This window comes from Pseudoalteromonas sp. TAE79 (genome assembly GCF_000498015.1).
Taxonomy (GTDB): Bacteria; Pseudomonadota; Gammaproteobacteria; order Enterobacterales; family Alteromonadaceae; genus Pseudoalteromonas.
In genome coordinates, this window is sequence record NZ_AUTL01000128.1 from 1 (window position 1) to 56965 (window position 56965).

A 56965-nucleotide genomic window follows, 5' to 3' on the forward strand; every position below is an offset into this window, starting at 1 on the left:
GCGTTTCCCGTCTCAGTGGGGTCGCATTATAGGGAGATTCGAGCGGGGGTCAATGTTTTATTTCAGCTTTTTGACAATTAAATGAATTTAGTATGAAAGCTATACAAATAAAGGGCTACAGGATACTTTTAGTTTAAAAAACACGCACAACATATGTATCTATTGATGAGGTATTAGTAAGGTTTAAACTAAGCTGTATGTTAAACAAACAACACACAGCTTTATTTTAAATTAAAGGTTTATTTAGATGCTATTTCCCATACGGCAATGGAGCCTGATATTTCATTTCCAACGATTAATAGTGGGTTTCCTGTAGCACTTTGCTCAGCTGGAACGAATTCCATTCCTTCAGGCGCTAAATCGCCTGTAATATTAGCGTCTTTAATTAAGCCTCTATTATAGAAGTAGTCTTCAAACTGCACATTATATGGATTGGTAATATCATAAACCATAATCCCACCCATACGCTCGAGCCCTATAAAAGCAAATGTACGATCGTCAATTTTACCAATAGTCAGCGCTTCTGGCTCTGCGCCTTTATCATCTGAACGTGAGTCACCTTTGTTTTCATCTTCATTGTTGTTAAACGCTTCACCATGAACCGATGCAGTAATACGACCTATATCATCGCCTGAATCAAACACCACCAGCCCATTGCTGTCCCAAATGGTAAACGAACGTGCACCATAAGCATAAAGCGATTCGTATTGTCCGTCGTTATTGGTATCGCCTTTTATTGTTGTTACTTTTAAGCGACCAATATCATCATCGTCGTTATTTAAGTAATCAAAATTAGCAGCAAGAGTTAAGTCTTCAACGCGGCTTTCATCTATATAAGCTAAGCAGCCATCGTCTTCATCGTAATCAAGTCCGCCCTTTGCTATACAGTCTGCTTCATCCGTTGTATCAAAAAAGTATTCTCTTGCGTCACCTTCGTTGGCAGTGACTATAAAGTTAGCGCCTTTCCAACTAAAGCTTGAGATAGTATCGGGCTGGTACATACCATAGAGCCCTGGGTATGATTTAAAATTAACGCCGCCATCTTTATCTGAGGCATCAAGTTGTAAGCTTGACCACTCTTTAAAGCCTAAGCCCTTTAGCTCAAGACTGTTGTCTTGTAGGTTAACTATTGCAAGTGCATTGTTTTCTTGAATAGATACATAAGCATATTTGTTATCTTTAGAAATGCTAACGTACTCGGGCTCTAAATCCATAGCTACTGTGGTATTTATTAGATTACCGTTAATAGTACGACCATTTGGATTTGCAAAAACTACCCCTTGCGCTTCTAGTTCGGTTTGTTTGTTGTTATAGGCTTTAAAATCAATATTTATTGCTGTATCAGCTATTACATTATTTGTTATATCGATAATACTAATAGAACCTTCAGGATCTACGCTGTAGTCGCCACTTGGTTCACCTTCGTTAGCAACCACTGCCTTTGCGCCATCGTGGGTGAACGTCACCATGTCTGGTAAAAATCCGACTGTAACATTTTTAATAAAGACAGGTGATTCGCCGCTTATATCGTAAAAAGCAATTTGACCTTCATCACCCGTGCTTTCAGCAGCCATTGCAACCGCTAGTAAATTATTGTTTTCATCAATAGCAATGCTGTTTGCATCGCCTTGGGTGTGCTCGTTTAAAGGTAGCGTAATGACCGAGGTTAAGTTAGTGGCGCTTATAACCCCTTCGTTATCTTTAACAAGTGCGGCAGTATCAAAGGTGTCGGCGGGTAAAATATTAACAATAGCATCATCACCTGAACTGTTAATAGCGTAAATCCATTTTTTAGATGCTTGATATGCAACTATTTCAGCTGCACCTTCTGGGCTTTGTGCATTTAATACACCTCTACCCACAAGGTTAATATTTAATGCTGAATTGGCATTTATACCATTTAACCCATTAGTTCCACCTGCGCCTTGTTCTCCCTGTAATCCTTGAGAACCGTTTTGACCATCGTCACCATCAAGTGAGCAACCAGTAAGAACAGATATAAGTGACAGCGCGATAATTGATTTTTTAAACATGTGATTTTCCTTAGTATTGTATTTGCTAAATATCAACACACAGGCATGACAAGATTATGGCAATTTTAATACAGCCTCTTACTCTAAGTAATTAGCTTATACGCTAGCGGAGTAATTAAAATTAAAGCGGCCGTATAGCCAATCGTTTTTACAGTCGAGGAATACTCTCGTTTAATTGCAACCCCTAGCAAAAGTCTAAGTACATCAATACGTGTAATACTCCATGTTATGACACCGCAGAGAGACCAAGTTCCTGTAATAATGATAAATGGCTCAACAACAGCCCCTAAACTTAAAGGTTGCAGTAAAAAACACAAAATAATCAAAATGCTTTGATGCAATAAATAAAAGGGAAACACCCATGCATTGAGTTGCTTTAAATAGTAGGTATTAAAATTTAAAAATCGGTGAGCGAGCGCTAGTACAAAAAACACACCTACTATACGTTGAATATTGTAGCTACCGCTTAAAATAAAATGAGGGAGAGTAAACGCCTTTTGATAGCTTAATATTATAAGTACTAACAAAACCGAAAAACTCAAAGCCAGTAATACCAAATTTTTATTCAAGCAGTTCCAAAAATAAGTGTTTTTAGCAAGTATGTATCCGGCGAGTAGTAGCATAAAGCCATTAGTTTCTCTGATTGAATCGCCAGTTAAGTAATGGCTTGTAAATAGTATGGTAATAGTGAGCAAGATAATTAAAAGCCCAAATGACCCCCCCCCTTTAACAAATGTTTTTAAAGGCGTAATAAAAGGCAAGCGTGCAAAAAGAGTTAAAACAATAATGATCAACATAAACTGCCACAACGAGCGCAAATACCATAAGTGATTTACATCCACATTCGGCCATACTCCAGGCTGATAATTACTAAACAGCGTATTGTTAGTCTCTATAAAAGCTAAATAAAATTGCCAATAGCTAATATCAATAACACCTTGCTGTGACATTTCTGCAAACAGCTGTAAAGGCACTATTAGCCATAATCCCACCAGCAAGGGTAAGAGTAAAAAAACAGAGCGGTATAAGGTGAAATGTAACCAAGACTTAAAGCTGCGTACTTTATCAATCATAAAACGCAGTGCTACGCCCGATATAAACCAAATGAGCAACATGCGCCAAGGTGAAAACACCAACATTAAATATTCAACATACTGTGATGTATAATTACTTTTAAAATGAAATCCCCAGTTTTCGCTATACAACATGCCAATGTGATAAAAAATTAGCGACGCAAATGCGATTACCCTAAGCCAGTCAAGAGAATATTTACGCGAATTAATTAATGAAGGTTGTTGTACTTGAGTGCTCATGCTTTTACTACTTTATGTATGTTATGCGTTATTCATACCTAAAGCTCTCGCTAAAACTACCTATAAGTGCTTATATTACAAGCAATAGTGATAAAAGGTGGTATACAGGGATAAGCGTGCCACATCAGCAATAAGCATACATTTATGAACCTACAGCACTTTCAACGTTTTCAAAGCATTTACGCATCAGTATTACTGTGTGCTTACGTATTAATTAATAATACAGTAAATGCTACAACCCAAATAATGGAAGCCCAAAGAGAAGGTGCTTTAACTTTTTTAGTGTGGGAGCCATTTGTTTGGGAGTATTCAAGTGCCTTGAGTACTTTGCTTATATTCCCTATTTTAATTGGGTTTTTAAGATACTTACCTTTTAATTGGCAAAACATTACGGCCTCTTTAGGTATGTACTTTGGTGCCTCCATTATATTTAGCGTGTTACACGTTGGTATTATGGTAGGGGCTCGTAAATTCATATATTTGTTAAATGATATGTCTTACAACTTTGGAATTAGTTGGTTTGAGCTTATTTATGAATACCAGAAAGACGCTATAAGCTTTGTGTTTTTTATCGTACTTATCAAAGTATATCAATATGTGGTGCAGCAACTACTAGGTGAAGCCTCTTCAATTGAAGAAAGTGAGCTGCAAACAACATCGACCATAAATCGCTTATTAGTTAAAAAACTCGGAAAGGAATTCATTATAAAAATAGAGGATGTTGATTGGCTTGAATCGTCTGGTAATTATGTAAACCTACATATAGGCTCACGCATATATCCGTTAAGGGCAACGCTTACAGCATTGAGCAAACAACTTGAAGTACAGGGGTTTTGTAGAATTCACCGCAGCCATGGCGTAAAACTCGATAAAGTGGAGTCCATTACACCACTCCCCAGTGGCGACAGTGAAATAAAACTAACAACAGGTAAAGTACTTAATCTATCTAGACGCTATAAAGAGCAATTTAAACTGCAACTAAAATAAAAAGGCTACCTAAGTAGCCTCTATTGTTATTTTTTAACTGGGCGTTTCCAACCCGTTAAATTACGCTGTTTAGAGCGTGCTATTGCTAGTTGATCATCTTCAACAGTACTGGTGATCACTGAACCTGCACCAATTGTTGCAGTTGCGCCTATATTTACTGGGGCAACGAGTGATGAATTAGAACCAATAAAGGCATTATCGCCAATAATAGTTTTTGCTTTATTAACACCATCGTAGTTACAGGTAATAGTACCAGCGCCAATATTCACTTTTTCGCCAATTTCAGCATCACCTAAGTAACTTAAATGGTTAGCTTTAGAGCCTTTGCCTAAACGGGTTTTTTTCATCTCTACAAAGTTACCAATGTGCGAGTCTTCTTCCATTACAGCACCAGGGCGAAGGCGAGCATAAGGACCCAGCGTACATTTATCTGCAACTGTGGCATCTTCAATTAGGGTATTAGCTTTTATTACAACGTTATCGCCTATAGTACAGTTTTTAAGTACACAGTTAGGGCCAATTTGTACATTGTTACCAAGAGTGACTGTGCCTTCAAAAATAACGTTTACGTCGATAAGTACATCTTCACCGGCGGTAACTGTTCCACGCACATCAATACGCGCAGGGTCAGCAAGTGTTGCGCCATTTAACATTAGCTCTTCTGCTTGCCATGCTTGATAAGCGCGCTCTAAGCCTGCAAGTTGTACGCGGTTGTTTGCGCCTTCAACTTCCATTGCATGATCTGGCTGCGCTGAAGTAATCTCTACACCTTCACTGTGAGCCATAGCAACAATATCTGTAAGGTAGTATTCGCCTTGTGCATTGTTGTTAGATAGATTGCCTAACCATGTTTTTAAAAGCTTACCGTTAACCGCCATAATGCCGGTGTTTACTTCGCTAATAAGTAACTGCTCTGCACTTGCATCTTTTTGCTCAACAATACCAACAAGCTTGCCATTTTCACGCAGCATACGTCCGTAACCATTTGGGTTAACCAAATTAACTGTTAATACCGCTAAACCATTTTTAGGTGTTGCAGCTAATAAGCGCTCAAGCGTTGATTGCTTTGTAAGTGGTACATCGCCGTATAAAACAAGTACGGAGTCGTCGTCATTAATGTGTGGGTTAGCTTGAGCTACTGCGTGGCCAGTACCAAGTTGCTCTGCTTGGAGCACCCAATTTACATCGTTATCAGCAAGTTGTTTTTGTAATAGTTCGCCGCCGTGTCCGTAAACTAAGTTTGTGGTTGTTGCACCTAATGCCATCGCATTATCAATAACATGCTGCACCATTGGTTTACCTGCAACGTTGTGCAGAACTTTAGGTAGAGCAGAGCGCATACGAGTACCTTTACCCGCAGCAAGAATAACTGTTGTTAGAGCCATTAAAACAATTTCCTTTTTTCGTTGTTTTAGCTAAATAAGTTTTATGTTTGATCAGAAGATTACGTAAATCACTTCTTGTGCAAATACTCAGTAGGTTAGTTTATTAGTACTGAATCTTGACTGAAAAACACACTTAATTGAATGGCGTTATTGTAGCGAGGATTGGTTAAGGATATAAGTGTAAATGTGTAGATAACAATCTGATAAACCCATTATTTAGCATTTATAAAAAACGGCTATTAAATATCTAAATTACAGACACAAAAAAGCCCACATAAAGTGGGCTTTTCAAAACCGGATAGGCTTACTTGTGACGTAATTGCTGAATTACGCGTAACTGAGCAACTGCTTCTGCCAGTCGCGTAGCCGCTTGTTGATAATCAAACTCAACAGCTGACGAATTCGCCATATGTTCTTCAGCTTCACGTTTAGCTTTTTGTACAGAATCTTCATCTAAATCTTCACCACGAACCGCAGTATCTGCAAGAATCGTGATGTGATTTGGTTGAACTTCTAATGTACCGCCAGCAACATATAACACATCTTCGTGACCATATTGCTTAACTAAACGTACCATACCAGGTTTAAGGGCAGTTAGTAGTGGAGCATGACCTAGGTTTACACCCAGCTCGCCTTCACTACCAGATACTTGAATCGATTCAACAAGACCAGAGAACAAGCTCTGCTCTGCGCTTACTACGTCAAGATGTACAGTCATAGCTGTCATACTACCCTCCTAGTTACATGCCTTTGGCTTTTTCTTGAGCTTCTTCGATAGAGCCAACCATGTAAAACGCTTGCTCTGGAAGCTCATCAAACTCGCCGTTTAAAATGCCTTTGAAGCCAGCAATTGTATCTTTCAGTGATACGTATTTACCAGACGCGCCTGTAAACACCTCTGCCACGAAGAATGGCTGAGATAGGAAACGTTGGATTTTACGTGCACGAGATACAAGTTGCTTATCTTCGTCAGAAAGCTCGTCCATACCTAGGATTGCAATGATGTCTTTAAGTTCTTTGTAACGCTGAAGAACTGTTTGAACGCCACGTGCTGTATCGTAGTGCTCTTGACCAATTACTTGTGGGTCAAGTTGACGTGAAGATGAATCAAGTGGGTCTACCGCTGGGTAGATACCAAGTGATGCGATATCACGTGAAAGTACTACTGTTGCGTCTAAGTGAGCAAAGGTAGTTGCTGGAGATGGATCTGTTAAATCATCCGCAGGTACGTATACCGCTTGGATTGATGTAATTGAACCAGTCTTAGTTGAAGCGATACGCTCTTGAAGCACACCCATTTCTTCAGCAAGTGTAGGCTGGTAACCTACCGCTGATGGCATACGACCAAGTAGTGCAGATACTTCTGTACCAGCAAGTGTATAACGGTAGATGTTATCTACGAAGAAAAGTACATCGCGACCTTCGTCACGGAACTTTTCAGCCATAGTAAGACCAGTTAACGCTACGCGTAAACGGTTACCTGGAGGCTCGTTCATCTGACCGTATACAAGCGATACTTTATCAAGTACGTTTGAATCGTTCATCTCATGGTAGAAATCGTTACCCTCACGTGTACGCTCACCAACACCTGCGAATACTGAGTAGCCGCTGTGCTCGATTGCGATGTTACGGATAAGTTCCATCATGTTTACGGTTTTACCAACACCGGCACCACCGAATAAACCAACTTTACCACCTTTAGCAAACGGACATACAAGGTCGATAACCTTGATACCTGTTTCTAAAAGTTCAACTGAACTTGATTGCTCTTCGTAAGAAGGCGCTGCACGGTGAATAGACATACGGTCTTCTTCGCCGATTGGACCCGCTTCATCGATTGGCTCACCAAGTACGTTCATGATACGACCAAGTGTTGCAGTACCAACTGGAACTTGAATCGATTCACCTGTATTCATAACTAAAGCACTACGACGTAAACCATCAGTAGTACCCATAGCGATAGTACGCACTACACCGCCACCTAGCTGCTGTTGAACTTCTAGAGTCAAACCAGCTAAATCGCCATCTGTTACTCTTAGTGCGTGGTATACCGCTGGCACGCTATCTTGTGGAAATTCAATATCCACAACGGCGCCGATAATTTGGACGACCTTACCTAAACTCATGTCTATTCCTCTCGTTAATCTTTACCCGAAGCATTAAACTGCTGCTGAGCCAGAACAAATCTCACTAATTTCTTGTGTGATTGCTGCTTGGCGAGCCTTGTTATAAACAAGCTGTAGCTCATCCATAAGGTCACCTGCGTTATCAGTTGCAGCTTTCATTGCAACCATACGAGCAGCTTGTTCAGAGGCAGCATTTTCTACTACACCTTGGTATGCTTGAGACTCAATAAAGCGTACTAACAAAGACTCTAAAATAGCCTCTGGGTTTGGCTCGTATAAGTAATCCCATGTGTGAGCAGATACTTCTTCTTCAGCTTTTGGCAAAGGGAGTAACTGATCTATAATTGGCTCTTGCTTCATGGTATTAACGAACTTGTTATATACCAAGAATAAACGGTCTATTTTGCCTTCAGAAAATGCATCAAGCATTATTTTTACAGGACCAATAACATCTTGTACTGAAGGTTTATCTCCTAGGCCCGCTTTTTTAGCGAGTAGTTGACCACCAAAACGTTGGAAGAAACCAGCTGCTTTACTACCTAAAGTAGCAAATTCAGCATCAACACCTTTTTCTTTCCACGCTTTAACATCAAGTGCAACTTTCTTAAACTCGTTTGAGTTTAGACCGCCACACAGACCACGGTCTGTAGAGATAACAATATAACCAACTCGTTTCACTTCACGTTCTTTTAAGAACGGGTGAGTAAAATCAAGATTTGCTTGAGCAACACGACCAATTACTTCACGTAATTTATTAGCGTATGGACGGCTTGAAGCAACGCGTTCTTGCGCCCTTTTCATTTTAGACGCAGCAACCATTTCCATTGCGCTAGTGATCTTTTGAGTATTTTTAATACTCCCGATCTTGCTTTTAATCTCTTTTCCGCTGGCCATGACTCTCTCTCCGAATCAAGGTGTGCTTTAGTTTCCTAAAGCGCACCATTAATAACTAAATTACCAAGTTTGCGTAGACTTGAACTTCGTTAGAAGTTCTTTAAGCTGCGCTTCGATCTCGGCATTTAAGTTACCAGTTTCATTGATTTGAGCCACAAGCTCTGCGTATGTGCTACTTGCATAAGAAAGTAAAGCAGCTTCAAAGTCACCGATTTTCGAAATTTCGATGTCTTGAAGGAAGCCTTTTTCAGCAGCAAATAACGACAAAGACATATCAGCAACAGACATTGGCGCGTACTGTTTCTGCTTCATTAGCTCTGTTACACGCTCACCATGCTCAAGTTGAGCACGAGTTGCATCATCAAGGTCAGACGCGAACTGCGAGAACGCAGCTAATTCACGGTACTGAGCTAGGGCTAGACGGATACCGCCACCTAGTTTCTTAACGATTTTAGTTTGTGCAGCACCACCAACACGCGATACCGAAATACCAGCATTTACTGCCGGGCGGATACCTGAGTTGAATAAGTCAGTTTCTAAGAAGATCTGACCATCGGTGATAGAGATAACGTTAGTCGGTACGAACGCAGAAACGTCGCCGCCTTGAGTTTCAATGATTGGCAATGCCGTCAATGAACCAGTTTTACCTTTCACTTCACCATTAGTGAACTTTTCAACGTAATCTGCGTTTACACGCGATGCACGCTCTAAAAGACGAGAGTGAAGGTAGAATACGTCACCTGGGTATGCTTCACGGCCTGGTGGACGCTTAAGTAGTAATGAAATTTGACGGTAAGCAACTGCTTGCTTAGACAAATCATCATATACGATTAATGCGTTTTCACCACGGTCACGGAAGTATTCACCCATAGTACAGCCCGCGAACGGTGCTAAGTACTGAAGTGCCGCAGATTCAGAAGCAGATGCAACAACTACGATAGTATTTGCTAGTGCACCATGCTCTTCTAATTTACGAACTACGTTTGCAATAGTAGATGCTTTTTGACCAATCGCAACGTACACACACTTAACGCCTGTGTCTTTTTGATTGATGATTGCATCGATTGCTAGTGCAGTTTTACCTGTTTGACGGTCACCGATGATAAGTTCACGTTGACCACGACCAACTGGAATCATCGCATCGATAGATTTATAACCAGTTTGAACTGGCTCATCTACTGATTTACGCTCGATTACACCTGGTGCAATTTTTTCTACAGGTTCAAACCCGTCGTTATCTAAAGCGCCTTTACCATCGATTGGAGCACCTAGTGTGTTTACAACACGACCAAGTAGACCAGGACCAACAGGAACTTCTAAAATACGACCAGTTGTATATACTTTTACGCCTTCAGTAAGGTCAGCGTACGGACCCATTACTACTGCACCAATTGAGTCGCGCTCAAGGTTTAGTGCGATAGCATAACGGCTGCCAGGAAGCTCAATCATTTCACCTTGCATACAGTCAGCAAGACCGTGGATGCGGATGATACCGTCAGTAACAGATACAATAGTACCTTCGTTACGAGCTTCACTTACAACTTCGAACTTCTCAATACGTTGTTTGATCAGATCTGAAATTTCAGTGGAATTAAGTTGCATGCTCTTTTTCCCAATTACGATTGTAGTGTTGTAGCTAAGCGGCTTAATTTACCGCGAATAGTACCGTCGATTACAGTGTCGCCAGACCTAATAATAAGTCCACCAACCACTGACGCGTCTTCACTACAATTCAGCTTAACTTTGCGTGCGAAACGTTTTTCAAGTGCCGCTACCAATGACTCTTGTTGCGCAGCAACAAGAGGAGTTGCAGAAATCACATCTACTTCGATTTCTTTATCGTATTCTGCTTTAAATTCAGCAAATAACTCAGCAACGTCAGGTAGAGCTGTCAAACGTCCATTTTCAGCCATCACCTTAACTAGGTTCTGACCTTGTTCGTTGAGCTGCTCAGCACAAAGTTGAATAAATAATTCAGCTTGTGCAGTAGCTGTAGGCATACCTGCTAAAGCAGATGATGCTTGTTCATTGCTGGCTACGTGGCCTGCAAAGAACAACATATCATTCCAGCTTTCTAGAGTGCCTTTCTCAACGGCAAGTTCAAAAGCCGCTTTAGCGTATGGGCGAGCGATAGTAGTCAAATTAGACATGCTCATACCCTCCTAATTACAGCTCAGCGACAAGTTTTTCAACGATGTCACTATGTGCGGCTTGATTAATTTCACGCTCTAAAATACGTTCTGCACCAATCACTGCCAGAGTTGCTACTTGCTTACGTAGCTCTTCTGTTATGCGATTACGTTCAGACTCAACTTCAGAGTGCCCTTGAGCAATGATACTTTCACGCTCTTGCTGACCACGAAGTGTTTCTTCGTCAACAATTAGCACTGCACGCTTTTTAGCTTGATCAATGATATCAGCCGCTTGAGCTTTTGCATCTTTAAGCTGTTCAGCAGCTTTCTTTTGCGCAAGTTCTAAGTCTTTTTCGGCTCTATCAGAGGCAGCTAAACCATCTTCGATTTTTTTCTGGCGAGCTTCAATTGCACCGTTTAGTGGTGGCCATACGTATTTCATACAAAATAATACGAACACCGTAAACGCAATCAATTCACCGATAAGAGTGGCGTTTAAGTTCACAACCGCTCCTCCTTAAATAGTAAGCTGTTCAAAAAATAAAATTAAAGTACGAACAACAATACCATAGCGATACCAACACCAATCATTGCTACAGCATCGATTAGACCAGCAAGAATAAACATCTTAACTTGTAGCGAAGGTGCAAGTTCAGGTTGACGCGCACATGCTTCAAGGAATTTACCGCCCATGTTACCAAAACCGATTGCTGTGCCGATTGCACCAAAACCGATTAGTAAAGCTACTGCGATGTATTTTAAGCCTGTTAATAATTCTAAAGCTTCCATTTATTTCTCCAAAGTTTCAATTGTAAAGTTAAAAGTAAAAGTAAAATTGTAAATCTAAAAATTAGTGATTATCTGAACTTGCCATGCTTAGGTATACAATCGTAAGCATCATGAATAAGAATGCTTGTAATGTAATAACTAGAATATGGAATACAGCCCAAACAAAGTGCAACGGTAGTTGCATAAAACCGATAGCGCCGATCAAGATGAAAATCAACTCACCAGCATATAAGTTACCAAACAAACGTAGTGCTAATGAAAACGGTTTAGAAACGAGTGCAATCAGTTCAAGTAATAAGTTAAATGGTATCAAAATAATTTGAACAAACATGTTATTTGAGCTGAACGGATGAAGCGTTAACTCTTTAATAAACCCGCCAATACCTTTTATTTTGATTGAAAAACCAACCATTAGTATAAATACACCCAGCGCTAGCGCTGAAGTCATATTAATGTCAGTCGTTGGTACAATTTTCATGTACACATCGTGTGAATCCATGCCAAATGCAGTCTCACCAACGAAACCTGCAAATGCTGGAAGGAAATCAACTGGTATTAAATCCATTAAGTTCATTAAGAACACCCAAACGAAAATCGTTAAGGCTAATGGTGCAATAAGTTTGCTTTTACCATGGAAAGTATCGCGTACGTTGTCACCAACAAATTCTACGATTATTTCAATAAAACACTGAAATTTTCCAGGTACACCTAGTGTTGATTTTTTAGCGGCACTACGAAAGATCCATAAAAATATAAGACCTAAACCGATAGACCATGCAAGGGTATCTATATGCCATGTCCAGAATCCACTGTCCGTACATGCTTTATTGAAGGCGAGACCTGTATCGGTCGAACACATCTTAGCATTGGTCAAATGGTGCTGGATATGGCCAGATAGAGTAACTTCTTCTGCTGCCATGTTATATCCCAAAAGTTAATGTTTAAAAAAAACGGGTGCGAACAATCCAGTAAAGAGCGCCAGTATATAAGTACTAAAAAAGGGTAATAAAATTACCGGAAAATGCTTCAGTACTAGCGCAAACAATACAATTGTTAGCATAAACTTTAATCCGTTGCCGCGTTTCAACGAGGCATACGCTTGATTTGCTCGACTTGCACCCATATATCTGAATGCATAGAGTGCAAATACAAAGTGCGGAAGTACTGCTACAGCTCCACCAGCGAGTGATGAAAACGCGGCATTGACTCCCGAACTAAAAAAAATAATTACAGCAGCAACTAATGCTACAACACCCTGAAGGCAAATTAACTTTAATACGGCAAGTCGATATGGACTCGCTAACTTATCAGTCACGTTTAGTTAACCTTTATTGCGTTCTAATTGTTAGGGTGTGAAAACTGGCGAAATTATACTTAATCCTGCCAGTTTTGCAACTTGAGTAGATGCTTTGTAACACGAAATAGCTACAAATGTCCCTTTTTAGACATGTAGAAAACTAATGGTGGGTATTGTCGTGATTGATACGATTTAAAATGCCGTCAAGTTCATCTAGGTTAGTATACGAAATAACCAGTTTACCTTTGCCTTTTTTATTGTAGTTAATCTCTACTTTAGCACCTAGGTTTTCAGCGAGTTGTTGTTCTAACTGCTTAACATCTGGATCTTTTTCGGTTATTTCTTTGGCAGGTATAGGTTCTAAAATTGAACGTACGAGCTTTTCAGTTTCTCGAACTGTTAATGCTTTAGCGACAGCGAAACGAGCAGCATCTGACTGCGCTTCACCTTCAAGAGCCAAAAGACAACGAGCATGGCCCATTTCAATATCGCCATGCTCTAACAGAATTTTTACATCACTATTTAGATTATTTAAACGAAGTAAGTTAGTTACTGTGGTACGTGATTTGCCCACCGCATCAGCTACTTGTTGATGTGTTAATTCAAATTCTATTAGTAAACGGTTAAGTGCAACTGCTTCTTCCATAGCATTTAAATCTTCACGCTGAATATTTTCTATCAGTGCAATCGCAACGGCAGCTTCATCAGGTACATCTTTAATAATACAGGGTACTGTTTCAAGCTTAGCTATTTGCGCTGCGCGCCAACGACGTTCACCAGCAATAATTTCAAAGCTATCATGTGCAATAGGGCGCACAACAATAGGTTGAATAATACCTTGTGAGCGAATAGAACTAGCAAGCTCTTCTAGCGCCTCTTCAGACATGTCTTTACGAGGTTGGTATTTACCAGAGTGTAAAAACTCTATTGGAAGTTTTTGTAATTCACTGTTATTTGGCCCAGCTGCATTTTTTACAGCTTCAGTCACGTTTGATGTGTCTTGTTCCTTGCTTGCGCTCGGTGCAGGCTTTGACGAACTTAAAAGTGCATCGAGTCCTCGGCCTAAACCTCGTTTTTTAGCAGACATGTTATTTTTTTACCTCAAAGTTAGGCGACAACGGACGCTGTTTTTTCTTTTCTGCGTAACATTTCACCAGCGAGTGCTAAATAAGCTTTAGCGCCACTTGATGCCCGGTCATAGTACATAGCAGGAGTACCAAAACTGGGTGCTTCAGCTAAACGAACATTACGCGGGATCACCGTACGGTATACTTTATCGCCAAAATGTTGTTTTAATTGTTCTGATACATCATTTGCCAAACGGTTACGCGGGTCGTACATAGTACGAAGTATGCCTTCAATTTGTAAGCTAGGATTCACTAACTTAGCAAGCTGCGTAATCGTATCCATTAATGCAGTTAGCCCTTCAAGTGCATAATACTCACACTGCATTGGCACTAAAATAGAATCAGCAGCAGCCATTGCATTAACAGTTAACATATTTAGAGAGGGTGGACAGTCGATAAAAATAAATTCGTACTGGTCCTGAATTTTTTCAAGTGCGTTACGTAAACGCACTTCACGGGCAAACAATTCCATCAATTTAACTTCTGCAGCGGTTACATCACCGTTTGCAGCAATCATATGGTATTCACCAGACGTTTCTTTGATGATAACGTCTTCTATAGGTTTATCTTCAATAAGTAGGTCGTAAATAGTTGGCACGTCGCCATATTTATCTACGCCACTACCCATAGTCGCATTACCTTGCGGATCGAGATCAATTAACAGCACTTTACGTTTCGTTGCAGCCATAGACGCAGCGAGGTTTACAGCGGTTGTAGTTTTACCCACTCCACCTTTTTGATTTGCTAATGCGATGACTTTTGCCACAGTGTCTCTGATCCCTAGTCTTTAGAAAGAATAATTAAATGTCGTTGTGCATCTAACTTAGGTACTTCTAATGCAATTTTTTGCTCAAACTTAACGCCAGTAGGTAGTGACTCTAGCTCTTCGCTAGGGAACACACCTTTAAGCGCTATAAATTTACCCGAATGATCAATTAAGTGCGAACACCAGTCAACCATATCTTGTAATGAAGCAAATGCACGACTGAGTACGCCATCTAATTTAACACTTGGTTGATATTCTTCAACTCTTGACTGAACAGGTGTTACGTTATCAAGGCCAAGCTCATGTTTAACATGCATTAAAAAGCGAACGCGTTTACCTAGACTATCTAGTAACACAAATTGTGTGTTAGGTAATGCAATCGCTAAAACAATGCCCGGAAGGCCAGGCCCTGTGCCAACATCAATATAATGATGACCGGGTAAGTGAGGCGCAACAACTAAACTATCCATAATATGCTTAATCATCATTTCTTCAGGTAAGCGTACCGAAGTTAAATTATAAGCTTTATTCCACTTATCTAATAATTCGACGTAACGAACTAGCTGTTGCTGTTGTTTTTCCGTTAGCGCAATATCAGTTTGCGCTAACAATGTAGTTAATTGTTGCTGTAACACTATGTACCCTTATCGTTACGCAGATTTGCGTAATAAGCCTTGCTTCTTCAGATACACTAATAATAGCGAAATCGCCGCTGGGGTGATACCAGAAATACGCGATGCTTGGCCAATAGTGTCAGGACGCGACTCAATAAGCTTGGCAACTACCTCATTTGACAAACCAGATACGGTTTTATAATCAAACTCTTTTGGTAAAATTGTTTGCTCATGACGAAGCTGTTTGTTGATCTCATCTTGTTGACGCGCAATATAACCTGCGTACTTAGTATGGATCTCAACTTGTTCAAGTGCCGCTTTGTTTGTAAATTCAGATCCTAATCCTTCTATAGCCATAAGATCGTTATAACGAATCTCTGGGCGACGAAGTAATTCTTCTAAACTTGCTTCACGTGTAAGCGGTGTTTTCAGTAATGCATTTACTTGATCTACAACGGCGTGATCTTTATGAATCCACGTATCTTTAATGCGTTGTTTTTCTTTCTCAATTACTTCCATTTTTTCGTTAAATGCCTGCCAACGTTCGTCATTAACTAAACCCAGCTCACGGCCTTTTTCAGTTAAGCGAATATCTGCATTATCTTCACGAAGTAGTAAACGGTATTCGGCACGGCTAGTAAACATGCGGTACGGTTCTTTCGTACCCAGTGTTGCTAAGTCGTCGATTAATACACCCACGTAAGCTTCATCGCGACGTGGCGTCCAAGAATCTTTACCTTGCACTTTTAACGCAGCATTCATACCTGCAATTAAGCCTTGTGCACCCGCTTCTTCATAACCGGTAGTGCCGTTAATTTGACCCGCGAAAAATAAGCCTTCGATAAATTTTGTTTCTAAAGACTGTTTTAAATCACGTGGATCAAAGTAGTCATATTCTATTGCATAGCCTGGTCGACAAATATGTGCATTTTCAAAACCAGAAATAGATTGCACAATCTCAAGTTGTACATCAAACGGTAAACTAGTAGAAATACCATTTGGATATAATTCGTATGATGTTAAGCCTTCAGGTTCAACAAATATTTGGTGCTTATCTTTATCCGCAAAACGTACAATTTTATCTTCAATTGATGGGCAGTAGCGTGGACCAATACCTTCAATAACACCTGAGTACATAGGTGAGCGATGTAGGTTTTTACGAATAACATCATGTGTTTTTTCGTTGGTGTAAGTGATGTAACACGGTATTTGTTGTGGGTGATCTGATTGTTTACCCATAAATGAAAATACAGGTGTTGGCATATCACCAGGCTGTGCTTCCATTTTTGTAAAATCAACAGTACGTGCATCAATACGTGGCGGAGTACCTGTTTTTAAGCGATCCACTCTAAAAGGGTGTTCGCGTAAACGTTCAGCCAATGCAATTGATGGTGGATCACCAGCACGACCGCCTTTGTAATTTTCTAAACCAATGTGTATTTGGCCACCTAAAAAAGTACCCACGGTTAAAACGACACTTGGAGCACTAAAACGTAAACCCATTTGAGTTACTACGCCAGTAACACGATCGTTTTCAACAATAAGATCATCACATGATTGTTGAAAAATCTTAAGGTTATCTTGATTTTGTAATGTTGTTTGAATAGCTGCTTTGTACAAAGCGCGATCTGCTTGTGCTCGAGTTGCACGAACAGCAGGTCCTTTTGAAGAGTTTAGTGTGCGAAATTGGATCCCGCCTTTGTCAATGGCCTGTGCCATTGCACCGCCAAGCGCATCAATTTCTTTTACCAAATGACCTTTGCCAATCCCACCAATCGCTGGGTTACAAGACATTTGACCAAGGGTATCCATATTGTGAGTCAGTAGCAGGGTATTCATCCCCATACGGGCAGCTGCTAATGCGGCTTCAGTGCCAGCATGTCCACCACCTACTACGATAACGTCAAAATTTTCGTGAAAAATCATTAATGGGATCCTACTTAAATCAAACCGGTAAACTTCAAAAGGGAGCGTATTCTACCTAGAAATTGGCAGAAGATAAATGATTAAACAAAGAGCAAGATCTAAGTATGTGATCTCTAATAATATAAAGGATCTTTTAAAGAGATCTTTTATTACTATTACTACTACTGATCAGCTTTTCTGTTGATAAGGTTTAGATCTTCATTTAAAACATGAAATTAGATCAGATCTAAAGGTGTTAATATGATCGGATCATCCAGCAAATAAGCTCTGATCAAAAAGGCACCTTATGCACAGGGCTGAATCAGTTGGATCTTATCCCATGGATAAGCATGCTTTAAAAAGCAGTTTATTCAATCTTTATCCACAAAATCTATTAAATTATTAGTAAATTGTGGGTAACTTTATATATAACTTTTTACTTGATCTATCTATTTTAAGCCTGTTTTGGTTATCCAAGAGTCTAACCATGCTAATGCTGTGTCTTCTGGTAGTGCTTCATCGAGAATATTAAGCTCTAAGCGTTCTGCTACTTTTATAGCGCCTTTTTGAGATAATAAGGCATCTATATTACGTCCAGCTTGGTTGTAAGTGTCATAACTGGTATCACCTAAAGCGATTACTGAGTATTTTAATTCTGATAAATCATTAGCTTGAGTCACATCTTCAACAAAGCTAATAAAGTTTTCAGGATAATCACCTGCACCATAAGTAGATGTGCAAATTAACCAAATGGTATTTTGCTGATCAATATCGCTAAATTCAGGTTGATCATGTAGTTGTGTAGTAATACCAAGGTTATTAAGCGCGTCGCTTAGTTGCTCTGCAACATACTCGGCTGATCCCATTTGGCTGCCAACAATAAGATTTACTGAACTCATGAATATTAGTGATCACATTGGTTTTAATTGCTGCCTATGATAACTGAGTGTGAGTAACAGTAAAGTTAAGTGTGCTTTTTTGTATAACTATTTTTGTGCTAATTTTATTCTTATTTGAAAGCGGTTAATTAAGTTGTTGATATTATAGGGGTTAACAAAATATCTTTAAATGTAATCTTCTGATAAAGTTGTTGATAACAGTGGGGAAAGCTCTGTTTAAACACACCTTTTAGGTTGTTTAATAATCGCTAAGTTATTGATATTACTATTTAGTGAAAGACTTAATTATAAATCTAGGCATAAAAAGCACAAGGTGATCATAATGTGGATATAAAGGTTGTTGATAACCTTAAATTTAGATCGAAAATAATTTTATTAAATGATCTAATTGGGCTGTTCTAACGAAATTAATTAAAAATAAGCTTATAAACAGATAATTTTTAATAGATCATTAGGTTTTTCTCTGCGAGGTGGCTCAATTTACTATTTATTTGAGCTAAAAATTAGGTTTTGTGGATAAGTGATCTCAATATATTTAATTTAATGCGTATTTATAGCTGCTTTTTTTATGTATTTTGCTGGTGGATTAGTAGATCAAAAGTTTGATGCACTCAAATCTCGAGTCATTTTTATTAAAAAGCCGCAGTGATCGTCTGTCCATATGTTGTATAAAGTTGATTTTTTAGAGTACTGATCGTCATGTTTTAGCTCTTAAATTGAGCAAATAACATCAGTTTTTATGAGCTAGGTAATTATAAAAAAGCTATTTATAACTAACTTTTGTGTGGAGGATAATTATTTTAAAACGTATTTTTGTTTGAAATATGTATCGGTTTTGACCTTAAAATGGGTGCTACTTGCGCTATTAATACTTTACTTAAAGGCTCTTTTCACTGTCTAATCTACATAATCTGGCTGGTAATAATTATCGCTTTGGGTATGATTTTATTGGCAGAACTGGCTGGGATTGACGGTACAAATACATATTTTATAGTGAATATTTTACATAAAAAAAGAGCACCTAAGTGCTCTTATAATAAAAATATATCTGTAATAAGGTGCTTATTTACCAATACAAAATGAGCTAAATATCTTGCCAAGTAAGTCGTCTGAGGTAAATTCACCGGTTATTTCGTTTAAATACTGCTGTGTTAAACGCAGTTCTTCAGCCAATATTTCACCAGCAATGTGCATTTCTAATTGTGTTTTACCTGTTTCTAAATGATACGCAGCACTCTCTAGCGCATCCAAATGACGACGGCGCGCCATAAAGCCACCCTCTGTTGCGCCTTGAAAGCCTATACAGGCTTTTAAATGCTCGCGAACAAGCTCAATACCGTCAGCATTTTTAGCACTTAAGCTGATGACCGGGTATTGTTGCTCTTGCTCCATTCCTACTATGTCGCCCGATAAATCAGCTTTATTTCTGATGACCGTAACCCCCATACCTTCTGGTAATTTTGCCATAAATTCAGGCCAAATTTTGTGCGGGTCAGTATCTATAGTATCAGTGCCATCAAGCATAAATAAAACGCGATCGGCTTGGTTTATTTCATCCCACGCACGCTCAATACCTATTTGCTCTACTCTGTCTGGGCTTTCGCGTAGGCCTGCTGTATCTATAATATGCAGTGGCATACCATCTATATGTATATGCTCTCGTAGTACGTCCCGAGTGGTACCGGCTATTTCTGTTACGATTGCGGCTTCACGACCGGCTAGAGCGTTAAGCAGGCTTGATTTACCCGCATTAGGGCGGCCTGCAATAACAACACGCATACCTTCGCGCATTATGCTGCCTTGCTTGGCTTGATTGGTTACAGTGTTAAGCTGAGTAATAATAGCGTCTAAGTCGCCTGACACTTTACCATCTGATAAAAAATCAATTTCTTCATCAGGAAAATCTATTGCCGCTTCTACATACATACGTAAGTGAATTACTTTTTCTACGAGTGTTTCTATGTGCTTAGAAAATTCACCTTGGAGAGACTGTAGGGCGCTTTTAGCGGCTTGCTCGCTAGTGGCATTAATTAAGTCGGCGATGGCTTCTGCTTGTGTTAAATCAAGCTTGTCATTCATAAATGCACGTTCAGAAAACTCACCAGGCTTTGCTAAACGAACGCCCTCTATTTTACTAATTTCTTTAAGTAACATATCTAGCACTACAGGGCCGCCATGGCCTTGTAATTCAAGTACGTCTTCACCAGTGAATGAGTTTGGGCCTGCAAAGTAAATGGCAATACCTTGGTCAAGTTGCTCGCCAGCAAGGCTTTTAAATGGCACATAATCGGCGTAGCGGACTTTAGGTATTTTACCTACTACTTTTTCGGCGACACTTTTAGCAAGGCTACCTGAAACGCGAATAATACCAACACCACCACGTCCAGGTGCTGTTGCTTGTGCTGCAATTGTATCTTGATTGATCATGCTATTAATTTACCAACGGTGAGTAACTTTATGCCCGTATTGTAACCTATCGATTTATTGGTAGCGAATAGCTGTGGTGAAAAACAGGCAATAAAAAAGGCGACCGAAGTCGCCTTTATATAAGTAATATACTCAAACCATCTTGATGTGGCTTGGGTATAGGCAATTAGCCTCTTACTTTAATTCCTTTCTTTTCCATGCCACGGTAGATGATTAACATCTGGACAATAGAAATAAGGTTAGACACTAACCAATAAAGAACTAAACCAGATGGGAACCATAAGAAGAATACAGAGAAGATAACCGGCATAAAGGTCATCATTTTTTGCTGCATTGGATCAGTAACCGTCATAGGTTGTAGCTTTTGCGTCACAAACATACTCGCACCAAATAATATCGGTAATACGTAGTACGGGTCTTGTGCAGAAAGGTCAGTTAACCAAAAAATAAATTCAGCATGGCGAAGTTCAGTAGACTCTAAGAATACGTAGAACAAGGCTAAGAAAATTGGCATTTGTAGCAAAATAGGGAAACAGCCACCCATAGGGTTAACTTTTTCTTTTTTGTACATTTCCATAGTTGCTTGGCCGAACTTTTGACGGTCATCACCAAACTTTTCTTTAAGAGCTGCCATTTTAGGCTGTAGAGCACGCATTTTTGCCATTGAAGTGTATTGCGCTTTAGTTAGCGGGTACATTAACGATTTTACGATAATAGTGATGGCAATAATTGCTACCCCCCAGTTACCTAAAATGCTGTGTAACCATTTTAGCAATACAAATAAAGGTTGCGAAATAAACCATAACCAACCGTAATCTACAGTTAAGTCTAGGTCTGGGTGAATCGCTTCAAGAATATCTGATTCTTTCGGGCCCATATAATAAGTAGCAGTTAGTGTTTGCTCACTACCTGCTTGAATATTAACAGCAGGGTCTTTAGCACCAATAATAGCGGCATTACTTTTCGTAATTAAGCTATAAATAGTATTTGATTGATCCTGCATTGGAACCCAAGCACTTACAAAGTAATGCTGTATAAATGCAACGTAGCCACCTTGTGTGCTTTTATTTAGGTTTTTATCAGCCATATCAGAAAAACTATACTTTTCGTAAGGTTCTTCATCAGTACCGTATGCAGCACCTAAATAGTTTTGATCAACCATGCTGCCTTTTTCTTGTACAGTACGCTTAATTTGCGTGTATAGCTGAACTTGAAGAGGTGTGCTGGTGGTGTTGTTAATTTTGTATTCTAAGCCTACGTCATACTGACCTTTTTTGAATACATACGTTTTAGTAAAACTAACACCATTACTATCAGTAAACTGAAGTGGAACGCGAAGCACATCACCCGTTAAGGTATATGACTTTTGTTCGGTACTATAAGTAGGGCGACCGTTAGCTGACGCGTCAGGGCCATTTAAGCCAATTAAGCCACTTTGTGAAAAGTATTGTTTGCCACTATCAAGCTGACCAAGAAGCATATAAGGTGTTTCACTTCCTTTAGTTTCTTCGTATTGAAGAAGGTCTGTTTCAACAATGTCACCGCCTTTGGTGTCAATTTTAACTTTAAAAACGTCAGTTGTGATTTCAATAACTGAACGTTTAGCTAAAGTTGCTGAAGCGGGTAAACCTGAATCTGACGATGAAGGAATATAATCATCCGACTCTGGTGAATTTGCTTGTAGTGTTTGTGTTGTGGCACTTGGATCGGCTTTAGGCTTGTTGTAATCATTATCCCATTCTTGGAACAATAAAAACGACACTAGCATTAGGCCAATTAATAAAAACGTGCGTTGCGATTCCATAACAGCTCTTATTTCTCGTGTTGGTGGTTAATATGGGTTAATTTTTCAGGTACGGGGTCGTCTCCACCTGAATGTAAAGGATGGCATTTTAATATGCGTTTTAAAGCTAACCAACTACCTTTTATAAATCCATGCAAATTAATTGCTTGAATTGCATAATGTGAGCAGCTTGGATTAAAACGACAATGCGGACCTAACAGCGGGCTAATCCACTTTTGATAACCGCGGATAAATAACACTAAACAAATCTTAGGAAAAGCAACAAGTGGTTTAATTAACCTCATGATGTTTATGCCCCTACTTAAGTTTAGTGAGATAGATATCATGTATTTAAAGACTCAATTAGAAATTTTAAATGCATGATTAAAAGGTGAGCTAAAGATACATTAATTAACCCTGCAATTCTATTGCAATTAGGTTTGTTTATTAGATTTAGCTGATTTGTTTGGGCGTTTCTTAAAAGGTGGCGGTTTAGGTGCACCTGGTTTACAGCGTTCGTTAATTTTTCGCCATAATTTAGTAAGTTGTTTGGTTAATTCTTCATTAGACTGTTCATCAATACCACTTTTCACCATAAGCACAATATCAATATTATCGATGCTGTGTTGATTTAAACGAAAACTTTCGCGAGCGAGACGTTTAATACGGTTTCGTTGGCATGCCTTTTTTACGCGTTTTTTAGCAACAGTAAGACCTAACCGAGGTTTTTCTTGGTCATTTGGTTTAGCTAATAGAGTAAAGAAAGGAGTTGCAGCCCGAGCGGGTTCATTAAATATGCGAGAGTAATGCGAGGGAGTTAACAGACGTAACTCCCTGCCAAAGCTAAAGTCTTCCACTTATAAATTAAGCAGAAAGAACTTTGCGGCCTTTAGCGCGGCGACGTGCTAATACTTTACGGCCATTTACAGTTGCCATGCGAGCACGGAAGCCGTGTGCACGTTTGCGTTTTAAAACGCTAGGTTGAAAAGTTCTTTTCATAACAATCTCATCCGATCGGTTAAAGTTAAAACATCCTATACAGGTCGCGATCCTGGCATAGGTGCCATTGCGAGCGCGAGATATTATAGAGTAAGTAATGTAAAGTCAATCATAATTACGTTAAGGGTATATAACCCACCTACTACTATATGAGAGATCATATAAGGCGATCTGTTAGGATCATCATAAATAAGAAGTTTTCCACAGCCCTTGTATAAAAAGTGAATAAAAGCAGGGGAAAAGTAAATTGGATCGTAAATTTGGTTCGCGATCTTGGTGTTATTTTGTTATGATCTCCTCTCAGGATCTAAAATAAAAACTGTTTTAAATCAGCTTGTTAATGATTTTATACATCGATATCAACAATTTTATAAAAATCAATCTTTTACTTGTGGATAAAGTGTCTTCATAATACGCGGTCTTGGGTCGCTTATTGGACCATTTGAACGCAATAAATGTATGATTTATAATCATTAATGATGTGCGGGAATAAAAATTATATCTCTGGGAGTTTAACTGTGTATCTGTCGGTTTGGCAAAGTTGTTTATATGTATTGCAAGATGAGTTGCCTTCGCAGCAATTCAGTATGTGGGTAAGACCGCTACAAGCAGAAAGTACCGAAGATACCTTGACGATTTATGCACCTAATCGCTTTGTGCTTGATTGGGTGAGAGAAAAGTACCTAAATAGAATTAACGAATTACTAGTAGAAATTTGTGGTGTTGAAGCACCAAAACTACGTTTTGATGTAGGTAGTAAACCTTTATTAAATGCACAAGCTGCACCGGTTATAGAAACTCAATCAGCACCAAGTGCACACGCTTCAGCAAAACAACAGCCTCGCGAGCAAAAGCCAGTTGTTGAACCTGCACCTAAGTCAGGTTACAAATCTAACATTAAAGAAAACTATACTTTTGATAGCTTTGTTGAAGGTAAATCAAACCAATTAGCAAAAGCTGCGGCCACACAGGTTGCCGACAATCCTGGCTCTGCTTTTAACCCTGTATTTATATACGGTGGCACTGGTTTAGGTAAAACTCACTTATTACATGCAGTAGGTAACGGCATTATGGCAAATAAGCCAGATGCTAAAATTGTTTACATGCATTCAGAACGCTTTGTTCAAGACATGGTAAAGGCACTTCAAAATAATGCGATAGAAGAATTTAAGCGTTATTACCGTAGTGTTGATGCATTGATGATTGATGATATTCAATTTTTTGCTAACAAAGAGCGTTCACAAGAAGAGTTTTTTCATACCTTTAATGCATTGCTTGAAGGTAACCAACAAATTATTTTAACCTCTGACCGTTATCCTAAAGAGATTGAAGGCGTTGAAGACAGGCTAAAATCACGTTTTGGTTGGGGATTAACAATTGCGATTGAGCCACCAGAGCTTGAAACGCGTGTTGCTATTTTGATGAAAAAAGCCCAGCAAAGTAAGATTAACTTACCACACGAAGTTGCCTTTTTTATTGCAAAAAAATTACGCTCGAATGTACGTGAATTAGAAGGTGCACTTAACCGTGTAATCGCTAATGCGAACTTTACGGGTCGTCCAATTTCTATCGACTTTGTAAAAGAAGCGCTACGCGATTTACTTGCCTTGCAAGATAAACTGGTTACCATAGACAATATTCAGCGCACTGTTGCTGAGTACTATCGAATTCGTATATCTGATCTGTTATCTAAGCGCCGCAGCCGCTCTATAGCGAGGCCGCGCCAAGTAGCTATGGCATTATCTAAAGAATTAACTAATCACAGCTTACCTGAGATTGGTGACGCATTTGGTGGACGCGATCATACGACCGTATTACATGCATGTCGTAAGATAAAATCACTACGTGACGAAAGCCACGAAATTAAAGAAGATTACCAAAATTTAATAAGAACATTGTCATCTTAGGGCTGACTTTATTATGCAAATAACAATATCAAGACAACAATTTTTAAAGCCATTGGTGCAAGTGTCTGGCGCAATAGAGCGCAAGCACACGTTGCCAATTTTATCTAACGTATTGTTAGTGGTAGAAAACGGACAACTTTCAATGACGGGTACTGACCTTGAAATTGAACTAGTTTCTGGTGTATTTGTAGGTGATGATATTGCCGATACAAAACTAACGTTACCCGCTAAAAAGTTACTCGATATTTGTAAAAGTCTACCTGATGGTTCAGACATTACTTTAAGCTTGCAAGAGCATCAATTACTTTTAACTAGTGGTAAAAGCCGTTTTTCATTAACGACTTTGTCTGCTGATGATTTTCCTAATTTAGAAGAGTGGGACGGAGAAGTTGAATTTCAACTTACTCGCATAGAGCTTCGTAAGTTACTCGAAAGCACGCATTTTTCAATGGCAAATCAAGACGTACGTTATTACTTAAATGGTATGTCGTTTGAAGTAGATAATACCGATATAAAAACAGTGGCGACAGATGGTCACCGTTTGGCTATAGCGCAAAAGCAATTAACGCAATCGCTTAATACTCAACGCCAACTAATTATTCCTCGCAAAGGTGTGCAAGAAATTATGCGTCTTATGGTCGCTGACGACGAACTGGTTACAATTCAGTTTGGTGCCAACCATATTCGTATCATCGATCTTGAGTTTACATTTACAAGTAAACTAGTTGATGGGCGCTTTCCTGATTACCGTCGAGTATTACCACGCGGTGGGGATAAGGTAATTACAGCTAACCGTGAATGGTTACGAAATGCGTTTCAACGAGTGTCTATTTTATCTAATGAAAAGTTTCGTGGTGTACGCTTAAACTTATCAAACGGTTTATTAAAAATTACGGCTAACAACCCAGAGCAAGAACAAGCTGAAGAAGTTGTTGAAGTAAGTTACGAAGGCGCTGACCTAGAAATTGGGTTTAACGTGTCTTACGTATTAGACGTACTAAACACACTAAAAACAGAAGACGTACTATTTACATTAGCTGACTCAAATAGCAGTGCATTAATTGAAGGTGCAGGCGATGAAGAAGCAATGTATGTTGTTATGCCTATGCGTTTATAAGATTATAAATACATAATGAGCTTAAGTCATTTGAGCCTCAAATATTTTCGTAATATTGAGGCGTTGACGCTAGAACCAGTCAATGGCGTTAATATAATTTATGGTGAAAATGGCAGCGGAAAAACCAGCCTTTTAGAGGCTATTTATTACCTTTCTCACGGCAAATCTTTTCGTACTCCAAAACATAAAAGTATTATCGCGCATCAGCATGAGCAGTTTGTAATTCACGGGCGCAAAACAATTCACGACTTATCTATTCCTATTGGCATTAGCAAAACTCAAACGGGTGAAACTAATTTAAAAATCCAAGGAAAAGCGAGCCGTAAAATATCCGAACTAGCTCAACTCATGCCAGTACAAATTATTACACCAGAGAGTTACTCCTTATTTTTTGGTGGGCCGAAAGAGCGTAGAAAGTTTTTAGATTTAGGTTTGTTCCACGTGGAACATGAGTTCTTTTTTTTGTGGCAATCATTTAATAAAGTACTCAAACAACGTAATGCTTTATTAAAAACTAAGCCAAAGAATTATTTTGACCAAATTAAGTTTTGGGACAAAGAATTTGTTAGACTGGCTGAAGAAATAAATAAATTAAGATTGGCGTATATAAGTAGGTTTAAGCAGCAATTTTTTGATAAAATGTGTGCAGAATTAACGCTTGTACGTGATTTAGAAATGACCTTTAACGCAGGCTGGAAAGAGACCGAATCTCTTGCAGATGCGTTAGAGCAAAACTTTGAGCGAGATGCTCGCCAAGGGTTTACAAGTAAAGGCCCTCATAAGGCCGATTTTAGTTTTAGTGTCGCTGGCAACAGCGTGGAGAATACATTCTCACGCGGTCAATTGAAGCTATTATTGTATGCGTTAAAAGTTACGCAAAATAGCTTAATTGAGTCAGAGACAGATAAGCAATCTATATTGCTAATAGATGATCTACCTTCAGAGTTAGGCGAAGATACAAAAGAGAAAGTGGGACAATTACTTGCTCACTGCAGTTCTCAAATTTTTATCTCTTCAATTTTGTCTGAAAGTATTTCTGCTGTGGTGGAACCCATGCAACGAGAACTACAAATGTTCCACGTGAAACATGGCAACCTAATAACAAGATAAGTGGGATTAACCATGTCTGAGAATTATGACTCGTCGAGTATTAAAGTACTTAAAGGATTAGACGCAGTAAGAAAGCGTCCTGGAATGTATATTGGGGACACCGATGATGGCACAGGCTTACACCACATGGTGTTTGAGGTCGTTGATAACTCGATCGATGAAGCCTTAGCAGGTCATTGTGATGATATTTATGTAACGATTCACTTAGACGGTTCTGTCTCAGTACGAGATAACGGTCGTGGTATTCCAACTTCTATCCATGAAGAAGAAGGCGTATCAGCAGCCGAAGTTATTATGACGGTACTTCATGCCGGTGGTAAGTTTGATGATAACTCTTATAAAGTATCAGGTGGCTTACACGGTGTTGGTGTTTCTGTTGTAAATGCACTTTCAGAAAAGCTAAAACTTACAGTTCGCCGAGAAGGTAAACTTCATGAGCAGTTTTATACTATGGGCGTTCCAGATGCACCATTAGCTGTTATTGGTGATTCAGAAACGACCGGTACAGAACTGCGTTTTTGGCCAAGTGGTGAAACATTCACAAACTTAGATTTTCATTACGAAATTTTAGCTAAGCGTTTACGCGAGCTTTCATTCCTAAATTCAGGTGTGAGCATCATTTTAAATGATGAACGTGAAGAAAATAAATCTGATCACTTTAAATACGAAGGCGGTATTCAAGCTTTCGTTGAATACTTAAACCGTAATAAAACACCTATACATAAAGGTGTATTCCATTTTACTCACGAACGTGAAGAAGATGGTATTAGCGTTGAAGTATCAATGCAGTGGAATGATGCATACCAAGAAAACATTTACTGTTTCACAAATAATATTCCACAACGTGATGGTGGTACTCACTTAGCCGGTTTTAGATCAGCGCTAACACGTACACTTAATAACTACATGGAAAAAGAAGGCTTTAACAAAAAAGCTAAAACAACCAGTAATGCTACCGGTGATGATGCCCGTGAAGGCTTAACGGCTGTTGTTAGTGTAAAAGTTCCTGATCCTAAGTTCTCATCACAAACTAAAGACAAGCTAGTTTCAAGTGAAGTTAAGTCTGCAGTTGAACAAGCAATGGCTGAAAAATTCACTGAGTTTTTATTAGAAAACCCAACTGATGCTAAAATTGTTGTAGGTAAGATTATTGATGCCTCACGTGCTCGTGAAGCGGCGCGTAAAGCCCGTGAAATGACTCGTCGTAAAGGTGCAATGGACTTAGCTGGTTTACCAGGTAAGCTGGCTGATTGCCAAGAAAAAGATCCTGCCCAATCTGAACTATATATAGTGGAAGGGGACTCTGCTGGCGGATCAGCCAAGCAGGGACGTAACCGTAAAAACCAAGCTATTCTTCCACTTAAGGGTAAAATCTTAAACGTAGAAAAAGCACGTTTTGATAAAATGTTATCTTCACAAGAAGTAGCAACACTAATTACTGCATTAGGGTGTGGTATTGGTCGTGACGAATATAATCCTGAGAAATTACGCTATCACCGTATCATCATCATGACCGATGCGGACGTGGATGGTTCTCATATTCGTACGTTACTATTAACATTCTTCTATCGTCAAATGCCTGAAATTGTAGAACGCGGCTATATTTATATTGCTCAACCACCACTTTATAAAGTGAAAAAAGGTAAGCAAGAGCGTTATATTAAAGATGACCCTGCATTAGTTGAATACTTAACGTCGCTTGCACTTAATAATGCGGCTTTATATCCAAGTGCAGATGCTTCTGCGCTAGAAGGTGAAGCGCTTGAGAAAGTCGTTCACGATTACCAAAATACAGTTAAAGTTATTGAGCGTTTAAAGCGTAAATATCCTAACACGGTAATGGAACGCTTAATCTATCAAACAGAGTTAAAAACGGATGACCTTTCTGACGAAGCGAAAGTAATTGCTTGGACAAAAGAGTTAGTTGATGATCTAGTTGAACGTGATGAAGATGCGACTATTTTCCATGCAGGTACAGAGCATGACACTGAGCGTAATATGTATTACCCGGTTGTGAATATTCGTCAGCACGGTGTTGATAAAGCGCACGTACTTCATTATGACTTTATTGCGTCACGTGACTACCAACGCATTGCTGTGACTGGTACTAACATTGCAAACATCCTAAAAGAAGGTGCTTATATTCAACGTGGTGAGAAAACAAAACCCGTTGATAACTTTGTGGATGCTTTGGAATGGTTGATCACAGAATCTAAGCGCGGGATCTACATTCAACGCTATAAAGGACTGGGTGAAATGAACCCTAGCCAGCTGTGGGAAACAACAATGGATCCTAGTGCTCGTCGTATGTTGCAAGTAACTATTGAAGATGCTGTTGGCGCGGATCAATTGTTTGCAACCTTAATGGGCGATCAAGTTGAGCCTCGTCGTGAGTTTATTGAAAATAACGCACTACGTGTAGTTAACCTAGACGTGTAAAAATATTACTTACATTGAAAAAGGAGCCTAATGGCTCCTTTTTTATTTTCTACACAAACTGCTTAAAACCTGAGTGTACACACGGTATACTAAGGGTAATTTTCACGCTACTTCTTAGATAGTAAAAAGCCAAATATGCAAAAATATGACGTAAAAACCTTTCAAGGTTTGATCCTGGCTTTACAGGATTATTGGGCGCAGCAAGGCTGTGTCATTATTCAACCACTTGATATGGAAGTGGGCGCAGGGACATTTCACCCGCAAACATTTTTAAAGTCTATTGGTCCAGAGCCAATGGCAAGTGCATACGTGCAACCGTGTCGTCGTCCTACCGATGGTCGTTACGGTGAAAACCCAAATCGCTTACAACACTACTACCAATTCCAAGTTGTTTTAAAGCCATCGCCAGATAACATCCAAGAGCTTTACTTAGGCTCTTTAGCGGCTATGGGTATCGATACGCTAACTCACGAAGTTCGCTTTGTAGAAGACAACTGGGAATCACCTACGTTAGGTGCGTGGGGCCTAGGTTGGGAAATTTGGTTAAACGGCATGGAAGTAACGCAGTTTACCTACTTTCAACAAGTTGGCGGTATTGAGTGTTCACCAGTAACAGGTGAGATTACTTACGGCCTAGAGCGTTTAGCAATGTACATTCAAGGCGTAGATAGTATTTATGACCTAGTATGGGCAGACGGTCCACTGGGGCGTGTAACCTACGGCGACGTGTTCCATCAAAATGAAGTAGAGCAGTCTACTTACAATTTTGAACACGCAAACGTAGAAGACTTATTTGCTCAGTTTGATAAATGTGAAGCAGAGAGCCAAAAGTTAATTGAAGCAAACTTACCACTACCGGCTTACGAGCAAGTAATGAAAGCATCGCATGCCTTTAACTTACTAGACGCACGACACGCTATTTCGGTAACCGAACGTCAACGTTATATTTTACGCGTTCGTGCGTTATCAAAAGCGTGTGCACAAAGTTACTATGACAAACGCGAAGCGCTTGGTTTCCCGCTGTGTAAGGATAAGTAAGCATGTCAGCACAAAATTTATTAGTAGAAATTGGCACAGAAGAGTTGCCACCAAAAGCACTGCGTAAATTAGCAGAAGCTTTTGCTGCAAACTTAACTGCAGAGCTAGAAACACTCGAATTAGCACACGAAGGCGTAAGCTGGTATGCATCGCCTCGTCGTTTAGGTTTACAAGTAAAAGCGCTTGAAGCTAAGCAACAAGACAAAGAAGTTGAAAAACGTGGTCCAGCGACTAAAGCCGCATTTGACGGTGACGGTAACCCAACAAAAGCAGCAATGGGTTGGGCGCGTGGTTGTGGTATTGAAGTAAAAGACGCACAAACACTCGAAACAGACAAAGGCGCATGGTTATTGCACATTGCTAAAGTAGCAGGGCAAGAAACCAAATCGCTAATGACAGGTGCAATTACTAAAGCGTTAGCTAAATTACCAATTCCTAAACCAATGCGTTGGGGCGCGAATAAAACACAATTTATTCGTCCTGTGCATACGGTAACTATTTTGTTTGGTGATGAGCTACTTGAAGGCGAGATCCTTGGTAAGAAAATAACTAACCAGCTTCAGGGTCATCGTTTTCATCACCCAGAAAAAATTAGCATAAACCATGCGGATGACGTTTTTGACGTACTTAAATCTGCTTACGTTATTGCCGATTACGAACAACGTAAAGTGCAAATTCGTACGCAAATAGAAGAGGCCGCAAAGGCAGTTAATGCTGTTGTTGCAATGGATGAAGATTTACTAGAAGAAGTAACATCACTTGTAGAGTGGCCAGTTACTTTAACGGCAACATTTGAAGAAGCATTTTTAGATGTACCAGCCGAAGCGTTAATTTACACCATGAAAGACGATCAAAAATATTTCCCGTTATTAGATCAAAACGGCAAACTTTTAAATAAGTTTTTGTTTGTATCTAACATAGAAAGTAAAGAGCCAAGTGTAGTTATTTCTGGTAACGAAAAAGTAGTGCGCCCGCGTTTAGCAGATGCACAGTTCTTCTTTGAAACAGATAAAAAGAAAACACTAGAAAGCCGATTAGAATCGCTTGATAGCGTATTGTTCCAAAAACAACTTGGTACGCTTAAAGATAAGTCTCAGCGTATTAGTGAGCTTGCAGGTTATATTGCTGAGCAATTAGGTGCTGATAAAGTGCTAGCACAGCGTGCAGGCTTATTAAGTAAAACTGACTTAATGACAGAAATGGTAATGGAATTTACCGACGTACAAGGTGTAATGGGAATGCATTACGCTCGCCACGACGGTGAAGCCGAAGATGTAGCCATAGCGCAAAACGAGCAGTACATGCCACGCTTTGCAGGCGACAACTTACCTACAAACTTAATTAGCTGCGCAGTAGCGATTGCTGATAAGTTTGACACGCTGGTGGGTATTTTTGGTATAGGCCAAGCACCTAAAGGTGACAAAGACCCATTTGCGCTTCGTCGTGCTGCTATTGGTGCACTTCGCATTATGGTAGAAAAAGAACTACCACTTGATATTTTAGACCTAGTAGCTAAATCGCAAACATTATTTGGCGACAAGTTAACTAACTTAAATGTATCGGCTGACGTATTTGAATTTATGCTAGGGCGCTTCCGTGCTTGGTATCAAGACGAAGGGATTGAAGTAGACGTAATTCAAGCTGTGCTTGCACGTCGTCCGACTAAACCTGTTGATTTTGATCGCCGTGTTAAGGCCGTAAGTCACTTCCGCACATTAGACGCAGCAGAAGCGCTTGCAGCTGCTAATAAGCGTGTAGGTAATATTCTGGCTAAAAACGACATTACCAGCCAAGGTAGTGTTGATGAGAGCTTATTAAGCGACGACGCTGAAAAAGTATTGGCATCACAAGTAGCAAAATTTGCCACTGACCTTGCACCACTTTATGCAGATGGAAACTACCAAGAAGCATTAAGCCAATTGGCAGGTATTCGACAAAGTGTTGATAACTTTTTTGACAACGTAATGGTTATGGCCGACGATGAAGCAGTTAAGCAAAATCGTCTTGCGCTATTAAGCCAGTTAAGCGGATTGTTTTTAGGTATTGCAGATATTTCTGTTTTACAAAAATAACACCGATTAGCAATTTTAAAAGCCAGCGTTTTGCTGGCTTTTTAGTTTTCACTGTATGCAAAGGAAACCCCATTGATGATTTCTATGAAACGAATTTTAACCTTAGCAATTGCTGGTTTACTTACTGCCTGTACAAGCCAAATTTCGATTAACGATGTATTGCCACAGCAAGAGCTAGATAAAACAATTTATCTAAGAGGCGACTTTACGCTTTGGGACGCTGAACCTCAGTATCAGTTTTCGCCAGTTGGTCCTGCGCTTTATCAAGCAGAAGTTAAATTTTCTAGCCCTGGTAAAGTGTACGAATTTAAAATAGCAGATGCCGATTTTAGCGAAGGTTATAACTGTGGTTATAGCGACGCACAACCAGAGGGGCAAAGCCTAGCACTCGGCCAGCCAGCTATCGCAGACTGTAATACTATTTATAACTACTTTAGTTTCACACCAGCAATAAAAGGCACGTACATAGTAAGTATTGACTACAGTGACTACGATAAGCCACAAGTGACGATAACTAAAAAATAGCTGTAAGCTTTAGTTGTTTGAGAGAATTGATAGATTTGTGACAAGGACGTTGTATGAAAACTAAAGAATGGAACGAAGAAATAAAAATTGATGATATTACTTATCCTGCTGATCAACTAAATAGAAAGCAAGATGCAGAACTGCTTACTAAGATCCTTGTTCGTCGCTCAAATGCGAATAGAGAGAAGCCCAATAAATCCTCTTATGTAATTAACGTAAATGCGGAATGGGGGGCAGGTAAAACTTATTTCGTAAAACGTTGGGCTGAAAACTTAAAGCATGAACATCCGGTTGTTTACATAGATGCTTGGTCGAATGATTTTATGGATTCACCTATTATTACAGTGCTTGCTGAAATACAAGAGCAACTTTTAGAAACAATCAACAAAAGCCATTTAACTCAAGCCAAAAGAAAAAGCTTTAAAAATATAGGTATATCTGTCTTACCAAAAATTTTAGCTGCATTGGTTAAGCGATATGGTGGCTTTGATATTGAAGACCTATTTGTAGACGAAAACTCTGACATAGATGATACTTCTTCATCAACACAAAATAATAAACCATTAGATTTGTCAGCAGCTATGGAAGCAATGACAACACAAGCATTTAAAGAGCATAGTGACTATAAGAAGGGGGTAAAAGAGCTAAAGGGCACCATTAAAGAGTTAGTTAAATACTCGATTGAAAAGCCAAAAGGTGGCTTGCAAGCAACAGCTCGTGATTATCCCGCATTCATTTTTATTGATGAGTTAGACCGCTGCCGCCCAACTTATGCAGTAGAAATGCTAGAAGCAATAAAGCATATTTTCGATATAGAAGGGTTAGTAATAGTTGTTTCAACACATACAGAAGAACTGCAGCACACGATAAAAGCTTTATATGGAAACGATTTTAATGCTGATAACTATTTAAGGCGTTTCTTTGATACAAAGTACCATCTAGATGTTGGGATTTCTGCCAGTTTATTAGAAGCAAATTGTGATTTTACTGTATTAGATAATCACTATCTGGAACAAAAAAGCATTTTACTGTTTCCGCTTTTATCTCAAGGTGATGATTTAAAAAAGCAGTTATCATCTCTCATTGCTGAGATCTCCAATTGGCAAAACTTAGCACCTAGATCAGCTATACAATTAACAAATAGATTACTTACAAGTATAGAATTAATAGTCGAAGAGAAAACAATAGATATTTTAGTCTTAGTGATTTTACTTTGTTTATATATGTTCAATAAACCTCAATATGACTATATGTGTTTAATCTTCGAAGATGCCCCATTTGTTGTTAACAATAGAGTTACTGATTTAAAGCTTTCAGCTAAAGAATTAGATTTATCTAGATACTTGGAAAAAATGATCAATTCTGCCAAAAGCTTAGAAGGGATCAAGCAGTCGTTTGTCTTAGGTGATTATGAGCGACAAAGACTTATGGGGCATTTTTCAGAATTTTCAAAGATGGATCTTTTTACTTATCTTTGTAGCTTACAAAAAGTATTAAATAGAGGTACCAATATAAAAAAGACTAACTACATGCACACGTTTGGCTATGATGGGAGTGGTGCTATCAGTGAATCTCAACTATTAGAAGCTCATATGACATTCTTCGGAGTAAATAGTTTGACTGCAAATGATTACTTGAACCTAATTGGCTTAACGAGTAAGTTTGCTGATAGCTGATAGCTGATAGCTGATAGCTTTACAACCCTTTCTTCACTACATATCTATACGGTGCTTCTTCTGCATCTTTAGCCACCAGCGTGTGATCCATAAACGTACAAAAACTCGGAATGTCGCGAGTTGTTGATGGGTCATCAGCAGTTATTAATAACGTTTCACCATCACTCATTTTACGAATAGCAGCACGTACCATCATTACTGGCTCTGGACAGCGAAGGCCTATGGCATCTAATTGGTGATCGGGATTATCAAAGCTCATAATAAATTGGCCTGTTTAATTAAAGTGATTGCTTAGGTATAGCAATTAATAAGTTTGGCAGTTTAACGCAATTTCAAATGTAATTTAACTATTTTACTTAATGCTTTTAGCAGTTTCAAAATGCTTTATTTAATAATACGCCCGATCACATAATTACGCTGTTACATGCTTGTTTGATAAAGGTCGTTTTCATAAATTGAAGCTAATAAAAAAGGCGAACTGAATAAAATCAGTTCGCCTTTTTAATCACCAAGATGGTTTTACATGTTTAAACTAATTAGTCTTGAACACGTTCAAATACAGTTGCAATGCCTTGGCCTAAACCAATACACATAGTTGCTAAACCGTATTGTACATTTTTGTCTTCCATTAAGTGAATAAGCGATGTGCTAATACGCGAACCCGAACAACCCAGTGGGTGACCAAGTGCGATTGCGCCGCCATTTAAATTCACTTTTTCGTCAACAACATCCATTAACCCTAAATCTTTCATTACAGGTAATGATTGTGCTGCAAAGGCTTCGTTAAGTTCTACTACGCCTAGGTCATCAATTGTAATACCGGCTTGTGCAAGTGCTTTTTTACTTGCTGGTACTGGGCCGTAACCCATAATTGATGGATCGCAACCAGCGACTGCCATTGCTTTAATACGCGCACGAATTGGTAAACCAAGTTCTTTTGCTTTTTCTTCGCTCATTACTAACATTGCAGATGCGCCGTCAGAAAGTGCAGAAGACGTACCGGCTGTTACCGTACCCGATGCAGGATTAAATACAGGGCGAAGCTTTGATAGACCTTCTACTGTTGTTTCTGGGCGAATTACTTCGTCGTCTTCAACTAAGATAAGCGAACCATCTGCATCGTGACCTTCCATTGCTAAAATTTCGCGACGGAAACGGCCTTCAACTGTGGCAGCTTGTGCACGTTGATGTGAACGGTAAGCAAATTCATCTTGCTGCTCACGGCTAATGCCATGAAGCGTTGCAAGGTATTCTGCTGTTAAGCCCATAGAGCCAGACGCTTGTGCAATTGATGTTGCTAAGCCTGGGTGAAAGTCGTTGCCGTGAGTCATAGGTACGTGACCCATGTGCTCAACACCACCAATTAGGTAAGTGTCGCCAGCGCCTGTCATTATTGCGCGTGCTGCGTCATGCAATGCTTGCATAGACGAGCCACATAAACGGTTAACCGTTACAGCAGGTACGCTGTGTGGGATACCGGCAAGTAATGCTGCGTTACGTGCTACGTTAAAGCCTTGCTCTAATGTTTGCTGTACACAACCCCAATAAATATCGTCAATTGATGCTGGATCAACTGCTGGGTTGCGATCAAGTAAGCCTTTCATTAAATGTGCGCTTAAGTCTTCAGCACGTTTATGTTTGAATACACCACTTTTAGAGCGACCCATTGGTGTGCGGATACAATCTACAATTACTGGATTATTCATGATATTAACCTTCCACCTTATAGAAAACACGACCTTCTTCGGCCCACTTGCGAGTTTGTTCAGATACTTGGTAAATCGCACCTAGGTGAGCGTATTTGTCTGCTGCTGCAACAAAGTTAGCTAAACCAGTTTGATCTAAGTAACGGAACGCGCCGCCTCTAAATGGAGGGAAACCAACACCGTAAACTAATGCCATATCTGCTTCTTGCGGCGAGGCAACAATGCCTTCTTGCAAGCACAGTAGCACTTCGTTGATCATTGGAATCATACAACGGTCGATGATTTCTTGTTTATCAAATTCTTTTGGTGCGTCTGTAATTGGGCTTAGTAGCTCAATTGCTGTCTCGTCATGAGACTTTTTAAGACGACCGCGACGATCTGTTTCGTATTTGTAAAAACCGGCTTTGTTCTTTTGACCAAAACGTTTTTCGTTGGCAAAAATAGTCACAGGGTCTTTATCAGCACGCGCCATACGCTCAGGGAAACCGTCAGCCATTACGCCAGTACAATGGAACGCTGTATCAATACCTACAACATCAAGTAGGTAAGCCGGACCCATAGGCCAGCCAAATACGTTTTCCATTACTTTATCTACTTTTGCAAAGTTAGCGCCTTCAACCACTAATTTGCTAAAACCTGCAAAGTAAGGGAATAAAACACGGTTTACAAAAAAGCCTGGGCAATCGTTAACAACAATTGGCGATTTACCTAATTTAAGCGCGTAATCAACTACTGCATTAATTGTTTTATCTGAGGTTTTTGCACCACGGATAATTTCTACTAATGGCATTTTTGGCACTGGATTGAAAAAGTGCATACCACAGAAGTTTTCTGGCTTATCTAGCGCTTGGGCTAGTAAATCAATACAAATAGTTGATGTGTTTGAAGTAAGTACAGTGCCTTCTGGCATGTTCTTTTCAAGATCAGCTAGTACTGCTTGCTTAACTTTAGGGTTTTCTACAACGGCTTCAACAATAATGTTGGCACTTTGTAGATCTGACTCGTTAAGTGTTGGCTTAATTTTGCTAAGAGTTGCCAACATTTTTTCCATTGGCATATGGCCACGCTTAACTTTTGCACCTAATAGCTTAGACGCTTCACCCATACCTAAATCAAGTGCATCTTGTTGGATGTCTTTCATTATAATAGGCGTGCCTTTATAAGCAGACTGGTATGCAATACCGCCTCCCATAATACCAGCACCTAATACAGCGGCTTGCTTAATTTCTACATCGCTGTGCTTAGCAAATTTACGTGCCTTACCTTTAATGTATTGGTCAGCTAGGAAAATACCTGTTTGTGCAGCTGCTTCTGGTGTACGTGCTAATTTAGCAAAGTTAGCGTTTTCGATTGCCATTGCTTCATCGCGAGTACAGTTTGCCGCTGCTTTAATAGTACGTACAGCCATAACCGGTGCAGGATAGTGGCCTTTGGTTTTACCCATTACCATACCTTCTGCCATAGCAAAGCTCATGCCTTGCTCAACACGGTTTAATTTAAGTGGTTGTAGTTTTACGTTGCGTTTTGCTTGCCAATCTAACTTGCCAGAAATCGCTAGCTCAAGTGTTGATACACTTGATTCTAAAAGTTTGTCAGCACTAACTACCGCGTCAAACGCACCTACTTTAAGGGCATCTGCTGCGCGATTTTCGGCGCCTGAGGTAATCCACATCATTGCGTTATCGGCGCCAATGATACGTGGTAAGCGCACTGTGCCACCAAACCCTGGCATTATGCCAAGTTTAACTTCTGGTAGGCCCATTTTAGCTGTTTCGCTTGCCACACGATAATCGGTAGCAAGTGCCCACTCACAACCACCGCCAAGTGCCATACCGTTTATAGCGCTTAGAGTGGGAAATGGTAAATCTTCGATCGCATCAAAAACGTCGGTTGCGTTTTTGATCCACACTACTAATTCTTCTTCAGGTTTAGTAAAAGTAGGTAAAAATTCGAAGATATCGGCACCAATAATAAAGTGTTCTTTATCACTGGTAAAAATCATGCCTTTAATATCAGTATTGGCGGCTAATTCTTTTAATGCTGCTGCGCAATCTGAAAGAGTTTTTTGAGATAGTGTGTTTACAGAACCTGCAACACAAAACTTAAACTCGGCGATGTTTTCCTTCAGGAAGCTAACTTCAAAGGAATCGCTTTTATATAACATTATTATTCTCCCTAGTTGACGAACTAAGACTGGTACGATGAGTTTGCATTTCAATCAGTGTGCTTGCTTTAAATTAAAAATGCAACGAAAAATTTAACTCGGTTACAATCGACTGGTTAAAATATAGCTGGTTTGGTGCTAAGGTGGTTGAAAAGTTTTTATTCACAACTTTAATTTTTATTAAAGGACATTATGAAAAAATATTTACTAAGTGTTGCGGCAGCTGCATTCATTTTTCCTCTTCATTCTGCCGAGGCAAGTAACGATAACGATGCATTTTTAGATGCCGAAAAAAAAGTAAGGTACGGCAGTTACCAAGACTTTAAACAAGCGGTTAATAACCTAAATCATCCGTTAAAACCTTATGTTGAAAAAACATATTGGCAACGTCACCCGAGTATTAAGCATCAGGCAGAGATAGAAGACTATTTAAATATATACCAGCATACGCCGCTTGAGTGGCCGGTCCGTAAAGCGTGGTTAGAGTATTTAAAAGATAACAACGAAAAGGCGGCGTATATCCGCAACTATCGTGAAACGTCTAATACGGAGCTTACTTGTACTTATTTAGATTTTCAGCTTGATTTAGGTGCTCCCGAAAAGGCAATTCTAAATCAGGTGACCGACTTATGGGCTGTAGGTAAATCGCAACCTAATGGTTGTGATAGTTTATTTTCTACGTGGCGTAAAAAAGGCTACATGAAAGAAGAAACGGTTTGGAAGCGTGTAACACTTGCTGCACAAGGCGGAACGCAAAGCTTATTACCTTATTTAAAAACTTTATTACCAAGTAAGGAGCGTTACTTAGCTGACTTATATTTAAAAGTGCGAAAAGATCCAAGCGCAGCCGCTGGATTATATAGATATAAAAACAAGTCGGCTAAAGAAGGGCAAATAGCTATTTATGGTGTTAAGCGTTTGGTTTGGCGCGATAAAGAGCTAGCTTTAAAAGCATGGGAAAAGCTAGAAAAAATATTTAAGTACAGCGATGAAGAAAAAGCGGATGTGTATTACACCTTTGCATTGTCACTTGCCTCTAGCGGGCATAAACAAGCGAGCTTTTGGCTAAATAAAGTGCCAAAAGAGCGACTAGACAGCAAGCTTATTCAATGGCAATTGGGCAATATGCTCAAAACCCAAGATTGGGAAGGGATTGCTGCATTTTTTACAGGTAAAGAAAATTTAAGTCTTGGTCAGCAATATTGGTTAGCTTATAGCTATGCACAACGTGGCGAGCAACAAAAAGCAGACGACATCTGGAAAAAAGTAGCGGCTAATCGTGATTATTACGGCTTTTTAGCCGCAGCACGTTTGGGGTTGCCCGTTGATTTAAATAATCAGCCTTTAGCAGTCGATAAGGTACTTGTAGATAAAGTGAGTAATGCACCAGGCTTTAAGCGTGCAAAAGCACTTTATGATATTGAGCGCTTTACGTCGGCGCGCCGTGAATGGAATTACTTAACGGATACCTCCAGCGATGAAGAAAAGCTGGCAGCATCACAGTTATCTACCGATTTAGGTTGGCACGACAGTACTATTTTTACTTTAGCAAAAATTAAAGCATGGGATAATGTAGAGCAACGTTTTCCGTTTGCGTTTCAAGATGTTTTTGAGCGCTACAGTAAACGTAGCAAGATAGATGTTGCTTGGAGTATTGCTATTGCAAGGCGCGAAAGCTCTTTTGCGCCAGATGCACGCTCGCATGCTAATGCGCGTGGTTTAATGCAGTTATTACCTAGTACTGCTGAGTATGTAAATAAAGGCAGTGTGACAAGTAGTCGTTTATATCAACCTAAAACAAATATTAGGTTGGGTACGAGTTACTTACAATACTTAAAAAAGAAAAACCATGGCAATGAAGTGCTGGCTACGGCTTCTTATAATGCGGGTTATCACCGTATAAAGCGTTGGTTACCTGATGACGCTATTCCGGCTGAGTTATGGGTAGAGCTTATTCCGTATCGCGAAACCCGCAATTACGTAAAAAATGTATTTGCGTACAGGCAGGTTTACCATACAAGAATGGGCCGAGAAGGTAATGTATTAGCGCCGCTACTCGAAATGAAAATGGGCGGTTGAATATATGATACCAATCGACCAATAACTTAACACGATAGGTATAGGTATTAATAAGGGGGATGTTTACATGTTAAATATCCCCCTTTTTTGAGCGCTTAGGGTAATACCAATTTTATTAAAAACATGATCATTCTAGCGTATTAAATAACTCAATAACTGCGTTAAAAATTATTTATATAGAACAACTATGTATCATAATTTTAGCCTTGTTATTAAGCTATTCTCTTATCGCTATAATAGATCATTAATTTAATGCAATTGGTATAAGTGATAGACTCATAGCAAGTTAAATTTAACAGATGGATTAACAATGGATAAATTAGCCGTTTTATACGCCGAACATATTGCAACACTGCAACAGCGTACTCGTACAATTTGTAATAGCGAAGGGTTAGAAGGATTAGTAATTCATTCAGGCCAAGCTAAGCGCCAGTTTTTAGATGATATGTATTATCCATTTAAAGTTAATCCACAGTTTAAAGCGTGGTTACCGGTTATTGACAATCCTCATTGCTGGATTGTGGTAAATGGTAACGACAAGCCAAAACTCATATTTTATCGCCCAGTAGATTTTTGGCATAAAGTGCCAGACGAGCCTCGTGATTTTTGGGCCGAGTACTTTGATATAGAGCTACTACTTCAGCCTGATCAAGTAGAAAAGCTATTACCATACGACAAAGCTAAATACGCTTACATGGGTGAATACATTGAAGTAGCGCAAGCTCTTGGTTTTAGTATTATGAACCCTGAGCCTGTACTTAACTATTTTCATTACCACCGCGCTTATAAAACGCAGTACGAACTTGAATGTTTACGCAACGCTAACCGCATTGCAGTAGATGGGCATAAAGCTGCACGCGATACATTCTTTAATGGTGGTAGCGAGTTTGATATTCAGCAAGCGTACTTAATGGCGACACGTCAAAGCGAAAATGAAATGCCGTACGGCAACATTGTTGCGCTTAACGAAAACTGCGCTATTTTGCACTACACGCACTTTGATCCAAAAGTGCCACACACCCACAACTCATTTTTAATTGATGCCGGTGCAAACTTTAATGGTTACGCTGCTGATATTACTCGTACGTATGATTTTAAAAAGCAGGGTGAGTTTGCTGAGCTTGTACAAGCGATGACAGTTCAACAAATCGAGTTAGGTAAAGGTTTAAAGCCGGGTATGCTTTATGGTGATTTACACGTTGAATGCCATAACCGTATCGCACAAATACTCAGTGACTTTAAAATTGTTAACCTACCCGCGGAGGAAATTGTTGAGCGTAAAATTACATCTACTTTCTTCCCGCATGGACTAGGACATCACCTAGGTTTACAAGTGCATGATATGGGCGGTTTTATGAGTGACGAAAAGGGCACACATCAACCATCGCCTGAAGGGCATCCGTTCTTGCGTTGTACTCGCCTGATCGAAAAAAACCAAGTGTTTACTATTGAGCCTGGTTTATACTTTATTGATTCACTGCTTGGTGATTTAGCGCAAACCGATAATAAGCAATTTATTAATTGGGAAAAGGTTGAGTCATTTAAACCATTTGGCGGTATTCGTATTGAAGATAACATTATTGTTCACGAAGATAGCTTAGAGAATATGACACGAGATTTAGCGCTCGATTAATTTCTATAAAGACGAGTTAGCGAATAAACGTTAAAATATGCATATGAACGGGGCCTTTAGGCCCCATTTTTAATTGAGCTTTTAATATGTCTGAATATAAATATCCTGCTGCTGACGTTTTTCATCAAGAAGAAATAAAAAAAAGTACGTTTATAGTCCACATTGCACACACCCCCGATTTAAATTCAGCAAAAACATTTATTAAAAGCATTGAAGAAAAGTATAGCGATGCACGCCATAACTGCTGGGCACATGTGGCAGGCAACCCCGGTGGCAGCCATGTTTATGGTTTTTCGGACGATGGTGAACCAAATGGCACTGCAGGAAAGCCTATGTTAAATGTGCTGGTGGGTTCGGGCCTTGGCGAAATCACTGCCGTGGTGACACGTTATTTTGGCGGCATAAAATTAGGCACCGGCGGGCTAGTACGTGCTTATGGTGGCTCATTAAATAATGCATTAGTAAAATTGCAAACGGTGCTTAAAGTTCCCAGCGTTGAAATTACTGGGAGTAGCGAGTACAGCATGCAAGGCGCGATTGAGCAGTTATTAAAAACAAAGTATCAAGTGCTTAATATTGATAAGCAATTTACTGCTAATATTGAGTGGGTGATTACAATCGATAGCCGTGAAGCTCAGCAAGCAATCAAAGATATTTTTGATTTAAGTCACGGCGCAGTTGAGTTAACTATTAAAGAGTAATAACCTACACAAATTGCATATAATGCATACTGACCCTATTTAATTTGGTTGATACTACTCAGCCTGAATTTACTAATAATAAAAGCGACAAGCTAAATGCAATTTCGTACCATCATAAAAATTCTTGGCCAACTTGTTGCGCTGTTTAGTATTACCATGGTGCCTCCGGCACTGGTGTCTTTAATATACAAAGACGGTGGTGGTGTTCCCTTTGTTTTAGCATTTATTTTTAGTGTTGTTATTGGCATGATGGCTTATTACCCAAACCGCCATGAAAACGGTGATTTAAAAGCACGTGAAGGCTTTTTAATTGTTGTTTTGTTTTGGCTGGTACTTGGGGCGTTTGCGTCCTTGCCGCTTATCTTTTTACAAGAACCTAATTTATCGCTCGCCGATGCGGTATTTGAAGCATTTTCTGGCTTAACAACCACCGGCGCTACAGTACTTACCGGTATTGAGTATTTACCCAAGTCGGTATTGTTTTATCGCCAGCAACTCCAGTGGTTTGGCGGTATGGGTATAATCGTACTCGCTGTTGCTATACTCCCAATGCTAGGTGTTGGTGGTATGCAGTTGTACCGCGCTGAAATACCTGGGCCTGTAAAAGATTCTAAAATGACCCCGCGAATTGCCGATACTGCAAAGCACCTTTGGTATATTTATGTGTCGTTGACTATTACTTGTATGCTGGCTTATTGGGCTGCAGGGATGGAGTGGTTTGATGCGATATGTCATGCATTCTCAACGGTGGCGATAGGTGGTTTTTCTACTTACGACGCCTCCATGGGTCACTTTGACAGCCCTGTAATTAACTTTATTTGTGTGTTCTTTTTAATTATTGCCGCTGTTAACTTCTCCCTGCATTACGCCGCAGTGGCCAGTCGTAATATACAAGTTTATATCAGAGACCCAGAGTTTAAGGTGTTTTTGTGTATTCAATTAGCCCTGGTGGTTATTTGTTTTACTGTACTTTCCTCTAACGAAATATTTGCTAATGGCGATGAAACCCTCGATCAGGCGTTATTTCAAGCTGTTTCAATGAGTACAACAGCAGGCTTTGCTACGGATAACTTTTCAACATGGCCATTGTTTTTACCTATTTTACTTATATTTTCGAGCTTTATTGGTGGCTGTGCAGGCTCTACCGGTGGTGGCATGAAAGTAGTGCGCGTGTTCTTACTTTATTTACAGGGTGTGCGTGAGCTCAATCGTTTAGTGCATCCTCGTGCTATATATTCAATCAAGCTGGGTCGTAAGGCGTTGCCAGATAAAGTAGTAGAAGCTGTGTGGGGTTTTTTCTCTGCTTATGCGCTGGTATTTATTATTATTATGTTAGCGCTTATGGGCACGGGTATGGATAACATAACTGCGTTCTCAGCCACTGCTGCTTGTTTAAATAACTTAGGCCCAGGTTTAGGAGATGTAGCATCGCATTATGGTGCTATAACCGATGGGGCTAAATGGTTACTGACCATTGCAATGGTGTTTGGTCGCCTAGAAATATTTACCTTATTAGTGCTATTTACGCCTACATTTTGGCGTGGTTAAACGAGTCGTTTAAATTTTAATATACAAGTTAGTGGGAAAGGGATATGCCAACTTCAAATCTAGACAAATTACATCAACTAACTACAAGTGGTTTGGTCGATTTAGAAATATTAACCCCAACCGACAGTAAACGTGTAAAAACCGAGTTTGTTGGTTTGCTTGAAAATAAATTTATTATTTTAAATTACCCAAACTCTAGACGTTTACCTGCTAGTAGTGACTATTTACGTGATGGTGTAATGGTTGTTGTTAGAGCATTAATTGAAGGTAGTGGTGGGCAAGTTATAGCGTTTCGCCAACAAATAATGTCGGTTGCGTCTCACCCTGCTAAGCTTATATTTATTAACTATCCTAAGCAGGTGCAGTTATTTGCACTGCGCTCGCAAACGCGTATACCTACCTTATTACCTGCAAAGCTAAAGCTAAGTGACGACAGAATACTTGAAGGCCTCATTAAAGACATTTCGCTAACAGGAGTAATGTTTGATATTAGAGGTGATCAGCAAGATGAAAATATTAAAGATATGCAATGCACAGTAATACTCAATAGCAGCGATAAAAGTTTTGAAGGCGAAATTTGCAGTGCTAAGGAACATGTCGCAGGCGTGCGTTGTGGAATTAAGCTACTAGCAAGCGAGGATGAAATGAAAACCTTTATGAAAGAGCATTTTATAGACCCATCTGCGCTTGAGCCCACCGTTGAATAAATCGTTTTTCGCTTATTTGCAACAAAATGGCGTTTTACGTGAGTATTTATAAAGTATTTTTTGTTTTTATATAATTAAATATATTATTTAAATAAAACAGTGCATTACGTATTATTTTTTGTGTTATTAAATCTACCTCGTTAAAATTTATCTGAATTATTCTATAAATCCCCTTCTTTAATTTCCATACATTTAAAAATGTATCTTTTTATCTAAACATAACTATATGTTTTTAATAGTTTTAATGTATCCACTCTGAAGTGCGTTGCTAAAAGGCAACAGTAATTACTTTAAAAATCCCTTCTTTTTATGAGTTTTACATTTAACTATCTGAAATTTAATAGCTTTTAAATGTTGGCATCTAATTTGTTATACCCTAGGTGTACTGAACGAAATCGTGATTCAAAGTGAAATACTTAATCGCACACATAAATTTGAAGGATACATATTATGAAAAGCATTAATAAAACTTTAGCACTTATCGCTATTGCATCTTCTTCAGCCGCTTTTGCTGCAACAGACTTTGACACACTTGATGTGGATGGCAGTGGCACAATTAGCCAAGCAGAAGCATCAGTAGACGCAAAATTAATGAGCATGTTCTCTGAACTTGATACAGACCAAGACGGCGAACTATCTAAAGAAGAGTTTTCACAAGTATAAGCTTAAAACTCTGGGGCGCTACTAAGAGCCCCACATTACTCAAAAAATTGAAGGATACACGTTATGAAAACATTAAATAAAGCATTAGCACTTGTGGCACTAGCATCTTCTTCAGCCGCGTTTGCAGCAACAGATTTCGATACATTAGATGTGGATGGCAGTGGCACAATTAGCCAAGCAGAAGCATCAGTAGATGCAAAGCTAATGAGTATGTTCTCAGAACTTGATACTGACCAAAATGGTGAGTTATCAAAAGAAGAATTTTCAGAAGCTTAATTTAAAGTATTTATCCTGAGTTGCCAAAGACAACCTAAGTAGGCAAGGGAGCTTACGAAAGAGGATAACAAGGAAGTGAAAAATTACGTTTTAAGTTAAACGAAGCAATTTTTTTGATAGAACATTGAAGGATTAAGTTATGAAAAATTTAAATAAAGCATTAGCACTTATAGCACTAGCGTCTTCTTCTGCTGCATTTGCAGCATCAGGTTTTGACAGCCTTGATATTGATGGTAGCGGCACAATTAGCCCAAGTGAAGCGGCAGTTGATACAGATTTAATGGCCGAGTTTATTGAGCTAGATACCGACGGTAGCGGCGAGCTTTCTAAAGAAGAGTTTGCTAATTACTAATTAACCTCTTTAGGTTAAACATTTTTCACAGTCAGGGATCTTTGAAAAGGACTTCCCATATTACTAGGAATATTATTATGAAAACATTCAATACAACACTTGCAGTTATCGTTTTAGCATCTTCATCAGCAGCATATGCAGCAGTGGACTTTGCCTCTTTTGATGCAGATGGCGACGGTGCGATTACAATGGAAGAAGCAAAGGTTAACCCTCAGCTTGTAAAGATTTTTGATGATTTAGATACTGATGGAAATGGTGAAATCTCTAAAGAAGAGTTTTCAAAGGTACAGTAATCAATATTCGAAGATACTCCACTAAAGCCGCCTTAGTCAGCGGCTTTTTTGCGTTTACGCCAAATAATTATAAGAATATAGCACTTACCTGGAATAGCTTTTCTACAACGGTAATGTGTTTCTTGTCGATTAGAAACATAATGACATGATCGCCCGACATAATAATTGTATCATCGTGGGCTATCAGTACATCGTCGTTACGTACTATTGCGCCAATAGTAGTACCAGCAGGGAGTTTAATGTCGGCAATAGCACGGCCAACCACTTTTGAAGTGTTTTCATCGCCATGAGCAACGGCTTCAATTGCTTCTGCTGCACCTTTGCGTAATGAGTACACATTAACAATATCACCACGGCGTACATGAGTAAGCAATGCCGATATAGTGGCTTGCTGCGGCGATATGGCAATATCTATTTCGCCGCCTTGTACCAAATCAACGTAAGCACCACGCTGGATAAGCACCATGGTTTTTTGTGCGCCCATACGTTTTGCAAGCATGGCTGACATAATGTTTGCTTCATCGTCGTTGGTTACGGCAATAAACACATCTACTTGTTCAATATGCTCTTCTGAGAGCAGTTCTTGATCAGATGCGTCACCACAAAAAACGACCGTGTTATCGAGCATTTCCGAGAGTTGCTCGGCACGCTCTCTAGTGCGTTCAATTAATTTAACCGTGTGGTTTTTTTCAAGTGAGCGGGCAAGGCCTGCCCCAATGTTACCGCCACCAGCTATCATAATTTTTTTGTACGAACGCTCTAGTTTTTGTAGCTCGTTCATTACTGCGCGAATATGTTTGGTAGCAGCAATAAAAAACACTTCATCATCGGCTTCAATAACGGTGGTACCCAATGGTTTTATTGCTTTACCTTGACGATAAATAGCTGCAACACGGGTTTCTACATTAGGAATATGCTCTTTAAGTGCAGATAACGCATAACCTACAAGTAAACCGCCATAGTAAGCTTTTACGGNCGGCTACTAACGAGAGCATGCCATCAGCAAACTGCAATACTTGCAGAGCACCAGGGTAGTCAATTAAACGGCGAATATACTTAGTGACCAGTGCTTCGGGAGCAATGTAATGATCGATTGGTAAATCATCGTTTTGAAATAGTTTTTCGCGGTACTTTAAATATTGCTCTGAGCGAATGCGGGCAATTTTAGTGGGCGTTTTAAAAATACTGTACGCCACTTGGCATGCAACCATGTTCACTTCATCTGAACTGGTTACCGCAATAATCATATCGGCATCTTCAGCACCTGCGCGGCGTAATACATCAGGATGCGCGCTGTGGCCCATAACCCCTTGTAAGTCGTACTTATCTTGAAGTTCACGTAATCGGTTACCGTCTATATCAACAACGGTAATTTCGTTTTGTTCGCCAACTAAGTTTTCAGCAAGCGTAGCACCAACTTGCCCGGCACCGAGTATAATTATTTTCATTATTTACCCGTGGTATTGATCATAATTTAATTAAAAAAATAGCCATTTAATGTTTCATAAATGGCTAACTATTAAGTGTACGGCTATTAGGCTTTTTTAACTAGCTTAGCGTAATAAAATCCATCACTTTCACCGGGCAGTAACTGCAAACCTGGCGTTGTTACGGTATCGTTTTCGTGTAGAGGTATATGTTCTACATCATCATTATTAGCTAAAAACTTAGCAACTTGCTGTTGGTTTTCTTGTGGAAGAACCGAACACGTAGCATATACCAATGTGCCACCTGGTTTTAACAGTGGCCAAATGCTATCAAGAATATCGCTTTGTAACTTAGCTAAGTCTTCGATGTCTGATGCGCGACGTAACCATTTTATATCAGGGTGACGGCGAATTACGCCAGTGGCCGAACAAGGCACATCAAGCAAAATACGATCAAATAATTTTTCATCCCACCAAGTATGTGGTTGTGATGCGTCGCCACATTGTAGGTCTGCACCTAAGCCAATACGAGTTAAGTTTTGCTTAACACGTTCAAGGCGAGTTGAGTCGCTATCTAGTGCAAGTACATCTGCATCAGCAAGCTCTAAAATATGACATGTTTTACCGCCAGGGGCGGCGCAGGCATCCAAAATATAGTCGTCTGCTTTAGGTTCTAAAAAACGGGCTGCTAACTGTGCTGCAGCATCTTGTACTGAACATGCACCTGTATCAAACTCAGGTAACGAAAATACATCACGTGGTTTGGCAAGTTTAATCCCATCAATAAAATCAGGGTTTAAGGTGTGTTCAATATCGTTAGCGCTAAGCATGTCGCTGTATTCTTGCGTGCTAAATTGGGCTTGATTGACACGAAGCCACATTGGCGCTTGTTGCTGGTTTTCTTCAAGTAGTGCTTCCCAGCTATCTGGGTAGGCTGTTTGCACCTGTTTAATAAACCAATTTGGATGGTTGTATAAACATACCGGAATAAGCTTCGCTTTTTCTTCAAGCTCAGCTTGTTGACGCTGAAAGCTACGTAAAATGGCGTTTATCAGCCCTTTTAATCCTAAAGCGCGTAGTTGAGCCAGTGCGTTAACCGTTTCTGAAATGGCAGCATGAGGTGGTACGCGCATATGCTGCAGTTGATAAATACCTACGTATAATAAAAACTGAAATATTCTACGTTTACCTTTTAATGGCTGCTCTACTAAGTGTTGGCAGTAATTTTCAAGGCTCGGTAAGTAGCGTAAAACGCCATAACAAATTTGCTGTAGCAACGCTTTATCTTTAGGCGGCAAGCCTTGGCTTGCAAATGGAAGTTCTTGATTAAGCGATGCGCCTTTATCAACTACGTTATATAAAGTTTCAGCGGCAAGCGCTCGTACGTTTGGAACATTACTCATTGTTTTCGCCTAATATTGTGCCAGGAGTAACCCAGTCACTACGACCATTTAAAAAGTCGTTAATTGCCATTGGTTTTTTACCTTGCGGCTGTAATTGCGTAATACATAAAGCGTGTTCGCCACACGCCACTACTACGCCATTTTTGTCGCTTGATAAAATTTGCCCAGGATCACCTGATTGCAGCATAACCTGCGCTTGATGAATCTTTACTGTTTGCCCACCCATTTGGGTAAAGCACATTGGCCACGGGTTAAAAGAGCGAATGTTTCGCTCGATTTGAAGCGCACTCATGGACCAGTCGATATCAGCTTCTTCTTTAGAAAGCTTTTTAGCGTAGTTAGCAAGTTCATCGTTTTGAGGTTCAGGGGTGATCTCACCATTAGCTAATTTATTAATGGTTTCAATTAACGCATCTGGACCTAGCTCAGCAAGCTTTGTATATAAGCTTGCGCTAGTTTCTGTTGTGCTAATAGGGCAGCGGCTTATATGTAGCATATCGCCGGTATCTAGCCCTTCATCCATTTGCATTATTGTTACGCCGGTTTGTTCATCACCTGCCCAAATTGCGCGTTGAATAGGTGCAGCACCGCGCCAGCGCGGTAATATAGAGCCATGCACATTTAAACAACCTAAACGTGGCGCTTCTAAAATAGCTTTAGGTAAAATTAAGCCATATGCTACAACAATCATAATGTCGGCATTTAAGCTTGTTAGCTCAGCTAGTGCTTCATCATTTTTTAATGACTGTGGCTGAAAAACCGGTAAGTTGTGCTCAAGCGCTAGCTCTTTCACTTCACTGGCTTTTAATTTTTTACCACGACCTGCAGGGCGATCTGGCTGGCTATATACACCCACTATTTTGTGTTCGCTTTGTATCAGCGCTTGTAAATGACGTGCGGCAAAGTCTGGCGTACCGGCAAATATAATGCGTAATGGTTGAGTCACTGAGTTTTCCTAAGGTGCTTATTACTGTTCTGCAAACTTGGCTTCTTTTTCAAGCTTTTTACGAATACGTTGGCGCTTTAATGGAGATAAGTAATCAATGAATAGCTTACCTTGAAGGTGATCTAGTTCATGTTGAATACAAATAGCCAATAATTCATCTGCATCTAGTACAAATTCTTCACCGTTTTCGTTAAGTGCTGCGACTGTTACTGTTTCTGCGCGATCTACTTTTGCATACGAGTTAGGTACTGATAAACAGCCTTCTTCGCTAACGGTAGAGCCGTCTTTTTTAATGATTTGTGGATTAATTAATACCAGTGGCTCATTGCGCTCTTCTGATACATCAATAACAACGATTCGTTGATGAATATCTACTTGCGTGGCCGCAAGACCAATGCCATTTTCATCGTACATTGTCTCTAGCATGTCTTTTACAATTTGGCGTACTGTGTCGTCAACTTGTACAACATCTTTTGCTACAGTACGTAAACGTTCATCTGGAAATCTTAAAACTTCTAACCTAGCCATAGTTACCTTTTTCACTTGTGCTTAATTTAGGGTATTGTATGCTCTTATTTTAGCCATTCGCGTTCACCTTTAACAGGTTTTGGGCAATAATAATGAAAAAACAATACAAGGAAGCTCAATGAAATCTCCATTACTTGCAATCATGCTTACGTTAAGTGCTGCATTCCCCGCAGTTGCTGACGTACTTAAAATAAAAAAAGATGCACCAAAACAGTATGTTGTAAAAAAAGGCGATACACTTTGGGATATTTCTGGCATCTATTTAGATGAGCCTTGGCTATGGCCTGAACTTTGGCAAATGAATCCACAAATTGACAACCCGCACCTAATTTACCCCGGCGATGCATTAGCGCTGATATACGATGCAGATGGAAACCCACGTTTAGTGATCAATAAAGGATATAGAAAGTTATCTCCTCAGCGGCGTATTACACCAAAAGGGCGTAATGCTATTACTACCTTGCCGCTTGAAATGATTAAACCTTATATCAGTTACGAGCAAGCAATGAACAGTGATGATATTAAAGGCAAACCTTATATTTTAGGTGCTAACGAAAACACTAAAACACAAACGCTAGGCCATATTTTATATGTTAAAGGCGACTTACAAGTACATAAAGCATATGCTATTTACCATAAAGGTGACCCCTACACTGATTTAACCGGTGAAGTGTTAGCAACGCGTGCATCTTACGTGGGTATAGCACGTGCTTTTAGGGCGGGCGATGAGAAAAATGGCGTGCCTTCGTCATTACGCGTTGAGTCTGTTAAACGAGAAATTCAGCAAGGTGATTTTTTAATGCCGGCAATGGAAGGCCAAATGCTTCCTGCGTACTTTGATATACACCGTCCTTTAGAACCTGTAACAGGTAATATTATTGCTTCACCACGCGAAGTTAGAGAATTCAGCACAATGGATGTTGTGGTGCTAAACTTAGGAAGTGAACAAAATATAGAAGCGGGTCATGTATTAGATCTAGAGCGTCAATCACCAACGGTTATTGATGGTCCTCGTGGCCCTCGTTATCCAGAAGATTCTAGTAAATATGAGAAGCTTTTATCTGATGTGAGCCAATTATTTGGTGATGAGTCTGACGAACAAAACACAACGTGGACCATGCCTAAAGAAAAAGTTGGTGAGCTAATTGTCTTTAAAGTGTATGACAAAGTAAGTTATGCATTAATAACTAAAAACCAGCACCCAATTCGCATTGGAGATATTGCAGTTATTCATTAAGAAGTAGCGAGTCGGTGCTCTAGGAGAGAGCATGGATCAGTCATCTGGCAAGCTAGCCCACTGGCTTGCCTTTTATATGTGTAAAGGGTTGGGTATAAAAACCCTTTTAGCACTATCTACAAACTATTCCCTTGGGTCGTTATTCGACTTATCCCATGACAAGCTTTTACAGCTTGGGTTAACCGCTAATCAAGCGAGTAATTTACTCAACACTAATTGGCAACAAGTCAGTCATTATGAGCAATTAATAGCGCTGAACAACATTACTGTTGTCTGTATTTTTGATGCGCTTTACCCAGAAGATCTCCGGCAGATTGCCAGTGCGCCTTTATTACTCTTTTGCAGGGGAGATGTCTCGTTATTATCAACTCCACAGATTGCAATTGTTGGCAGCCGTAATGCTACACCTACCGGGCTTGAAATAGCCTCAGAATTTGCATACGAGTTAACTTTGGCGGGTATTACAGTTACTTCAGGCATGGCGCGGGGAATAGATGGTGCAGCACACAAAGGTTCTCTTGCTGGTACAGGTAAAACCATAGCTGTGCTTGGTACTGGGGTTGATATTTACTACCCCAAACGCCATAAACTATTAACAGACCAAGTTTTAGAAAACGGCCTGCTGGTGAGTGAGTTTTTACCAGGCACAGCTGCTCATGCGCACAACTTTCCGCGCCGTAATCGTATTATTTCTGGGTTATCGTTAGGGGTGCTTATTGTTGAGGCTGAAATTAAAAGTGGTTCGTTAATTACAGTACGCTATGCGCTTGAACAAAATAAAGAGGTATTTGCAGTACCGGGTTCTATTAAAAACCCGTTAGCGCAGGCAAGTCACTTTTTAATAAAGCAAGGTGCTAAGCTGGTAGAAAACGTGGCTGACATTCTTGATGAGGTGAGTTTTACTTACGACAATAATGTATGTAATAAAGAGCAGCCGATTCAAGCCAATTCTCAATGTGAGGTTTTAAATAGTATTGGCTTTGAAGTAACCAGTGTAGATGACATTGTGCGTCGTGCGCAGTGGCCAATAGATAAAGTACTCAGTAGGTTGCTCGATTTAGAATTAGACGATCAGATTGAGCGAGTGTTAGATGGTTACATCAAGTTAAGCGCAGGAAGGTAATATGTTTGATATTCTTTTGTATCTTTTTGAAAATTACATTCATAGCGAAGCGGATATATTTGCAGAGCAAAATGAGTTAACCGATGAGCTACTGCGTGCGGGCTTTAATAAGCCTGAGATATTTAAAGCTCTTGATTGGTTAGAGCAACTAGCCGATTTACAACACAGCGATGAGTCTCCTTATCTTATTGCTAACCCTAAAGATGCTGTGCGTATATTTACCGATAGTGAATGCCAAAGGCTCAGCGCTGAGTGTCGTGGCTTTTTAATGTTTATTGAACAAATAGGCGTAATTAACAATGTAACACGTGAAATGGTAATGGACTGTTTAGCCTCTCTCGATAAACCAACTATAAGCCTAGAAGACTTAAAGTGGATTGTACTTATGATCTTGTTTAACGTTCCTGGCTCTGAAGAGGCATATGAGCAAATGGAAGATTTGATTTTTGATGAACCCAGCGAACTTCTTCATTAGAGATAATTATCTTAATTGTACTCAAATTACTTAAAAGGATAAGCACGGCATTGCTTGTATCTTTAAGTGGTTTGGGTATATTAGGCGAAAATTCACCAACCTATTAGGATCACCATGAGTAAAATCGACCATTCGCTTTTCTCGGCGAACAAGCACGCCCTCGAAAAAGAATACGAGATATGCCCACAGTGTAGTTCAGAGTTAGTGATCCGCAATAGTAAATCAGGCCCTTTTCTAGGATGCGCAAGTTATCCCAAATGCGACTTTATTAGGCCGCTGGCACATCACGACAGTAACGAAATCAAAATATTAGAAGATTCAGCATGCCCGCAGTGTAGCAAACCGCTGGTGGTTAAAAATGGCCGCTATGGTATGTTTATTGGGTGTACGGGTTATCCAGAGTGTCATTACATTGCTAACGAAAATGAAGAAAAGCAAAGCGAAGATACTTTGCCTAGTTGCCCTAAATGCAAAAAAGGTCATTTAGTCGCGCGCAGTAATAAGTTTGGTAAAGTATTTTATTCTTGTGATTGTTATCCAAGCTGTAAATACACGCTTAATAATAAACCGGTTGAACATCCGTGTCCTGAATGTGACTGGCCTATCGTCATAGAAAGAAATATGGCAAACGGCATATTATTGCAATGCCCACAAAAAAGCTGCATGCATAAGCTCACCCCAACTGAATAACGTTTAATTATATCTGGAGACTACTTTGTCAGACCTTTCAAATACGCCCACTGCAATAACATGCTTAACGCAAGGCGAAGTTATTTTATACCCAACAGAAGCTGTATATGGTTTAGGTTGTGATCCAGATAATCAACAAGCCGTTGAAGCACTATTAGCTATTAAGCAGCGCCCGGTTGAAAAAGGGCTTATTTTAATCGCTGATAACTACGGACAATTATTAAAATACGTAGATGATGCAAAAATACCAATGGATAAACGCGCTGATATTTTTTCGAGTTGGCCTGCTGCAATTACATGGGTGATGCCTGCATCTAAAAATACGCCTAAATGGCTCACAGGGCAGTTTGATACCATTGCAGTAAGAGTAACAAACCATCCAACAGTAAAGCGTTTATGCCAAGAGTTTGGTAAGCCATTAGTATCAACCAGTGCAAACTTAACCGGCCAAGAAACGGTAATTAGTATTGAGCAAGCCAAAGCGCAATTTGCAGAACAAGTTGGCTTTTACGTTGACGAGCCGTTAGGTGGTAATACTCAACCAAGCACAATAAAAGACGCCATGACTGGCAAAATATTTAGAGGTTAATATGCAAAGCGAATTATTAGATCAAGTAAAAGCCTACTTTATGGCTTTGCAAGACACTATTTGCCAAGGTTTGGAGGCTGCAGATGGCAGTGCTAAATTTATAGAAGATAACTGGCAGCGAGCAGAAGGTGGTGGTGGTCGTACACGTGTAACCACAAATGGCACTGTAATAGAGCAAGGCGGAGTTAATTACTCACACGTATTTGGCGCTTCAATGCCAGGCTCTGCAACAGCACATAGACCAGAGCTTGCAGGACGCAGCTTTCATGCATGTGGTGTGTCGTTAGTTATTCATCCTAAAAACCCTCATGTACCAACAAGTCATGCCAATGTGCGCTTTTTTATAGCTGAAAAAGAAGGCGAAGAGCCAATATGGTGGTTTGGTGGCGGGTTTGATCTCACTCCTTTTTATCCAGTATTAGAAGACGTACAACATTGGCATCAAGTTGCTCACGACATTTGTGCGCCTTTTGGCAGCGACATTTATCCAAAATACAAAACCTGGTGCGATGAATATTTTTATCTTAAACACCGCGATGAAACACGTGGCGTGGGTGGACTATTTTTTGATGATTTGAATGAGCTAGGGTTTGAGCAAAGCTTTGCGTTTATGCAATCGGTGGGTAATGGATTTTTAGATGCCTATTTACCTATTATTGAACGTCGCAAAAATGACGAATACACAGAGCAACAACGTGATTTTCAGCTTTATCGTCGCGGGCGCTACGTTGAGTTTAATTTAGTATGGGATAGGGGCACTTTATTTGGATTACAAAGTGGCGGGCGCACTGAGTCTATATTAATGTCTATGCCACCACTTGCACGCTGGGAATATAACTATAAACCAGAGCCAAGTAGCCCAGAAGCTAACCTATATCAGTATTACTTACGCCCGCAAGAGTGGTTAACGAGTCAACCAAGTGAGTTGATAGCCAGAGAGTGGCAATTATAAAAATTAAACAATAATCAAAAAGGCTTTATTGCTGTCTCTTGATCACAAGTCTGACTCAAGAGATTTTGCTAAATCGTAGCCTTCCAGGATGGCTTGTAACTTAAGCCATCCTT

52 protein-coding genes and 1 pseudogene are annotated in these 56965 nt (G+C 39.7%); 24 read left to right on the top strand and 29 right to left on the bottom strand.

Annotated features, from left to right (window positions below; all coding sequences use genetic code 11):
* Positions 1-239: 239 nt before the first annotated feature.
* Positions 240-2033 carry a choice-of-anchor I family protein gene (locus L655_RS0108465; protein ID WP_024604754.1) on the bottom strand — a complete coding sequence of 598 codons (1794 nt, stop codon included), beginning with the start codon at positions 2031-2033 and terminating at the stop codon, positions 240-242.
* Between the two features lie 83 nt (positions 2034-2116).
* Positions 2117-3346 (bottom strand): acyltransferase family protein, encoded by a 1230-nt coding sequence (locus L655_RS0108470; RefSeq protein ID WP_024604755.1) that lies wholly within the window; start codon positions 3344-3346, stop codon positions 2117-2119.
* A 144-nt stretch (positions 3347-3490) separates the two neighbouring features.
* Between L655_RS0108470 and L655_RS0108475 the strand changes: the two genes are divergently transcribed.
* Complete coding sequence (locus tag L655_RS0108475; protein WP_024604756.1) at positions 3491-4333, top strand: LytTR family DNA-binding domain-containing protein; 843 nt, start codon at positions 3491-3493, stop codon at positions 4331-4333.
* Between the two features lie 26 nt (positions 4334-4359).
* Here L655_RS0108475 and glmU read toward each other — a convergent pair whose 3' ends face one another.
* The 20 genes from glmU to rpmH form a co-directional block, all read right to left on the bottom strand.
* Positions 4360-5718 (bottom strand): bifunctional UDP-N-acetylglucosamine diphosphorylase/glucosamine-1-phosphate N-acetyltransferase GlmU, encoded by a 1359-nt coding sequence (gene glmU, locus L655_RS0108480; RefSeq protein ID WP_024604757.1) that lies wholly within the window; start codon positions 5716-5718, stop codon positions 4360-4362.
* A 304-nt stretch (positions 5719-6022) separates the two neighbouring features.
* Positions 6023-6445 (bottom strand): F0F1 ATP synthase subunit epsilon, encoded by a 423-nt coding sequence (locus L655_RS0108485; RefSeq protein WP_004335277.1) that lies wholly within the window; start codon positions 6443-6445, stop codon positions 6023-6025.
* Between the two features lie 13 nt (positions 6446-6458).
* Complete coding sequence (atpD, locus tag L655_RS0108490; protein ID WP_024604758.1) at positions 6459-7844, bottom strand: F0F1 ATP synthase subunit beta; 1386 nt, start codon at positions 7842-7844, stop codon at positions 6459-6461.
* Between the two features lie 33 nt (positions 7845-7877).
* Positions 7878-8738, bottom strand: coding sequence for a F0F1 ATP synthase subunit gamma (gene atpG, locus L655_RS0108495; protein WP_024597176.1), 861 nt, complete (start codon positions 8736-8738; stop codon positions 7878-7880).
* A 60-nt stretch (positions 8739-8798) separates the two neighbouring features.
* Positions 8799-10340 (bottom strand): F0F1 ATP synthase subunit alpha, encoded by a 1542-nt coding sequence (gene atpA, locus L655_RS0108500; RefSeq protein WP_024599968.1) that lies wholly within the window; start codon positions 10338-10340, stop codon positions 8799-8801.
* 14 nt (positions 10341-10354) lie between these two features.
* On the bottom strand, positions 10355-10888 hold the full coding sequence (atpH, locus tag L655_RS0108505; RefSeq protein WP_004335267.1) for a F0F1 ATP synthase subunit delta: 534 nt from the start codon (positions 10886-10888) through the stop codon (positions 10355-10357).
* Between the two features lie 16 nt (positions 10889-10904).
* Complete coding sequence (atpF, locus tag L655_RS0108510) at positions 10905-11375, bottom strand: F0F1 ATP synthase subunit B (RefSeq protein ID WP_004335264.1); 471 nt, start codon at positions 11373-11375, stop codon at positions 10905-10907.
* 41 nt (positions 11376-11416) lie between these two features.
* Complete coding sequence (gene atpE / locus L655_RS0108515) at positions 11417-11659, bottom strand: F0F1 ATP synthase subunit C (protein ID WP_007585980.1); 243 nt, start codon at positions 11657-11659, stop codon at positions 11417-11419.
* Between the two features lie 61 nt (positions 11660-11720).
* Complete coding sequence (gene atpB / locus L655_RS0108520) at positions 11721-12578, bottom strand: F0F1 ATP synthase subunit A (protein ID WP_004335244.1); 858 nt, start codon at positions 12576-12578, stop codon at positions 11721-11723.
* Between the two features lie 15 nt (positions 12579-12593).
* On the bottom strand, positions 12594-12974 hold the full coding sequence (locus L655_RS0108525; RefSeq protein WP_024599965.1) for an ATP synthase subunit I: 381 nt from the start codon (positions 12972-12974) through the stop codon (positions 12594-12596).
* Positions 12975-13116: 142 nt separating this feature from the next.
* Positions 13117-14043 (bottom strand): ParB/RepB/Spo0J family partition protein, encoded by a 927-nt coding sequence (locus L655_RS0108530; RefSeq protein WP_024604759.1) that lies wholly within the window; start codon positions 14041-14043, stop codon positions 13117-13119.
* 20 nt (positions 14044-14063) lie between these two features.
* The gene (locus L655_RS0108535; RefSeq protein ID WP_004335235.1) at positions 14064-14849 is read right to left on the bottom strand and encodes a ParA family protein; all 786 of its coding nucleotides are present in this window, start codon (positions 14847-14849) and stop codon (positions 14064-14066) included.
* A gap of 14 nt (positions 14850-14863) precedes the next feature.
* Complete coding sequence (gene rsmG / locus L655_RS0108540; RefSeq protein WP_004335232.1) at positions 14864-15484, bottom strand: 16S rRNA (guanine(527)-N(7))-methyltransferase RsmG; 621 nt, start codon at positions 15482-15484, stop codon at positions 14864-14866.
* A gap of 15 nt (positions 15485-15499) precedes the next feature.
* Positions 15500-17389: a tRNA uridine-5-carboxymethylaminomethyl(34) synthesis enzyme MnmG gene (gene mnmG, locus L655_RS0108545; protein ID WP_024604760.1), complete on the bottom strand. Its 1890-nt coding sequence runs from the start codon at positions 17387-17389 to the stop codon at positions 15500-15502.
* A 428-nt stretch (positions 17390-17817) separates the two neighbouring features.
* Complete coding sequence (gene mioC, locus L655_RS0108550; protein ID WP_024604761.1) at positions 17818-18267, bottom strand: FMN-binding protein MioC; 450 nt, start codon at positions 18265-18267, stop codon at positions 17818-17820.
* Between the two features lie 1062 nt (positions 18268-19329).
* Positions 19330-20694, bottom strand: a complete 1365-nt coding sequence (gene mnmE / locus L655_RS0108560; protein ID WP_007584209.1) for a tRNA uridine-5-carboxymethylaminomethyl(34) synthesis GTPase MnmE — start codon at positions 20692-20694, stop codon at positions 19330-19332.
* Positions 20695-20860: 166 nt separating this feature from the next.
* Positions 20861-22498, bottom strand: coding sequence for a membrane protein insertase YidC (gene yidC / locus L655_RS0108565; RefSeq protein ID WP_024604763.1), 1638 nt, complete (start codon positions 22496-22498; stop codon positions 20861-20863).
* An 8-nt stretch (positions 22499-22506) separates the two neighbouring features.
* Positions 22507-22782 (bottom strand): membrane protein insertion efficiency factor YidD, encoded by a 276-nt coding sequence (gene yidD, locus L655_RS0108570; protein ID WP_004335219.1) that lies wholly within the window; start codon positions 22780-22782, stop codon positions 22507-22509.
* A 129-nt stretch (positions 22783-22911) separates the two neighbouring features.
* A complete protein-coding gene (rnpA, locus tag L655_RS0108580) occupies positions 22912-23334 on the bottom strand; it encodes a ribonuclease P protein component (RefSeq protein ID WP_004335217.1) in 423 nt (140 codons plus the stop codon).
* A 7-nt stretch (positions 23335-23341) separates the two neighbouring features.
* Complete coding sequence (gene rpmH, locus L655_RS0108585; RefSeq protein WP_004335215.1) at positions 23342-23476, bottom strand: 50S ribosomal protein L34; 135 nt, start codon at positions 23474-23476, stop codon at positions 23342-23344.
* Between the two features lie 518 nt (positions 23477-23994).
* Between rpmH and dnaA the strand changes: the two genes are divergently transcribed.
* The 8 genes from dnaA to L655_RS0108625 all read left to right on the top strand — a co-directional run bounded on the left by dnaA (position 23995) and on the right by L655_RS0108625 (position 35360).
* Positions 23995-25383, top strand: a complete 1389-nt coding sequence (gene dnaA, locus L655_RS0108590) for a chromosomal replication initiator protein DnaA (protein WP_010555148.1) — start codon at positions 23995-23997, stop codon at positions 25381-25383.
* Between the two features lie 13 nt (positions 25384-25396).
* Positions 25397-26500, top strand: a complete 1104-nt coding sequence (gene dnaN / locus L655_RS0108595) for a DNA polymerase III subunit beta (RefSeq protein WP_024604764.1) — start codon at positions 25397-25399, stop codon at positions 26498-26500.
* 15 nt (positions 26501-26515) lie between these two features.
* Positions 26516-27610, top strand: coding sequence for a DNA replication/repair protein RecF (gene recF / locus L655_RS0108600; protein ID WP_024604765.1), 1095 nt, complete (start codon positions 26516-26518; stop codon positions 27608-27610).
* A gap of 12 nt (positions 27611-27622) precedes the next feature.
* Complete coding sequence (gene gyrB / locus L655_RS0108605; protein ID WP_024604766.1) at positions 27623-30049, top strand: DNA topoisomerase (ATP-hydrolyzing) subunit B; 2427 nt, start codon at positions 27623-27625, stop codon at positions 30047-30049.
* A gap of 135 nt (positions 30050-30184) precedes the next feature.
* Entirely contained in the window at positions 30185-31087 is a 903-nt protein-coding gene (glyQ, locus tag L655_RS0108610; RefSeq protein ID WP_007584197.1) for a glycine--tRNA ligase subunit alpha, read from the top strand.
* Between the two features lie 2 nt (positions 31088-31089).
* Entirely contained in the window at positions 31090-33159 is a 2070-nt protein-coding gene (gene glyS, locus L655_RS0108615) for a glycine--tRNA ligase subunit beta (protein ID WP_024604767.1), read from the top strand.
* 75 nt (positions 33160-33234) lie between these two features.
* Positions 33235-33684 carry a hypothetical protein gene (locus tag L655_RS0108620; protein WP_024604768.1) on the top strand — a complete coding sequence of 150 codons (450 nt, stop codon included), beginning with the start codon at positions 33235-33237 and terminating at the stop codon, positions 33682-33684.
* Positions 33685-33737: 53 nt separating this feature from the next.
* The gene (locus tag L655_RS0108625) at positions 33738-35360 is read left to right on the top strand and encodes a P-loop NTPase fold protein (protein WP_024604769.1); all 1623 of its coding nucleotides are present in this window, start codon (positions 33738-33740) and stop codon (positions 35358-35360) included.
* 19 nt (positions 35361-35379) lie between these two features.
* Here the strand turns inward: L655_RS0108625 and tusA are convergent, their stop codons facing one another.
* From tusA to fadB, 3 genes are all read right to left on the bottom strand, one after another.
* Positions 35380-35619 carry a sulfurtransferase TusA gene (gene tusA / locus L655_RS0108630; RefSeq protein ID WP_007377644.1) on the bottom strand — a complete coding sequence of 80 codons (240 nt, stop codon included), beginning with the start codon at positions 35617-35619 and terminating at the stop codon, positions 35380-35382.
* Between the two features lie 277 nt (positions 35620-35896).
* A complete protein-coding gene (gene fadA / locus L655_RS0108635; protein ID WP_024604770.1) occupies positions 35897-37066 on the bottom strand; it encodes an acetyl-CoA C-acyltransferase FadA in 1170 nt (389 codons plus the stop codon).
* A gap of 4 nt (positions 37067-37070) precedes the next feature.
* Positions 37071-39230, bottom strand: a complete 2160-nt coding sequence (gene fadB, locus L655_RS0108640; protein ID WP_024604771.1) for a fatty acid oxidation complex subunit alpha FadB — start codon at positions 39228-39230, stop codon at positions 37071-37073.
* A 192-nt stretch (positions 39231-39422) separates the two neighbouring features.
* On the opposite strand from fadB, the gene L655_RS0108645 reads away from it, so the two are divergent.
* The 9 genes from L655_RS0108645 to L655_RS0108685 all read left to right on the top strand — a co-directional run bounded on the left by L655_RS0108645 (position 39423) and on the right by L655_RS0108685 (position 47482).
* The gene (locus L655_RS0108645) at positions 39423-41309 is read left to right on the top strand and encodes a transglycosylase SLT domain-containing protein (protein ID WP_024604772.1); all 1887 of its coding nucleotides are present in this window, start codon (positions 39423-39425) and stop codon (positions 41307-41309) included.
* A gap of 310 nt (positions 41310-41619) precedes the next feature.
* Entirely contained in the window at positions 41620-42942 is a 1323-nt protein-coding gene (gene pepQ, locus L655_RS0108650; RefSeq protein ID WP_024604773.1) for a Xaa-Pro dipeptidase, read from the top strand.
* An 86-nt stretch (positions 42943-43028) separates the two neighbouring features.
* Positions 43029-43643, top strand: a complete 615-nt coding sequence (locus tag L655_RS0108655; RefSeq protein WP_004335181.1) for a YigZ family protein — start codon at positions 43029-43031, stop codon at positions 43641-43643.
* A 96-nt stretch (positions 43644-43739) separates the two neighbouring features.
* Positions 43740-45191, top strand: coding sequence for a TrkH family potassium uptake protein (locus tag L655_RS0108660; protein WP_004335179.1), 1452 nt, complete (start codon positions 43740-43742; stop codon positions 45189-45191).
* Positions 45192-45235: 44 nt separating this feature from the next.
* Positions 45236-45898, top strand: a complete 663-nt coding sequence (locus L655_RS0108665; protein ID WP_024604774.1) for a flagellar brake protein — start codon at positions 45236-45238, stop codon at positions 45896-45898.
* Positions 45899-46348: 450 nt separating this feature from the next.
* A complete protein-coding gene (locus L655_RS0108670; protein WP_024604775.1) occupies positions 46349-46561 on the top strand; it encodes an EF-hand domain-containing protein in 213 nt (70 codons plus the stop codon).
* Between the two features lie 63 nt (positions 46562-46624).
* On the top strand, positions 46625-46837 hold the full coding sequence (locus L655_RS0108675) for an EF-hand domain-containing protein (protein WP_024604776.1): 213 nt from the start codon (positions 46625-46627) through the stop codon (positions 46835-46837).
* A 139-nt stretch (positions 46838-46976) separates the two neighbouring features.
* A complete protein-coding gene (locus tag L655_RS0108680; RefSeq protein WP_024604777.1) occupies positions 46977-47189 on the top strand; it encodes a calmodulin in 213 nt (70 codons plus the stop codon).
* Between the two features lie 77 nt (positions 47190-47266).
* The gene (locus L655_RS0108685) at positions 47267-47482 is read left to right on the top strand and encodes an EF-hand domain-containing protein (protein WP_024597191.1); all 216 of its coding nucleotides are present in this window, start codon (positions 47267-47269) and stop codon (positions 47480-47482) included.
* Positions 47483-47549: 67 nt separating this feature from the next.
* Here the strand turns inward: L655_RS0108685 and trkA are convergent.
* The 4 genes and pseudogenes from trkA to def all read right to left on the bottom strand — a co-directional run bounded on the left by trkA (position 47550) and on the right by def (position 51786).
* A pseudogene (gene trkA / locus L655_RS01000000125340) lies at positions 47550-48930 on the bottom strand (Trk system potassium transporter TrkA).
* An 86-nt stretch (positions 48931-49016) separates the two neighbouring features.
* Positions 49017-50312: a 16S rRNA (cytosine(967)-C(5))-methyltransferase RsmB gene (gene rsmB / locus L655_RS0108695; RefSeq protein ID WP_004335167.1), complete on the bottom strand. Its 1296-nt coding sequence runs from the start codon at positions 50310-50312 to the stop codon at positions 49017-49019.
* Entirely contained in the window at positions 50305-51258 is a 954-nt protein-coding gene (fmt, locus tag L655_RS0108700) for a methionyl-tRNA formyltransferase (RefSeq protein ID WP_024604778.1), read from the bottom strand. Before fmt ends, rsmB begins: the two co-directional genes overlap by 8 nt.
* Positions 51259-51279: 21 nt before the next feature.
* Entirely contained in the window at positions 51280-51786 is a 507-nt protein-coding gene (gene def / locus L655_RS0108705; RefSeq protein ID WP_004335162.1) for a peptide deformylase, read from the bottom strand.
* Between the two features lie 118 nt (positions 51787-51904).
* Here def and L655_RS0108710 point away from each other — a divergent pair, with 118 nt between their 5' ends.
* The 6 genes from L655_RS0108710 (at position 51905) to hemF (ending at position 56852) form a co-directional block, all read left to right on the top strand.
* Positions 51905-53023 carry a LysM peptidoglycan-binding domain-containing protein gene (locus tag L655_RS0108710; protein ID WP_024604779.1) on the top strand — a complete coding sequence of 373 codons (1119 nt, stop codon included), beginning with the start codon at positions 51905-51907 and terminating at the stop codon, positions 53021-53023.
* Between the two features lie 31 nt (positions 53024-53054).
* Positions 53055-54146 carry a DNA-processing protein DprA gene (gene dprA, locus L655_RS0108715; protein WP_004335159.1) on the top strand — a complete coding sequence of 364 codons (1092 nt, stop codon included), beginning with the start codon at positions 53055-53057 and terminating at the stop codon, positions 54144-54146.
* A gap of 1 nt (position 54147) precedes the next feature.
* Entirely contained in the window at positions 54148-54621 is a 474-nt protein-coding gene (locus tag L655_RS0108720) for a DUF494 family protein (RefSeq protein ID WP_004335158.1), read from the top strand.
* Positions 54622-54735: 114 nt separating this feature from the next.
* A complete protein-coding gene (locus tag L655_RS0108725; protein ID WP_024604780.1) occupies positions 54736-55311 on the top strand; it encodes a topoisomerase DNA-binding C4 zinc finger domain-containing protein in 576 nt (191 codons plus the stop codon).
* 25 nt (positions 55312-55336) lie between these two features.
* Complete coding sequence (locus L655_RS0108730) at positions 55337-55900, top strand: L-threonylcarbamoyladenylate synthase (protein WP_004335153.1); 564 nt, start codon at positions 55337-55339, stop codon at positions 55898-55900.
* A gap of 1 nt (position 55901) precedes the next feature.
* A complete protein-coding gene (gene hemF / locus L655_RS0108735; protein WP_024604781.1) occupies positions 55902-56852 on the top strand; it encodes an oxygen-dependent coproporphyrinogen oxidase in 951 nt (316 codons plus the stop codon).
* Positions 56853-56965: the final 113 nt, after the last annotated feature.

Excerpts from the sequence above, each read along its gene's own strand:
- L655_RS0108465 (WP_024604754.1), bottom strand. The coding sequence starts at position 2,033 with ATGTTTAAAAAATCAATTATCGCGCTGTCACTTATATCTGTTCTTACT.
- L655_RS0108470 (WP_024604755.1), bottom strand. The coding sequence starts at position 3,346 with ATGAGCACTCAAGTACAACAACCTTCATTAATTAATTCGCGTAAATAT.
- L655_RS0108475 (WP_024604756.1), top strand. The coding sequence starts at position 3,491 with ATGAACCTACAGCACTTTCAACGTTTTCAAAGCATTTACGCATCAGTA.
- glmU (WP_024604757.1), bottom strand. The coding sequence starts at position 5,718 with ATGGCTCTAACAACAGTTATTCTTGCTGCGGGTAAAGGTACTCGTATG.
- L655_RS0108485 (WP_004335277.1), bottom strand. The coding sequence starts at position 6,445 with ATGACAGCTATGACTGTACATCTTGACGTAGTAAGCGCAGAGCAGAGC.
- atpD (WP_024604758.1), bottom strand. The coding sequence starts at position 7,844 with ATGAGTTTAGGTAAGGTCGTCCAAATTATCGGCGCCGTTGTGGATATT.
- atpG (WP_024597176.1), bottom strand. The coding sequence starts at position 8,738 with ATGGCCAGCGGAAAAGAGATTAAAAGCAAGATCGGGAGTATTAAAAAT.
- atpA (WP_024599968.1), bottom strand. The coding sequence starts at position 10,340 with ATGCAACTTAATTCCACTGAAATTTCAGATCTGATCAAACAACGTATT.
- atpH (WP_004335267.1), bottom strand. The coding sequence starts at position 10,888 with ATGTCTAATTTGACTACTATCGCTCGCCCATACGCTAAAGCGGCTTTT.
- atpE (WP_007585980.1), bottom strand. The coding sequence starts at position 11,659 with ATGGAAGCTTTAGAATTATTAACAGGCTTAAAATACATCGCAGTAGCT.
- atpB (WP_004335244.1), bottom strand. The coding sequence starts at position 12,578 with ATGGCAGCAGAAGAAGTTACTCTATCTGGCCATATCCAGCACCATTTG.
- L655_RS0108530 (WP_024604759.1), bottom strand. The coding sequence starts at position 14,043 with ATGTCTGCTAAAAAACGAGGTTTAGGCCGAGGACTCGATGCACTTTTA.
- mnmG (WP_024604760.1), bottom strand. The coding sequence starts at position 17,389 with ATGATTTTTCACGAAAATTTTGACGTTATCGTAGTAGGTGGTGGACAT.
- mioC (WP_024604761.1), bottom strand. The coding sequence starts at position 18,267 with ATGAGTTCAGTAAATCTTATTGTTGGCAGCCAAATGGGATCAGCCGAG.
- mnmE (WP_007584209.1), bottom strand. The coding sequence starts at position 20,694 with ATGATCAATCAAGATACAATTGCAGCACAAGCAACAGCACCTGGACGT.
- yidC (WP_024604763.1), bottom strand. The coding sequence starts at position 22,498 with ATGGAATCGCAACGCACGTTTTTATTAATTGGCCTAATGCTAGTGTCG.
- yidD (WP_004335219.1), bottom strand. The coding sequence starts at position 22,782 with ATGAGGTTAATTAAACCACTTGTTGCTTTTCCTAAGATTTGTTTAGTG.
- rpmH (WP_004335215.1), bottom strand. The coding sequence starts at position 23,476 with ATGAAAAGAACTTTTCAACCTAGCGTTTTAAAACGCAAACGTGCACAC.
- dnaN (WP_024604764.1), top strand. The coding sequence starts at position 25,397 with ATGCAAATAACAATATCAAGACAACAATTTTTAAAGCCATTGGTGCAA.
- recF (WP_024604765.1), top strand. The coding sequence starts at position 26,516 with ATGAGCTTAAGTCATTTGAGCCTCAAATATTTTCGTAATATTGAGGCG.
- gyrB (WP_024604766.1), top strand. The coding sequence starts at position 27,623 with ATGTCTGAGAATTATGACTCGTCGAGTATTAAAGTACTTAAAGGATTA.
- glyQ (WP_007584197.1), top strand. The coding sequence starts at position 30,185 with ATGCAAAAATATGACGTAAAAACCTTTCAAGGTTTGATCCTGGCTTTA.
- glyS (WP_024604767.1), top strand. The coding sequence starts at position 31,090 with ATGTCAGCACAAAATTTATTAGTAGAAATTGGCACAGAAGAGTTGCCA.
- L655_RS0108620 (WP_024604768.1), top strand. The coding sequence starts at position 33,235 with ATGATTTCTATGAAACGAATTTTAACCTTAGCAATTGCTGGTTTACTT.
- L655_RS0108625 (WP_024604769.1), top strand. The coding sequence starts at position 33,738 with ATGAAAACTAAAGAATGGAACGAAGAAATAAAAATTGATGATATTACT.
- tusA (WP_007377644.1), bottom strand. The coding sequence starts at position 35,619 with ATGAGCTTTGATAATCCCGATCACCAATTAGATGCCATAGGCCTTCGC.
- fadA (WP_024604770.1), bottom strand. The coding sequence starts at position 37,066 with ATGAATAATCCAGTAATTGTAGATTGTATCCGCACACCAATGGGTCGC.
- fadB (WP_024604771.1), bottom strand. The coding sequence starts at position 39,230 with ATGTTATATAAAAGCGATTCCTTTGAAGTTAGCTTCCTGAAGGAAAAC.
- L655_RS0108645 (WP_024604772.1), top strand. The coding sequence starts at position 39,423 with ATGAAAAAATATTTACTAAGTGTTGCGGCAGCTGCATTCATTTTTCCT.
- pepQ (WP_024604773.1), top strand. The coding sequence starts at position 41,620 with ATGGATAAATTAGCCGTTTTATACGCCGAACATATTGCAACACTGCAA.
- L655_RS0108655 (WP_004335181.1), top strand. The coding sequence starts at position 43,029 with ATGTCTGAATATAAATATCCTGCTGCTGACGTTTTTCATCAAGAAGAA.
- L655_RS0108660 (WP_004335179.1), top strand. The coding sequence starts at position 43,740 with ATGCAATTTCGTACCATCATAAAAATTCTTGGCCAACTTGTTGCGCTG.
- L655_RS0108665 (WP_024604774.1), top strand. The coding sequence starts at position 45,236 with ATGCCAACTTCAAATCTAGACAAATTACATCAACTAACTACAAGTGGT.
- L655_RS0108670 (WP_024604775.1), top strand. The coding sequence starts at position 46,349 with ATGAAAAGCATTAATAAAACTTTAGCACTTATCGCTATTGCATCTTCT.
- L655_RS0108675 (WP_024604776.1), top strand. The coding sequence starts at position 46,625 with ATGAAAACATTAAATAAAGCATTAGCACTTGTGGCACTAGCATCTTCT.
- L655_RS0108680 (WP_024604777.1), top strand. The coding sequence starts at position 46,977 with ATGAAAAATTTAAATAAAGCATTAGCACTTATAGCACTAGCGTCTTCT.
- L655_RS0108685 (WP_024597191.1), top strand. The coding sequence starts at position 47,267 with ATGAAAACATTCAATACAACACTTGCAGTTATCGTTTTAGCATCTTCA.
- rsmB (WP_004335167.1), bottom strand. The coding sequence starts at position 50,312 with ATGAGTAATGTTCCAAACGTACGAGCGCTTGCCGCTGAAACTTTATAT.
- def (WP_004335162.1), bottom strand. The coding sequence starts at position 51,786 with ATGGCTAGGTTAGAAGTTTTAAGATTTCCAGATGAACGTTTACGTACT.
- L655_RS0108710 (WP_024604779.1), top strand. The coding sequence starts at position 51,905 with ATGAAATCTCCATTACTTGCAATCATGCTTACGTTAAGTGCTGCATTC.
- dprA (WP_004335159.1), top strand. The coding sequence starts at position 53,055 with ATGGATCAGTCATCTGGCAAGCTAGCCCACTGGCTTGCCTTTTATATG.
- L655_RS0108720 (WP_004335158.1), top strand. The coding sequence starts at position 54,148 with ATGTTTGATATTCTTTTGTATCTTTTTGAAAATTACATTCATAGCGAA.
- L655_RS0108725 (WP_024604780.1), top strand. The coding sequence starts at position 54,736 with ATGAGTAAAATCGACCATTCGCTTTTCTCGGCGAACAAGCACGCCCTC.
- hemF (WP_024604781.1), top strand. The coding sequence starts at position 55,902 with ATGCAAAGCGAATTATTAGATCAAGTAAAAGCCTACTTTATGGCTTTG.